50 protein-coding genes, 1 pseudogene and 1 CRISPR repeat array (2 of these 52 only partly in view) are annotated in these 57,671 nt (G+C 41.5%); of the genes and pseudogenes, 27 read left to right on the forward strand and 24 right to left on the reverse strand.

Features of this window, described 5'->3' with window-relative positions; all coding sequences use genetic code 11:
• The 3 genes and pseudogenes from era to BV375_RS10785 form a co-directional block, all read right to left on the reverse strand.
• On the reverse strand, positions 1-216 hold the beginning of the coding sequence (gene era, locus BV375_RS10775) for a GTPase Era (protein WP_086760216.1). 759 nt of this gene lie to the left of the window's left edge; the window shows 216 of its 975 coding nt (coding positions 1-216); it begins with the start codon at positions 214-216; the stop codon falls past the left edge of the window.
• Between the two features lie 340 nt (positions 217-556).
• Positions 557-1,687: pseudogene (locus BV375_RS10780) on the reverse strand (succinylglutamate desuccinylase/aspartoacylase family protein).
• Positions 1,688-1,860: 173 nt separating this feature from the next.
• A complete protein-coding gene (locus BV375_RS10785; protein WP_086760218.1) occupies positions 1,861-2,757 on the reverse strand; it encodes an alpha/beta hydrolase in 897 nt (298 codons plus the stop codon).
• 548 nt (positions 2,758-3,305) lie between these two features.
• Here BV375_RS10785 and BV375_RS10790 point away from each other — a divergent pair.
• Positions 3,306-3,899 (forward strand): hypothetical protein, encoded by a 594-nt coding sequence (locus tag BV375_RS10790; RefSeq protein WP_086760220.1) that lies wholly within the window; start codon positions 3,306-3,308, stop codon positions 3,897-3,899.
• 275 nt (positions 3,900-4,174) lie between these two features.
• The gene (locus BV375_RS10795; protein WP_086760222.1) at positions 4,175-4,942 is read left to right on the forward strand and encodes an armadillo-type fold-containing protein; all 768 of its coding nucleotides are present in this window, start codon (positions 4,175-4,177) and stop codon (positions 4,940-4,942) included.
• 4 nt (positions 4,943-4,946) lie between these two features.
• Here BV375_RS10795 and BV375_RS10800 read toward each other — a convergent pair whose 3' ends face one another.
• The 5 genes from BV375_RS10800 to BV375_RS10820 form a co-directional block, all read right to left on the reverse strand.
• Positions 4,947-6,203, reverse strand: a complete 1,257-nt coding sequence (locus BV375_RS10800; protein WP_086760224.1) for a lactate racemase domain-containing protein — start codon at positions 6,201-6,203, stop codon at positions 4,947-4,949.
• 2 nt (positions 6,204-6,205) lie between these two features.
• The gene (locus tag BV375_RS10805) at positions 6,206-7,060 is read right to left on the reverse strand and encodes an SDR family oxidoreductase (RefSeq protein ID WP_086760226.1); all 855 of its coding nucleotides are present in this window, start codon (positions 7,058-7,060) and stop codon (positions 6,206-6,208) included.
• A gap of 156 nt (positions 7,061-7,216) precedes the next feature.
• Complete coding sequence (gene uxaC, locus BV375_RS10810; RefSeq protein ID WP_086760228.1) at positions 7,217-8,638, reverse strand: glucuronate isomerase; 1,422 nt, start codon at positions 8,636-8,638, stop codon at positions 7,217-7,219.
• 32 nt (positions 8,639-8,670) lie between these two features.
• Positions 8,671-9,972, reverse strand: a complete 1,302-nt coding sequence (locus tag BV375_RS10815; protein ID WP_086760230.1) for an NAD(P)/FAD-dependent oxidoreductase — start codon at positions 9,970-9,972, stop codon at positions 8,671-8,673.
• A 128-nt stretch (positions 9,973-10,100) separates the two neighbouring features.
• Positions 10,101-11,138: a LacI family DNA-binding transcriptional regulator gene (locus BV375_RS10820; protein WP_086760232.1), complete on the reverse strand. Its 1,038-nt coding sequence runs from the start codon at positions 11,136-11,138 to the stop codon at positions 10,101-10,103.
• A 74-nt stretch (positions 11,139-11,212) separates the two neighbouring features.
• Here BV375_RS10820 and BV375_RS10825 point away from each other — a divergent pair, with 74 nt between their 5' ends.
• The 7 genes from BV375_RS10825 to psaK all read left to right on the forward strand — a co-directional run bounded on the left by BV375_RS10825 (position 11,213) and on the right by psaK (position 19,467).
• A complete protein-coding gene (locus tag BV375_RS10825; RefSeq protein ID WP_208099097.1) occupies positions 11,213-11,698 on the forward strand; it encodes a gluconokinase in 486 nt (161 codons plus the stop codon).
• Between the two features lie 125 nt (positions 11,699-11,823).
• Positions 11,824-12,168 carry a DUF1815 family protein gene (locus tag BV375_RS10830; protein WP_086760236.1) on the forward strand — a complete coding sequence of 115 codons (345 nt, stop codon included), beginning with the start codon at positions 11,824-11,826 and terminating at the stop codon, positions 12,166-12,168.
• 316 nt (positions 12,169-12,484) lie between these two features.
• On the forward strand, positions 12,485-13,567 hold the full coding sequence (locus BV375_RS10835) for a fatty acid desaturase family protein (protein WP_086760238.1): 1,083 nt from the start codon (positions 12,485-12,487) through the stop codon (positions 13,565-13,567).
• A gap of 288 nt (positions 13,568-13,855) precedes the next feature.
• Entirely contained in the window at positions 13,856-14,383 is a 528-nt protein-coding gene (locus tag BV375_RS10840; RefSeq protein WP_086760240.1) for a dihydrofolate reductase family protein, read from the forward strand.
• 107 nt (positions 14,384-14,490) lie between these two features.
• Positions 14,491-15,882, forward strand: coding sequence for a 1-acyl-sn-glycerol-3-phosphate acyltransferase (locus tag BV375_RS10845; RefSeq protein ID WP_143842058.1), 1,392 nt, complete (start codon positions 14,491-14,493; stop codon positions 15,880-15,882).
• A gap of 294 nt (positions 15,883-16,176) precedes the next feature.
• A CRISPR array of direct repeats spans positions 16,177-18,298; the repeat unit is 37 nt; unit sequence ATTGCAATTAAATCTAATCCCTATTAGGGATTGAAAC.
• Between the two features lie 103 nt (positions 18,299-18,401).
• The gene (locus tag BV375_RS10850; protein ID WP_086760334.1) at positions 18,402-18,977 is read left to right on the forward strand and encodes a TMEM175 family protein; all 576 of its coding nucleotides are present in this window, start codon (positions 18,402-18,404) and stop codon (positions 18,975-18,977) included.
• Positions 18,978-19,200: 223 nt separating this feature from the next.
• A complete protein-coding gene (gene psaK / locus BV375_RS10855; protein WP_086760244.1) occupies positions 19,201-19,467 on the forward strand; it encodes a photosystem I reaction center subunit PsaK in 267 nt (88 codons plus the stop codon).
• 171 nt (positions 19,468-19,638) lie between these two features.
• Here the strand turns inward: psaK and BV375_RS10860 are convergent, their stop codons facing one another.
• Complete coding sequence (locus BV375_RS10860; RefSeq protein ID WP_086760247.1) at positions 19,639-20,007, reverse strand: hypothetical protein; 369 nt, start codon at positions 20,005-20,007, stop codon at positions 19,639-19,641.
• Positions 20,008-20,297: 290 nt separating this feature from the next.
• Positions 20,298-20,429 (reverse strand): hypothetical protein, encoded by a 132-nt coding sequence (locus BV375_RS38695; protein ID WP_279432922.1) that lies wholly within the window; start codon positions 20,427-20,429, stop codon positions 20,298-20,300.
• An 82-nt stretch (positions 20,430-20,511) separates the two neighbouring features.
• Here BV375_RS38695 and BV375_RS10865 point away from each other — a divergent pair, with 82 nt between their 5' ends.
• From BV375_RS10865 to BV375_RS10875, 3 genes are all read left to right on the forward strand, one after another.
• The gene (locus tag BV375_RS10865; RefSeq protein ID WP_243713907.1) at positions 20,512-20,745 is read left to right on the forward strand and encodes a hypothetical protein; all 234 of its coding nucleotides are present in this window, start codon (positions 20,512-20,514) and stop codon (positions 20,743-20,745) included.
• Between the two features lie 537 nt (positions 20,746-21,282).
• Positions 21,283-22,308, forward strand: a complete 1,026-nt coding sequence (locus BV375_RS10870; protein ID WP_086760249.1) for a 2-hydroxyacid dehydrogenase — start codon at positions 21,283-21,285, stop codon at positions 22,306-22,308.
• 525 nt (positions 22,309-22,833) lie between these two features.
• Positions 22,834-26,382, forward strand: a complete 3,549-nt coding sequence (locus tag BV375_RS10875; protein WP_086760251.1) for a PAS domain S-box protein — start codon at positions 22,834-22,836, stop codon at positions 26,380-26,382.
• Here the strand turns inward: BV375_RS10875 and BV375_RS10880 are convergent.
• The 6 genes from BV375_RS10880 to BV375_RS10910 form a co-directional block, all read right to left on the reverse strand.
• Positions 26,321-26,941 carry a hypothetical protein gene (locus BV375_RS10880; RefSeq protein ID WP_086760252.1) on the reverse strand — a complete coding sequence of 207 codons (621 nt, stop codon included), beginning with the start codon at positions 26,939-26,941 and terminating at the stop codon, positions 26,321-26,323. The genes BV375_RS10875 and BV375_RS10880 overlap by 62 nt on opposite strands.
• A gap of 144 nt (positions 26,942-27,085) precedes the next feature.
• A complete protein-coding gene (locus BV375_RS10885) occupies positions 27,086-27,826 on the reverse strand; it encodes a M50 family metallopeptidase (RefSeq protein ID WP_086760254.1) in 741 nt (246 codons plus the stop codon).
• Between the two features lie 132 nt (positions 27,827-27,958).
• Entirely contained in the window at positions 27,959-28,840 is an 882-nt protein-coding gene (locus tag BV375_RS10890) for an FHA domain-containing protein (protein WP_086760336.1), read from the reverse strand.
• Positions 28,841-29,007: 167 nt separating this feature from the next.
• Positions 29,008-29,730, reverse strand: coding sequence for a 6-phosphogluconolactonase (pgl, locus tag BV375_RS10895; RefSeq protein WP_086692215.1), 723 nt, complete (start codon positions 29,728-29,730; stop codon positions 29,008-29,010).
• 292 nt (positions 29,731-30,022) lie between these two features.
• The gene (gene rph / locus BV375_RS10905; protein ID WP_086760258.1) at positions 30,023-30,766 is read right to left on the reverse strand and encodes a ribonuclease PH; all 744 of its coding nucleotides are present in this window, start codon (positions 30,764-30,766) and stop codon (positions 30,023-30,025) included.
• 134 nt (positions 30,767-30,900) lie between these two features.
• Complete coding sequence (locus tag BV375_RS10910) at positions 30,901-31,509, reverse strand: nucleoside monophosphate kinase (RefSeq protein ID WP_086760259.1); 609 nt, start codon at positions 31,507-31,509, stop codon at positions 30,901-30,903.
• Positions 31,510-31,853: 344 nt separating this feature from the next.
• On the opposite strand from BV375_RS10910, the gene BV375_RS10915 reads away from it, so the two are divergent.
• The 3 genes from BV375_RS10915 (at position 31,854) to dcd (BV375_RS10925) (ending at position 33,675) form a co-directional block, all read left to right on the forward strand.
• On the forward strand, positions 31,854-32,390 hold the full coding sequence (locus BV375_RS10915) for a P-loop NTPase family protein (RefSeq protein WP_086760260.1): 537 nt from the start codon (positions 31,854-31,856) through the stop codon (positions 32,388-32,390).
• Between the two features lie 84 nt (positions 32,391-32,474).
• Positions 32,475-33,047 (forward strand): dCTP deaminase, encoded by a 573-nt coding sequence (gene dcd / locus BV375_RS10920; RefSeq protein WP_243713908.1) that lies wholly within the window; start codon positions 32,475-32,477, stop codon positions 33,045-33,047.
• A gap of 58 nt (positions 33,048-33,105) precedes the next feature.
• On the forward strand, positions 33,106-33,675 hold the full coding sequence (gene dcd / locus BV375_RS10925) for a dCTP deaminase (RefSeq protein WP_243713910.1): 570 nt from the start codon (positions 33,106-33,108) through the stop codon (positions 33,673-33,675).
• 17 nt (positions 33,676-33,692) lie between these two features.
• Here dcd (BV375_RS10925) and dut read toward each other — a convergent pair whose 3' ends face one another.
• The 3 genes from dut to thyX form a co-directional block, all read right to left on the reverse strand.
• Complete coding sequence (gene dut, locus BV375_RS10930; RefSeq protein ID WP_086760266.1) at positions 33,693-34,133, reverse strand: dUTP diphosphatase; 441 nt, start codon at positions 34,131-34,133, stop codon at positions 33,693-33,695.
• 34 nt (positions 34,134-34,167) lie between these two features.
• Positions 34,168-34,968 (reverse strand): deoxycytidine triphosphate deaminase, encoded by an 801-nt coding sequence (locus tag BV375_RS10935; protein WP_086760268.1) that lies wholly within the window; start codon positions 34,966-34,968, stop codon positions 34,168-34,170.
• Positions 34,969-35,135: 167 nt separating this feature from the next.
• Positions 35,136-35,858 (reverse strand): FAD-dependent thymidylate synthase, encoded by a 723-nt coding sequence (gene thyX / locus BV375_RS10940; RefSeq protein WP_086760270.1) that lies wholly within the window; start codon positions 35,856-35,858, stop codon positions 35,136-35,138.
• Between the two features lie 185 nt (positions 35,859-36,043).
• On the opposite strand from thyX, the gene BV375_RS10945 reads away from it, so the two are divergent.
• Together BV375_RS10945 and BV375_RS10950 are read left to right on the forward strand one after the other, a co-directional pair.
• The gene (locus BV375_RS10945; RefSeq protein WP_086692185.1) at positions 36,044-36,259 is read left to right on the forward strand and encodes a chlorophyll a/b-binding protein; all 216 of its coding nucleotides are present in this window, start codon (positions 36,044-36,046) and stop codon (positions 36,257-36,259) included.
• Between the two features lie 146 nt (positions 36,260-36,405).
• Positions 36,406-36,987, forward strand: coding sequence for a thioredoxin family protein (locus BV375_RS10950; protein WP_086760272.1), 582 nt, complete (start codon positions 36,406-36,408; stop codon positions 36,985-36,987).
• A 185-nt stretch (positions 36,988-37,172) separates the two neighbouring features.
• Here the strand turns inward: BV375_RS10950 and BV375_RS10955 are convergent, their stop codons facing one another.
• Entirely contained in the window at positions 37,173-37,685 is a 513-nt protein-coding gene (locus BV375_RS10955; RefSeq protein ID WP_086692180.1) for a hypothetical protein, read from the reverse strand.
• Positions 37,686-38,203: 518 nt separating this feature from the next.
• Between BV375_RS10955 and aroA the strand changes: the two genes are divergently transcribed.
• The 5 genes from aroA to BV375_RS10985 all read left to right on the forward strand — a co-directional run bounded on the left by aroA (position 38,204) and on the right by BV375_RS10985 (position 45,128).
• The gene (gene aroA, locus BV375_RS10960) at positions 38,204-39,553 is read left to right on the forward strand and encodes a 3-phosphoshikimate 1-carboxyvinyltransferase (RefSeq protein WP_086760274.1); all 1,350 of its coding nucleotides are present in this window, start codon (positions 38,204-38,206) and stop codon (positions 39,551-39,553) included.
• Positions 39,554-39,967: 414 nt separating this feature from the next.
• Entirely contained in the window at positions 39,968-40,315 is a 348-nt protein-coding gene (locus BV375_RS10965) for a BON domain-containing protein (protein ID WP_086760276.1), read from the forward strand.
• Positions 40,316-40,475: 160 nt separating this feature from the next.
• Positions 40,476-40,853, forward strand: coding sequence for a hypothetical protein (locus tag BV375_RS10970; RefSeq protein WP_086692169.1), 378 nt, complete (start codon positions 40,476-40,478; stop codon positions 40,851-40,853).
• 490 nt (positions 40,854-41,343) lie between these two features.
• The gene (locus BV375_RS10975; protein ID WP_086760278.1) at positions 41,344-44,508 is read left to right on the forward strand and encodes a tetratricopeptide repeat protein; all 3,165 of its coding nucleotides are present in this window, start codon (positions 41,344-41,346) and stop codon (positions 44,506-44,508) included.
• 278 nt (positions 44,509-44,786) lie between these two features.
• Positions 44,787-45,128: a helix-turn-helix transcriptional regulator gene (locus BV375_RS10985; protein ID WP_086760282.1), complete on the forward strand. Its 342-nt coding sequence runs from the start codon at positions 44,787-44,789 to the stop codon at positions 45,126-45,128.
• Positions 45,129-45,254: 126 nt separating this feature from the next.
• Here BV375_RS10985 and BV375_RS10990 read toward each other — a convergent pair whose 3' ends face one another.
• The 3 genes from BV375_RS10990 to BV375_RS11000 form a co-directional block, all read right to left on the reverse strand.
• Entirely contained in the window at positions 45,255-45,941 is a 687-nt protein-coding gene (locus BV375_RS10990; RefSeq protein WP_086760338.1) for a polysaccharide deacetylase family protein, read from the reverse strand.
• Positions 45,942-46,585: 644 nt separating this feature from the next.
• Positions 46,586-46,822, reverse strand: a complete 237-nt coding sequence (locus tag BV375_RS10995; protein ID WP_086760284.1) for a hypothetical protein — start codon at positions 46,820-46,822, stop codon at positions 46,586-46,588.
• A 109-nt stretch (positions 46,823-46,931) separates the two neighbouring features.
• Entirely contained in the window at positions 46,932-48,698 is a 1,767-nt protein-coding gene (locus BV375_RS11000; RefSeq protein ID WP_086760286.1) for an FAD-dependent oxidoreductase, read from the reverse strand.
• A gap of 148 nt (positions 48,699-48,846) precedes the next feature.
• On the opposite strand from BV375_RS11000, the gene BV375_RS11005 reads away from it, so the two are divergent.
• The 5 genes from BV375_RS11005 to hetR all read left to right on the forward strand — a co-directional run bounded on the left by BV375_RS11005 (position 48,847) and on the right by hetR (position 57,254).
• Entirely contained in the window at positions 48,847-49,314 is a 468-nt protein-coding gene (locus BV375_RS11005) for a helix-turn-helix domain-containing protein (RefSeq protein WP_086760288.1), read from the forward strand.
• 239 nt (positions 49,315-49,553) lie between these two features.
• A complete protein-coding gene (locus tag BV375_RS11010) occupies positions 49,554-50,600 on the forward strand; it encodes a zinc-dependent dehydrogenase (RefSeq protein WP_086760290.1) in 1,047 nt (348 codons plus the stop codon).
• Between the two features lie 95 nt (positions 50,601-50,695).
• The gene (locus BV375_RS11015) at positions 50,696-51,988 is read left to right on the forward strand and encodes an inorganic phosphate transporter (protein WP_086760292.1); all 1,293 of its coding nucleotides are present in this window, start codon (positions 50,696-50,698) and stop codon (positions 51,986-51,988) included.
• A 624-nt stretch (positions 51,989-52,612) separates the two neighbouring features.
• Positions 52,613-54,790 carry an EamA family transporter gene (locus BV375_RS11020; protein WP_086760294.1) on the forward strand — a complete coding sequence of 726 codons (2,178 nt, stop codon included), beginning with the start codon at positions 52,613-52,615 and terminating at the stop codon, positions 54,788-54,790.
• Between the two features lie 1,564 nt (positions 54,791-56,354).
• Positions 56,355-57,254, forward strand: coding sequence for a heterocyst differentiation master regulator HetR (gene hetR / locus BV375_RS11025; RefSeq protein WP_086760296.1), 900 nt, complete (start codon positions 56,355-56,357; stop codon positions 57,252-57,254).
• Between the two features lie 281 nt (positions 57,255-57,535).
• Here the strand turns inward: hetR and BV375_RS11030 are convergent, their stop codons facing one another.
• Positions 57,536-57,671: the final stretch of a hypothetical protein gene (locus BV375_RS11030; protein ID WP_086760298.1), read on the reverse strand. 479 nt of this gene lie beyond the right edge of the window; the window shows 136 of its 615 coding nt (coding positions 480-615); its start codon lies off the right edge, out of view; its stop codon occupies positions 57,536-57,538.

A 57,671-nucleotide genomic window follows, 5' to 3' on the forward strand; every position in this document is an offset into this window, starting at 1 on the left:
TCTTAAACGGTTCCGTGTAGTTTGCGCTACAGGAGACGTAATTGCAACTTTTTGTCCTACTAATTGATTCATTAAAGTAGATTTACCGACATTAGGGCGACCGATAATGCCGATGAAACCCGACTTAAATTCAGGAGGAGCCTGGGGAATCGATACTTCTCCTGAAAAAGAGAAGATGTGATTATCAATACTAGTCACCTTTAGCTCCACCGTCATATTTTATAGTTGGGATAAGTTGTTTTTTTTCTTAGACAAGTAATAAACATAAGATCACCCTGGCATTTTTTAGGGATTGCCTCTGCTTAAGTTTAATCTACTACTAAATATATTGTGTTCCAATATCAAAAAAAGAGATGGGAGTATACAAACTCACGGAATTTTTCTATCTTATAGGGTATTGATCTAACGAGAATGGTGTGCTGTAATTGTATTTCATTGTGCTAAGTAGAAGGCAGTAGGTAAAAAGCTGTTTCTGTCTGCCGTCCATAAATCGGTATTTTATGTTTAATTATGTCCACCTACTTATCAATACTGATAATAGAGAAGTCAGCAGAAACTACTGAATAATTCCTAGTACAAATTCGCCTTGATTCACAGCTTGATTAGTCGAAATGTCATATACCAATCCATTATGTTCAGCACAGATATCAATCACCTGAGGTAATTGACTTTCTTTGTTGAAACTAAGAATTTGATAAAGTCTGTCTTTAACCTTGACTTTACTACCCAAATCGACTCGGGATTGAATCATGCCACCTGCGATCGCATAATATTTTATGACTTTACTTTTAGCTGAAAAAGTCATTGTACAATCTGTAGTTTGTGCTACAGGAAAGCCAGGGATTTGCAACACACTTTTTTGTGCTAAATAATTTTTTATACCTAAAATACCTTTGCTAACTGAATCAGGATTCATCTGCATTCCTGCACCAAGTTCGAGTGTCTAAGCTTCGACATCAAATCTAATGTTTCTACCAAGCTGTTGAAAACAAGCTTCTAATGCTAACCAAGGTTTGATAAATGCCTCATCAAAAGCGTCACCATCATATGGATTTAGTAAAATTCCATAATCAAGGAGGAAGTATTTTGCACTTTCTTCTCGATTTCGGAAGTAATAAAGATAGTTGATTGCTTGATAGATCGAACTGTGTAAGTCAATCAAATAGTCTGCATCTAAACTGAGAGATTGTAGTTGGTAGCTAAATTTCTCAGTATAAGGTAGACCAGCAGAGGAATTAATTTTTTCTAAAATTTTGGCAAATTTTTGTTTAATTGTAGTTAGATAATTTTGTCGGACGACCTCTCTATCAATATGAAGTTGAGATTTAGTAAAAGCTACTAAATCATCAGCTTCTTTCTCGTAGTCCCAAAAGATCCGATTCCAATCTTTAGCTTCGTAAACACAGTATCTACCAGCAGAAAAATGGTGAGCACGTTCATTTGCTCCCATCGGATTACAAACAGGAATCAACCAAATTTCTCCAACTAAATTTGTATCATTTAGTGATAGGAAAAACTCAATGAGTTGATGAATAACTGCATTACCAGCTATTTCCGCGCCGTGTAAGTTAGATTGAACGTAAACTTTTTTACCAAGATGAGCACCGATAAATTTGTAGACTTGTAGAGATAGGCGATCGCCTGAAGCCATTTGACGCAAGAAAATCGTTTCAATAACTGGCAACATAGAAGAATTCCATGATAATTATGGTTTACAGCAGTTTTCCTTGATTGAGACCACACTCTTGCGTGCTTCATCTGATGCTTTTAAGCTTGTAGTCTACTCAAGTGAAGACCGCTGTAAATACATAAAACCCACATTTTGCCGAGCATTCTAGCGATCGCGAACAATTGAATTGATTAATCCAGCAAAGGTAAAAACTGTCGAATTAAGCCAATTGTTACTGCTGGTAGTTCTAACTGTGGTGTTAATCCCACATCTTCTAAATGTTGAAAAACTCTGATCGCTTGGGGATTGAGATCGGCTAGGCGGCGACCAATTTCTGGCCCAGTAAATTGCGACTTTTGTCCCCAAATAATAGCGGTGGGAGTGGTCAATTGCTGAATATACAAAGATAAATCAAAGCACAAATCGCCGCGGACAAAAGACAGCGCGGTGTATTCAGCATTCGGCTGTTGTGCAGATTCCAAATAGGCATCGACAATTTCTTGGTAAACTCGGTTTGGTTGGGCAAATTGTCGTTGCTCTAAGAAGGTGCGAATACCGTTATCGGTAGCTACTCCCGTGCTGTACAACAAGCGATCCACAATCGGAACACTGGCTAACTGAGCAAAAAAGCTGCGAGAGTAGTCTTCACCAAAATCAGAAAGTCCAGCGGGAGTAGTGAGAATCAGAGATTTGAATAAATCCGGATGAGCGATCGCTACGCGAATTGTCATCGCTGCGGTTAGAGAAGAAGCAACAACTGTTACAGGCGCTATACAGGTTTGCTGCAAAAACTCCTGAATCGTTGTCAAATAATCGTCAATTTTATAATGACGTCCTAGATGCTCAGATCTACCCCAACCTAATAAGTCTGGTGCAATAATGCGATAGTCGCTGGCAAAGGCGGGATAAACTTTAGACCATTCATAAGCAGAAGAACCACCACCAAATCCGTGTAGAAACACCAAAGTTTTTCGTTCGCCTTGTGTGGTTACATCGTGCTGCCAAAGTGAACCAGTGTTCGTGTAGTATACTATTCTTCCCAGCGAGGTAATTACCGAGCGTTGCTCAAATCCTAGTGGTTGAAACATAGGTATTTTTTAGTCACTGTTGTGGTTGCTTGGCATAGGTAATCCTTAAGTCAATCCTAAGTATTTATACTAAATTGCGTTTAGAAATAGCATCTAGAAATCGACAGGAGAAATTGAAATTCATCTGTTCTTCTCTTCTCGCTCCCCTTGGCGCAGCTTGGTATAATCTGTAGGCTTTAAACTCTCCACTATTATCGGTGAATCTATCATTCTTAGACTTCTCACCAACGTCAGATTAAGTAGATGTAAAATTACTGGATTATCTGTGAAGATATTGTGATCTTTTTGCTACACATACTAGGTGGCGTTGCTTGTATTTCCCGCCCCATGAGGATTTAAGTAGGTAGCCTGGATAACTGGGTTATTAATTCTGGCATGGTTTTGTATGGTAATCTATCAGAAAGATTACGGATAATTTTGAGACTTAAAGTTATAGGCAGAACGCTGGGTAAAAACAGCGATTAATTCTCTAGCAGCCCACAGAAAAAATAATTTTTGATGGAATTATTAAATTGATTATTCTATAGGAAATTTTAAGGCGGAGTGTCATGGTCAAGGAGGCTATTCTTAAAACAGATAAAATACTAAGGTTTGAAGATGCTGGATTTGGGTTGGACGACTGTAATATCCACAACCAAGCTATAGCTTCAGAGTGGCAAGGTCAGGTGAACGATGTAAAAGATGCATCTGATACAACCCAAGAAAATACACCTTCTTGTATCTCTTTGAACTTTGATGATTTGAAATGTTTTGAAGCTGTAGAGCACCAGTATGAAAGCTGGGGTGTCATTTTTCATAATTCTCTAGCAATCCAACCATCAAATCCGGCTTTTCCTACTCACTCAGGATTGACAGTGTTGATGGGATCGCCTAAGAGTGGATTGTTAGAAGTTAGTTTTTTGAAACCAGTTAACTGGGTTAGTGCCTTAGTCACAAGTTCACAGCGGCTAGTACTTACAGCTTACGATCGCGATCGCAAACTAGTAGCCCAAACAGTACTACCAGGCTCAAATCTTGCCAATTCTGACTCCCCCATACCCCCCAATACTCTATTATCTATAGCCGCGAATGATATTCATTCGGTGACCTTCAGTGCTTTTGATGGTCAATTTACCCTTGATAACTTTCGTTTTTGTTTTTAGCTAAATTACTCTGCCTTAACCCAGCCTAAGTATTCTGAATAAGGTATTATTGATTCTCGATGACAGCTTGAGGTAATGGTAAAAGATGAAATATGAAATTTCAGTCTTTATCTGAGTCTTTGGCGACTTATATTGCTGGCAGATCTACGCCTACGTGCGTCACCAGCCGGAAACTTAGCTAATGGCTATGTCAGCAAAAAATGGGTGCTTCATCCTTTCCTTATATATAGTAAAACTTATAAACTAACAATCTTGTAATCTAGTAGGTAAACACCGTGACACAGGCTTTGTCTTCGTGGCAGCAATTAATTAACCAGCTTTCCAACTGGTCGCTTCCAGATCTTAAGACAGGAGCCTCAAAGCAGCGAAATTTCAAGCGTTTCTCTGGGCCAGGAGGCATTCTTGGTTTCCTGACAATTATCGTTGCTATGCTGTTGTGGAACTGGAAACTTCTGTTGGCACTGCTCATCGGCGTTGGGGTAATGTTATCAGTTTACTCAATGCAGAAGTGGGACTGGCAACAACGCTGGTCCAAAATGCAGAGATTTTTCAACGGTCCCAACCGTCGGTTAGTCTTGGCAGTTAGTACTGGTGGTATTGCCACTTTTACCACTTACATCGCAGCCGCAATCTGGTTTGACTCCAACAGTCCTTGGATTGCTACTGGTGTTATTGTCCAAGGTTTGGGAACGGTATTAACTTTAATTTTGTTGGTCTGCCAAATCGTCAATTTTTATGGAATTCGCGAAGAAGACCACCTCGAGCGCTTGTTGGGCAACTTAACCGAATCAGACCCCTTAAAGCGTTTGATTGCTGTGCGACAACTAACTAAATTGATCGGTCGCAAACGGGTTGATGCTTCGGTGCAGCAAAATGTTATCGAATGCTTGCAACTGTTACTCACTCAGGAAGAGGAAGCCGTAGTTCGGGAAGCAGCTTTTGAAAGTTTGCAAACCTTAGATAGCTCGCAAATACCACCGTCCACCACAGCAGGTATTTTTATACCTGTATCTACAAAACTCAAAAGTCGAATTCCTTCTTAAAAATTTACTTTAAACGGTATAGGATTTCACCTGCTTTTGGTACAAGCAAAATGCCTTCATCCTCCCGGTTAGCCCATTCTGCTGGTTTAATGGTAGCCGGATCACGATAGCTTAAGTTATGAGCAGCACAGCGTTTAGGAGAAATACCAGTCGCTAGAGTCACCCGAATCCGTGCTTGTTCCCCATTTATAGGCTCAAAAGTGCCCATACCTTTCAAGTGGGTACTATGGGCTAGCACTCCCGCAGGATAACCTTGAAATTTATCCCACTGTTTAAGAAAGTAATCTCGCACATGATAACCAACTTGGGCTAGTATTTCACCGTGTGTATAGCTAAACTCCGTAATGTGAGGCGCATAGATAATTACCTCACCACCATCGGCTACTACTGGCTCTAGCTTGTACATTCCTTTAGCCGCAGTCCAAATGTCATCATACATTTCGGGCATTACCGAAAGCACTTGTTGAAAAGGCCGATCTACATATTTAATATGCACTTTAGCTGATAATTTCGCAGCGTCTTCCCAAGCTGCTTCTGGTTTATCTATATAAAGTCCCGCTAACTGATTTGTTCCTGGTGCGACTACCATCGCTAGACACAACTTGGGAGTAGGAATTAGGCTAGCAGCGCGGTTAATTAAGCGGCGAACTGGCGTGATTCCTGGTGTACCAATAATTTCGTAACAGGTAATTAAAGCACCTAACCAGTGCGATAGATTAATTACTTCCTGACCGCTAATACCGGGGAAAAAATATTTATTTCCACCAGAGAAACCGACAACTTCGTGGGGAAAAACTGGGCCGCAAATAATTATTAAATCGTATTCATTTACCAGCTTATTAACACGCACATCAACTTCTTGATGCAGCATTCCCCCGCTAATTTCTGCTATCTCATCTGCGGAAATTACGCCACAAGAAATAAAGGTATCTGGTAGATGCCAAAGGTGGTTAAAAATTTGCACATTTTTAAATGTAGTCTCTCGCTCTTCTGGAGTTAATCCAACTAAGCGATTAATTTGTGATTCACTCATCGGATTATGTGTACCCAGAGCGATTAAAAAATCAAGTGCAGCTACCCTCTTACTCAACTCTTGATGGAGCAATCGAAACATTTGCGGAATGGGAGCAGTGCGGGTTCCATCGGGAATTAATACGAGGATGCGCTGTCCATTGAACTGAGGATCTGCTAAAGCTTGATGAACTAGTTCGGACACTTGTTCATCCGAAAGTGCTGCGTTATCTACGGCTAGTGAATACATTCTCAAACTCCACTGTAGATACTAAAGCCACCGTCTATAGGTACCACTACCCCGTTGATAAAACTAGAACCAGAACTGCACAACCAAATCAAAGTGCTGAGTAATTCCTCCGGTTCGCCAAAACGTCCAGCGGGGGTGTGGTCAATAATTTTTTGTCCGCGATCGCTTAAACTACCATCAGGATTTAACAGTAAATCTCGATTTTGCTCCCCAATAAAAAAACCTGGGGCGATCGCATTAACTCGCAGTCCGGCTCCATACTTTTGGGCGAGTTCTACAGCTAGCCAACGAGTAAAGTTATCGATCGCCGCTTTCGCAGCTGAGTAGCCAACCACTCGGCTGATGACACGGATAGCAGACATCGAAGAAATATTAACAATACAACCTTGGGGTTGATTTCTTTCAACCATTGCTTGACCAAAAACTTGGCTGGGTAGTAGAGTCCCGACCAGATTTAGATCAACCACTTGCGCAAAAGCTGCGTGTGGCATATCAAAAAAAGTCGCATCAGGAGTAATTGTGGCAGCCGGAATATTGCCACCAGCGGCGTTTATCAGGATATCTATCTGACCCCAATGGTTTAAAATAGTGTCTCTGGCTATTTCTAATTGAGAGCGATCGCTAACATCTGCCAGCACAGCCGTACTTTCTCCACCGTTGGCAGTAATATCAGATACTACCGCTTCTGCCCGTCTTTCATTGCGACCGAGAACAGCTACTCGCGCTCCAGCATAGGCTAGACCCCGTGCCATAGCCCCACCAAGCACACCAGAACCACCTGTAACTACTGCTACCTGGTCTTTGAGGCTAAAAAGTTTATGTAAAACTAGATCTGGTTTATTCAGTAAGTCTGTCATTGATAGTTCCTTTGGGACTGACGCAAAAACTCTCTCAAACTCTTTCTTCGCGTTCTTCGCATCTTTGCGGTTCGTTTTTCTTTATCTCGCGCATAGACGCGGAGCGGCTTCTCGAAGAGTAGGCGCAAAGGCGCAAAGAAGAACGCAAGAGTACAATTAATCTAATTTGTAAGCAATTTTGGCGAGGTCGTAAGCCAGTGCCTGAGCCATTTCGTAGCCTTCCTCTTCTTCTACTAACCCACGCACTACCAATCCAGCCAACCAGTTACAAGCTACACGTCGCCAAACAGTATGGCGGGCGGGAATAGAAACAAAAGCCCGTGTATCATCATTAAACCCAGCAGTATTGTAAAGACCGGCAGTTTCCATCACCCGATCGAAGTAGCGCTCCATACCATTCACGCTGTCGTGAAACCACCAAGGCGGCCCGAGTAATACAGCAGGATAATGACCAGCTAGCGGCGCTAATTCCCGGCTGTAAGTGCTTTCATCCATGCCAAACAGAATGAGGTGAAAATTCTTGTGATTACCGTAGGCTGATAACAACGGACGTAGATTTTGAGTCCACTCTAGTTGCAATGGGATATCAGCACCTTTATCAGACCCAAAGCGATCAAAGATTGCAGGGTTATGGTTGCGTGTAACACCACAATGCATTTGCATGACTAAGCCATCTTCCACACTCATCCGCGCCATTTCCACGAACATATGACCAGTGAATTGCTGTGCATCAAATGAATTGAGCTTGCCGATTAATGCTCTAGCAAAGATAGCCTCTGCTTCTTGGTCAGAAAGCTGTGTGGTATAAGGTGTAGCTGCACTGTGGTCGGTAGCAGTCGCACCCATCTTTTTAAAGTAAGCTCGACGTTCTTCTAAAACCTGGATAAAAGTAGTGTAATTGCTGATTTCTCTATCTACAGTGCTTTCCAACTTGGCAAGATTTTCGCGCCAACTTGGAGTGTCTAGGTTAACTACTGCATCTGGTCGAAAGGTAGGTCTAATTTGAGTCCAACCTTCTTGGTGTAAGGATTGATGGTGTTCAAGGTTATCACTAGCTGCATCGGTGGTACAAAGCACTTCAATGTGAAAGCGTTTAAATAGCGCACGCGGTGAGAACTCAGGTAAGGCTAACTGTTCTGCCAAGTAATCGTAGATATGTCCAGCATTGCGAGAAGTTAAAGGCTCATCCACTCCAAAGACGTTAGTTAGTTCGTCTTTCAACCACAACCCAGAGGGAGTGCCCCGAAATAAGTAAAAATGGTCGGCGAAAAGCTGCCAGATTTTGCGGTGGTCGGTTTCTACTGGCGAACCATCAGTAGTAGGGATACCGAGAGATTCCAGAGGTATACCCCGACTATAGAGCAGCCGGAAAATGTAGTGATCGGGGATAATCAATAATTCAGTCGGCGAACCAAAACGGGCTGCTGGATTAGCTAACAAAGCTGGGTCAACGTGACCGTGTGGGCAAACCAGAGGTAGAGAGGAAATGCTGTCAAAAAATTGACGGGCTAGTTGTCTTTGAAATGGTTCTGGAGCAAAACAGCGATCGCGAGATAAACTCCATGTTTTAGTTAACATCTTTTTGTCTGGTTAAAGTTAGTTAATGATGCTCACTCACTTGGCTGCAATTCTTGACCTGTAATCAATCTGGCTCCCCGTTTGCGAGTGACGTAGTTCGATGCCCACTGGAGCATCACGATTAATTTATTGTCAAACTCAATTAAGAAATAGATATGAATCAATAGCCAAAATAGCCATGCAACAAAACCTGTAAGTTTGATAAAACCTAAATCTACAACGGCGGAATTGTGGCCAATCATTGCTAAACTGCCGCGGTCGATGTAAGAAAATTGTGGCAAAGTTTTATTGTGTAGCCGCTGTTTAATTAATGCTGCTACATATTCTCCTTCCTGCTTTGCTACAGGTGCAACACCAGGTAGAGGCTTACCATTTTGATGTGAAAAATTTGCTAAGTCACCAATTACAAAAATATTCGGATAGCCTTTAATACTCAAGTCAGGTTCAACAATGACTCTCCCGACGCGATCGCATTCTACACCTGTGCGTTCTGCTAATACTTTCCCTATTGGCGAAGCTTGAACGCCTGCTGCCCATAATATAGTTTTTGAGGCAATCTCTTTCACCTCATCCTCTTGTTTGATGGTAACAAGATCGTTTTCAATATTTGTTACCAAAGTTTTTGTTTGCACCTCCACACCAAATCGTCGCAGAGATGCTGCTGCTGCTTGTGATAATTCTGGTACGTAAGGTGGCAGGATGCGATCCATACCTTCAAGAAGTAAGATTTTCGTTTCTGATGTGTCGATATTGCGGAAATCTTGTTTGAGGGTTTCGTAGGCTAAATCTGCAAGTGCGCCTGCTAACTCGACTCCGGTAGGGCCACCACCAACAATGATAAAAGTTAACCAAGCACGGCGTTTTTCTAGATCTGTTTCTTTTTCTGCTGCTTCAAATGCCATAAAAATTCGGCGGCGCATTTCGATAGCATCTTCTACAGTTTTTAAACCAGGGGCAAATTCTTCCCATTGGTCTTTACCAAAATAGGAATGCTTTACACCTGTGGCAATAATTAATGTGTCATAGGGTATTGCTTGATCGCCTACGATCGCTTTTTGTGCTTGGGGATCGATATCAGTAACTTCACCCAGCATAACTTTTGTATTTTTGCTTTTACTAAGTACTGCTCGCAAAGGTGAAGAAATATCAGCAGGTGATAGCGTACCTGTAGCAACCTGGTATAAGAGGGGTTGAAAGAGGTGAAAGTTACGTTTATCAATGAGAGTAACGTTAACATTAGCTTTGGAGAGAGAATGTGCAGTGTACAATCCGCCAAAGCCACCACCAACAATCACAACTTTATGAGATGAATTATTCTCAATTGAACCTATCATAAGACATATTTTTGGATGTTATAGGTGTGAAATTGATACGGAAAAGGCTGTTTTAAAATGTTGAATCACAAATTTTTAAGTATATAAAATTTGATTTATTATTAACAGTGGTTTTTACTTAATTAAAATCATTTACGGCGATTGTTTACTACCGCACTACTACCCCGCTTTAACAAATAAGGAGATAAAACGCAGTTTTTTACAGTTTTTTCCTGTAATAAATCGAGTAACATTTGCATTGCAGAACGACCAATTTCTAACATTGGCTGGCGAACTGTGGTGAGTGGAGGGGTGAGGTAACCTCCCAGAGCAACACCATCAAATCCCACTATGCTTAAGTCTTGCGGAACCGAAATTCCTAGTTCTTGACAGGCTAAAACAGCACCTACCGCTACCATATCGTTGTAACAAAAGATGCCTGTCACTCCAGTTGCAACTAGTTTAGGTAGCATCTGTTGACCTGTAAAAACATCGCTTGTTCTGACATTATATTCATCACTAATTGCTACCCAATAAGCCTTTTGGGGTAAACCTGCTTCACTCAAAGCTTTTTGATATCCTTCTAAACGCTGCTGATTTGACCTGCTGCGATCGCTTACACCCAGGTATCCTATAGAAGTGTGTCCCAAACTGACTAGATGTTCTACGGCTAATCTAGCGCCTAAACAGTCGTCTACTGACACTGAGTGAAATATTTCCGGTGGATCTTGAGTTTGGCTATGAATAAATACTGTTGGTACAGCAATTTGTCCTAGCTGTTTTGTATCCTGTTTACTAATGCGTGAATCAGCCACTAGAATACCGTCCACTCTCCGGCGATGAAAATTATCAATAGCTGCTATTTCCAGATCGACATCTCGGTGTGAAGTACTCAACAACACACTTAAACCTGATGTTCTGGCTATCTGTTCTATTCCCTCTACTACTTCCGAAAAAAAGGGATCTGCTATTGAAGTTACTACTACCCCAATAGTATTAGTACGTTGAGTTTGTAAACTTTGCGCAATACTATTAGGAACATAACCCATCTCCCGCGCCAGCTGCTTAATTTCCTCTCTTACCTTAGGGCTAATTAGAGTACTATCTCGTAAAGCGCGTGAAACCGTGGTGTGAGAAACTCCTGCTTTTCGAGCAATATCTTCTATTGAGATTTTTCGTTTACTCATTTGTTATCTTACTTTATTTATGCACACGTGTGCATTATAATATCAATTATTAGAAAAATTGAGCCACTTGTCAAATGATTATTCTCGTAATGGGTGTTTCTGGATCTGGCAAAACCACCGTAGGAAAATTGCTAGCAGATTCGTTAGGCTGGGGATTTAGCGACGCTGATGCTTTCCACTCGCCGGAGAATGTCGAAAAAATGCGGCAAGGTATTCCCTTGAGTGAGGCTGATAGGAAGCCTTGGTTACAAGATTTACAAACAGCTATTAAACATTGGCTACAAGAAAATAAAAATGTGGTGCTAGCGTGTTCAGCGTTAAAAGACAGTTATCGCCAATTTCTGGTAGTGGATAGCAATCGTGTTAAGCTAGTCTACCTTAAAGGATCTTACCAGTTGATTCAAAAACGGTTGCAAGAGCGTCAGAATCACTATATGAGCGATCAACTCCTTACCAGCCAGTTTGAGACTCTTGAAGAACCATTAGAAACCATATATATAGATATTGCAGAGCCTCCTCAGGCAATTGTCCAGAACATTAGAACAATTTTAGGGATTTAACGGAAACAAAAAATATTAATTGCAGCTCTACGAATACAGAATATTTTGGCAACTAAATTACATTAGACGTCAATCTCAAGATAATATACAAGCGATCGCCTAACTGCGATCAAAGGAGGGAACAAATGTTTCTCAGATTAGCGCAACAACATCGAGAATTCGTCAAAGACTTGGTAATGAACCTGCAAGTCTTGGCAATTGTACTCGATCGAAGGGGTTATCCAGCCTCTTGTTATACCTGCGGCGACCAAATGAACAGCGGTTCATTTATGGTTAGCTTGGGAGAAAATCACCTGATTCGGTTTTTAGTATCTGATTACGGTATTACATGGACAGAAATGAAGGATGACCACGAATTCATGAAGTTAGAAGGTGCAGAAGCGATAAATCAACTACAAGAGTTGGCTAATAGCATCAAGTATCTGAGTACTGATAATCAAATTGACAAAGTCAATAATATTTGTTGTTAGCTTCATGTAGATACATTGCTCTTCTATTTGATTTGTACAATTAGATGTGAAAAAACTTAATAGATAATTTTGCACAGATGTGTAAGGATTAAAAATAACAGTTTATGCACACGTGTGCATAAATAAAGTTAGAAAAATCATTTCACAAATCAATTTCATAAACTTGCTTTATTTCAGCTAGCAATACAACTTTAAAAGTAGCGATCGAAGGAATATTCGTTCGTAGGCAGGACTTTAGCTTTGAATTTTTAAGCACGTTTTGTGCTGGCTACAAATTGATAAAAGTCAAAACAAATAGATATATAAAAAGAATTTTATGGAACCCAAGTTTACACATAGAGATTACAGTTTAGTTGGTTCGGAATCGGTGAAAGCTGTTGAGAAAGGTCTGTCATGCGTGCAGTGGTATAGAAGCCCAGTTCCGCGCCAGCAACTCAAAGAATTGATGAAGCGTAGCGATATGCCAGCACTGCGAGATACTGTGTTGTGGTTCGCACTCATTATTACATCTGGTGCGATCGCCTATATTAGTTGGGGTACTTGGTTCGCAATCCCAGCATTTTTAGTTTATGGCTGGCTGTATGCAGGAGCAGCCGACTCGCGTTGGCATGAGTGCAGTCATGGTACAGCGTTCAAAACTAAATGGCTCAACGATTTGGTTTATCAAATTGCATCGTTTATGGTGCTGCGTGAGTCTACATTATGGCGCTGGAGTCACTCTCGACACCATACAGATACCCTGATCGTTGGTCGCGATCCCGAAATCGCCTCACCGCGTCCGCCAAGCTTCATTAATATAGGGCTGAATCTCCTCAATCTCAAGACTGGATTGAAGGAACTGCGTCAGATTGTGCGTCACTCATTTGGTTTGCTGTCGGCTGAAGAGAAGAGTTACGTTCCCGAACGCGAACACAACAACGTCATTCTAACTGCACGGATTGATCTGGCGATTTTCATGGGCGTCATAGCTTGGTCAATTGCGATCGCTAGTTGGATGCCACTAATGTTTATTGGTCTGCCTTCATTCTACGGTGCTTCGTTACACGTATTTTTTGGCATGACACAACACGCTGGATTAGCCGAAGACGTGCAGGATCACCGTCTGAATTCGCGCACCGTGTACATGAATCCTGTATTGCGCTTTTTGTATTGGAATATGAATTATCATGTCGAGCATCATATGTTCCCAATGGTGCCATACCATGCGCTTCCGTCACTGCATGAAGTTATCAAGCATGATGTTCCGCCTGCATATTCAAGCTGCTGGGAAGCTTATAAGGAAATTATTCCCGCCTTGATTCAGCAGCGCCAAGACCCGAATTACTTTGTGGTGCGAAAACTACCAGTAACAGAAACAACAAAGATAAAAGCGATCGCAACCCCACAATCCGCCGTTTAACCTTCTGTTAGGCTGCGCGATCGCAGAGGCATACTAGTTGAGGATAACTCAGCCTGGTGGAACTTGTGTTCTCAATGAAAGAACTTGTGTTCTGAACCAAAAAACTTGTGTTCTCAATGAAAGAACTTATGTTCTGAACCAAAGCACTTGTGTTCTCAACGAAGGAACTTATGTTCTGAACCAAAGCACTTGTGTTCTCAACGAAGGAACTTGTGTTCTGAACCAAAGCACTTGTGTTCTCAACGAAGGAACTTGTGTTCTCAACGAAAGAACGTTAATTGAATTATTATGCGTAAACTCAAGTATCATGTTGCCTGTACTGTAGATGGCTTTATCGCCCACAAAGACCACACAATCGAAGGATTTATCCCAGAGGGCGACCATGTAACCGACTATTTAGAATCGCTCCAGAATGATTATGATATCGTCTTGATGGGACGTAAAACATACGAGTTTGGATTTCAGTTTGGTGTAACTAATCCCTATCCTTTGATGAAACAGTATGTGCTGTCACGCACTATGGAAACCAGCCCCGATCCAAATGTAGAGCTAGTTTCAGAGAATATCATAGACTTTGTAAGAGAACTGAAAACAGGAACAGGTAAGGATATTTATCTCTGTGGGGGAGCATATTTAGCAACTACACTTTTAACAGAAAATTTGATTAATGAAATCATCCTCAAGGTCAATCCGGTAGTTTTTGGCTCAGGTATTCCATTGTTTTCTGAAGCCATTAAGCAGACTGATCTGGAACTCATCGACAGCAAAATTTACAAAACTGGCGTCATTTTACTTACTTATAGAGTGAAACATTGAAGCGTTGGACGTTGTTGTTCTTGAGAATTATCGCTAAAGCGCGATCGCCCACTTTTAAAAGTGTCAAAATCAAGTAGGCGATTTTGAAAAACAATCTGGAGAGCAACTTGCCTAAATCGATTCAATCCATTCAACCACCACTAAAATTTATTCCTCCACGCTTCAACGTAGCCATACTCCAGATTACCAAGTGGTTGCTGCCAGTATTGTTGCGTTTTCGGCTTCGACCTTGGTTACCAGCAGGTATTATCCAGATTGAAGCTAAAAATGCTGAGGTGTTAGCCCAGCTTTATGAAAAGTTTCAAGCTGGCAAAATTCGCTTTTTGCTGGCGTTTCGGCATCCTGAGGTAGACGATCCCCTCAGTATGTTCTATCTACTTTCCCGGATTGTGCCACGAGTTGCTCGTCAGGAAGGAATAAAGTTGCAATCTCCGGTTCACTCTCACTTTCTCTACGACAGGGGTATGACTTTGTGGGCTGGTGACTGGCTGGGTTGGTTTTTTTCTTTACTGGGAGGTGTAGCAATTCGGCGGGGTAAGCGATTAGATAGGCAAGCTATCCAAACAGCACGAGAGTTATTTGCCAATAGCAAAATCCCGATCGCAGTTGCACCTGAAGGCGGTACTAATGGTCATAGCGGCATTGTTAGCCCCTTAGAACCTGGTGTTTCTCAACTGGGGTTTTGGTGTGTAGAAGATTTAGCCAAAGCCAATCGTCCTGAAACTGTTTTTATTGTGCCGATCGCTATTCAGTATCGCTACGTTAACCCACCTTGGTCAAAACTGGAGCGATTGTTGAGTAAATTGGAAACTGAGAGTGGCTTGCCAGTATTGCCAGTTGAGAATGATATTAATGGACAGCCAGAAATTTACTATCAACGGCTCTGTCGGCTGGCTGAACATATCATTTCTGAAATGGAAGAGTTTTATCGGCGTTTCTATCATCAAAATCTCCCTGCTATCCCCAATCAAGAAATAACTTCCCGTCTGCACCGCCTACTGGATATGGCTTTACAAGTACCTGAGCAATATTTTAATATCCAGCCACAGGGAAATTTCATCGATCGCTGTCGCCGCTTGGAAGAGGCTGGCTGGAGTTACATTTACCGTGAAGATGTACCTAATATCGCTGCTTTATCACCACTTAAACGCGGATTGGCAGACTGGATTGCAGAAGAAGCCGATTTGCGAATGCGACATATGCGCTTAGTCGAAAGTTTTGTCGCTGTCACCGCTAGCTATATTCAGGAACAGCCGACTGCTGAACGATTTGCTGAAACAACGCTACTCATGTTCGATATGCTGTCTCGAATTAGCGATCGCAAAACACCCGCACGTCCCCGATTAGGTTGGCGAACAGCACGTATCACCGTGGGTGAACCAATTTCGGTTACAGAACGCTGGGTAAATTCTCAAAGTGATCGCCAAGCATCTCGCCAAGCTGCAAGCCAGTTAACACAAGATTTGAAAATTGCTTTAGAGCAGTTAATAGGTAGTTGATTTCACTATTAGTTATATTTTCCCAGTGTTTCCCCCTTGAATCTGGCGTCAACCAGTAGGTGTTTGAAAACAATAGTCAAATTTTCCGCCCCAAAAGCCTACTGCCTCTGCTTTTGAACCCTTTTTTACCTCTATTGAGGTTGACGCAAACTCCCTAACCCATGCTCTACAAGCCTTTGGAGCTTTTATCCAATGACACCCTTGACAACTCAATGCCCCAAAAGCTAATTTGATTGGAGGTTGACGAAACTGTACCTTGAAAACCAAATATATCAATGCTTCCAACTGCGAGCCATTGCAATTAAATCTAATCCCTATTAGGGATTGAAACTTACGTATACGGCAAGTACACCTGGAACAAAGAATTGCAATTAAATCTAATCCCTATTAGGGATTGAAACTAATGGCGAAGTTGTAAGGCATGGCGATTTTTAATTGCAATTAAATCTAATCCCTATTAGGGATTGAAACAACCAGATGGCATCACTAAAAGATATCTTCCCCATTGCAATTAAATCTAATCCCTATTAGGGATTGAAACAGGAGGTAATCCGCAAACCACGCACCCCCAACATTGCAATTAAATCTAATCCCTATTAGGGATTGAAACACGAATTTAATTGACCCCAAATACCCAAAGACAAATTGCAATTAAATCTAATCCCTATTAGGGATTGAAACTATTACAATCTTTACCATGCTCTTACAATAGCAATTGCAATTAAATCTAATCCCTATTAGGGATTGAAACCATGCTCAAGCCATTTACACTGGTGTAAAAACTATTGCAATTAAATCTAATCCCTATTAGGGATTGAAACTTTGTAAGATGCATATTAAAAGCATACGAAGGAATTGCAATTAAATCTAATCCCTATTAGGGATTGAAACAGTGTATTGAGAAACAATTGACTCATTCTGACTATTGCAATTAAATCTAATCCCTATTAGGGATTGAAACACGTTTTGGTTTCCGGCTTGCATTGGAATAAGTTATTGCAATTAAATCTAATCCCTATTAGGGATTGAAACTGTACCAAGCCAAGCGCAGTAGCACACTCTTCGGCAAATTGCAATTAAATCTAATCCCTATTAGGGATTGAAACTATATAATCCGCCAAGTGTGACTGTCACCGAAATTGCAATTAAATCTAATCCCTATTAGGGATTGAAACAATAACATTAGTAGTTCCGATGCTCATCAAAAAATTGCAATTAAATCTAATCCCTATTAGGGATTGAAACCACTAATAAGGGAACTAACTCCTATAACACACATCATTGCAATTAAATCTAATCCCTATTAGGGATTGAAACAGGGCGATCGCGTAGTTCGTATTCCAAGTTTTTGATTGCAATTAAATCTAATCCCTATTAGGGATTGAAACATTACAAGAAGCTGGAGTTAAATCTGTAATCGAAGATTGCAATTAAATCTAATCCCTATTAGGGATTGAAACCGAAAGAGTTGTGTGCTGAATTTGAACACAATTGGATTGCAATTAAATCTAATCCCTATTAGGGATTGAAACCGGGTTTGGATTTGGCAACTATGCAGATTTCCAATCCCGAAATTGCAATTAAATCTAATCCCTATTAGGGATTGAAACATACTCTTCTGAGCGAGACTGTAACGACAACCCATTGCAATTAAATCTAATCCCTATTAGGGATTGAAACGCTCACACAGGTGTCGGCAGGCCCCGGCACTGCCATTGCAATTAAATCTAATCCCTATTAGGGATTGAAACAAAAGGTATTAATTCATAGCTTTGGCTACACGGTGGGCGAATTGCAATTAAATCTAATCCCTATTAGGGATTGAAACGCGCCAGCGGCGATCGCAACAGACCCAGGCTGAATTGCAATTAAATCTAATCCCTATTAGGGATTGAAACAGAGAAATTTTGTCCTAGAGAAATTACTAAGCCTATCTAATTGCAATTAAATCTAATCCCTATTAGGGATTGAAACAAGATAGCCATATTGTAAACCTGGAAACCTTTGAAATTGCAATTAAATCTAATCCCTATTAGGGATTGAAACATTAGAAAAATTCGATCTATGTCAATAGTCCGAACTCACAGAAATTGCAATTAAATCTAATCCCTATTAGGGATTGAAACAGTTGACCAGCCTCAAGCGACATTGCCCGATCCTTGGATTGCAATTAAATCTAATCCCTATTAGGGATTGAAACCAAAACTCAGTCAAAACGCGGATTTCCCTGGCAAATTGCAATTAAATCTAATCCCTATTAGGGATTGAAACTGAATAAACAAATACTTGCTGCACGGGCTTCCATAAAATTGCAATTAAATCTAATCCCTATTAGGGATTGAAACTCCCACAACCTAACACTATGAATTGTATTAATGGATTGCAATTAAATCTAATCCCTATTAGGGATTGAAACTTATAGTGTCAAAAAACGAACAAGCTTCTCCACAGCGGTTACAAGACAGGGTAAAGTACAGACAACTGACTTTGAAGTAAGCACAAAAGGAGCGTGTATACAGATGGGGAAGGGTAGGTTAGAAGCATTTAGTGATGGCGTGCTAGCCATCATTATCACTATTATGGTGCTGGAACTGAAGGTGCCGCATGGTGCCGATTTAGCTGCTCTGCGTCCGCTAATTCCAGTATTTGTGAGCTATGTGCTGAGTTTTATTTACATTGGCATCTACTGGAACAACCATCATCACCTACTCCAAGCAGTCCGGCACGTTAATGGACGTATTCTTTGGGCCAATTTACATCTGCTGTTCTGGTTGTCGCTAATTCCCTTCGTCACTGGCTGGATGGGCGAGAACCATTTTACTGCTTGGCCGATAGCTCTTTATGGTACGGTACTGTTGTTCTGTGCGATCGCTTATTTCATCCTAACCCTGGCTTTGGTTGCTCATCACGGCAGAGATTCGGCTTTGGCGATCGCAGTCGGTCGAGACTTTAAGGGCAAGATATCAGTTGTATTGTATGCGGTGGCAATTCCACTTGCCTTTGTAAACTCGTGGGTTGCCTTTGGAGTATACATTTTGGTTGCGATCATGTGGCTGATCCCCGACCGTCGGATTGAGAAAACTTTAACTTCTTGAAAAGTGCGATCGCACAGTAGTTCGCTAGTAAGGCTTTATCAAATATCGCCCTATCAATAGCAGTACTACACAAAAACAAAGCAGCACGGCAATAGTGGTGGTTTGTATTAAGTATTTAGAATAACTGTAAAATATTGCTGCAAATCCAGCTTGTTTTCTTGAATTTTGTAGGGAAATATTCAGATCATATTTTAATAATCAACAAGTTTCAGGAGCGAATCAGTTGCTTACTTCGACCTTACTTGCCGCTACCACTGTTCCCACAACCCTGCAATGGAGTCCAACAGTTGGAGTGATTATGATTTTGGCTAATATTGCCGCTATTGCCTTTGGCAAATCCACTATCAAGTATCCTAATGTAGGCCCAGAACTACCCTCATCTAATTTATTTGGTGGTTTAGGTGTACCTGCATTATTAGCCACAACTGCCTTTGGTCATATCTTAGGTACTGGTATTATTTTAGGACTGCATAACCTGGGAAGAATCTAGATTTTTCTCTATTTAATGACTCTTTTGTCTCCAACTATAAGCCAGAGAGCAAGTTCTCTGGCTTTTTTATGTTCACTACCAAGTTGCACAACATTGTAACTACTACTTTGTTTAAGTAGTTATTTAGTATTGATAAATACTAATCTATTTTGAGCCTATCTCACCAAGTTATTAGACAGGCATTGGAGCCAAACCGTGTAACTGACGTACAGCGTTAATGCAGATTGGGCAATCACAACCAAACAATTTTATCGCTTCATCACTCTCTGCATCGGTGAATTCTAGTTCCGCAGGCTGATTTGATGATTGCACTTGCGCTACTGTCATCCCAGGTTTAGCTGGAGAAACAGGAGTGTTACTTACTTGTATACATACCTGTTTAGCAGTTGCTGAGTGGGGAGCACGTACACAAGATAGATGAGTACCTACTGGAGTGACTGTTTGACTGGCGTGAGCTGTTTTGGCCATCATGACCATAGACAGCATAGACATAAACACTGCTGGGGTAGAAAGCAAAGATAGGACAAATTTTTTGTTCATGTGTTTTCCAACTTTGGTAATGAAAGATGCGATTTATCTTTTCACATCAATTAGTTATTGATCAGTCCATCTTATACAAATTCTTATAAAATGGCTCAATAGCTATAAATACACTGGTGTAGGATAACAGCAGTATATAATTCAATGTCGGGACGAGCGAACAAAGCAACTTTTACTGCAAGGTAACTTGGCTGCTGATATTGCGATCGCTCAGATTGTGCAAGTTCCTAAGTAAATGCGTAGATGCATAGCAGCTTGTCGCAGACATCACAGCTTACCCAAATGGAGACTCAGATCCCCGACTTTTTCAAAAAGTCGGGGATCTTGTTGTTCATGAGGCGATCGCTTTTATCAACAACAGTGCGTAGGCTTAGCCCGTCGTAGACATCGCCTTTTACAATTGGAGTGAGATTTGTATTCACTTTTATGAACTTTCCTCCCTAACTCCAACAATAGATTGAAAAATGGGCAAGCAGTCAAGGGATATCGACTGAGGAATTTATTTTGCAAGCCATTACAGAAAAAATTGAGATTCTGAGTCAGCAAGCGACTGAAGAAGACACTAAACAAAACTCGGAAATGAATAATTTATTGCCTCATAAACAAGCAAACCTTTATCGCAAAGAGGGAATTTTAGTTGTAGAGGCAGAATTACCAGAAAACTTTGATATTAATACCTTTATAGATGAGTTCAGATCCCCGACTTTTTCAAAAAGTCGGGGATCTTGTTGTTCATGAGGCGATCGCTTTTATCAACAACAGTGCGTAGGCTTAGCCCGTCGTAGACATCGCCTTTTACAATTGGAGTGAGATTTGTATTCACTTTTATGAACTTTCCTCCCTAACTCCAACAATAGATTGAAAAATGCGCAAGCAGTCAAGGGATATCGACTGAGGAATTTATTTTGCTAATGCGACTTATCCATAATTTTCATGAAGATATTGCAATTGGATGATGTAATAAATTTCGTTAGCTGTAATCATGGATAAGTTCATAGTATTGTTGTTTGTCTGTAAGGCGGATAGCGTTAGTAAAGCAAGTCCGCCTGTTTACCTAGTAGGGCAAGGCGTAAATAAACCGACCAGTAGAAATGCTTGAAACCCTTGCCAAAAGGTAATTACAAATTAGAAATTCTAAAGTTTTGCTGTAATTCAAGAATTGCTTACATCTGGTTGAAGGTCTAGGACTGGCAATCATTACAGGTGCAATCGCGCTTCTTCAAGTCAAGCTATTATGTACTCGAAAACTATGCAGCATCAAACCTAAGGTTTTGCATGAAAGTAGCTGTCTTCAGTACAAAAGCCTACGATCGGCAGTTTTTAGAAGCTGCAAATTCGCCCCAGCAACATGACTTGGTGTATTTTGAACCTCGTCTAAATCGGGATACCGCTATCTTAGCCGCCGGGTTTCCAGCGGTTTGTGTATTTGTGCATGACCAGGTTGACGCCTCAACTTTAGAGATTCTCGCCTCAAACGGAACTCGCCTGGTAGTCCTCCGCTGTGCAGGGTTTAATAATGTAGATTTAAATCGGGCAGCGGAGTTAGGAATTACAGTTGTGCGTGTACCTGCTTACTCACCCTATGGGGTCGCAGAACACGCTGTCGGATTAATTTTGAGCCTGAATCGCAAAATTCATCGCGCCTATAACCGCGTTCGGGAGGGCAATTTTTCCCTAGATAGATTGCTGGGATTCAACCTCAACGGACGCACCGTCGGAATTATTGGTACTGGCAAAATCGGTCTAATTTTGGGACAGATCATGAAAGGGTTTGGCTGTCACCTATTAGCCTATGATGTCTATCAAAACCCAGAATTAGAGGCAATGGGTGGAAAATATGTAGAGTTGCCTGAGCTATTTGCAAACTCTGATATCATCTCCTTACATTGTCCCCTTACACCCGAAACTCATCACTTGATTGATAATCAAGCGATCGCCCAGATGAAACCAGGTGTGATGATCATTAACACTAGCCGAGGCGCGTTGATTGATACCCAAGCGGTAATTGAAGGCTTGAAATCTGGCAAAATTGGCTATCTTGGTGTCGATGTATACGAACAAGAATCAGAATTGTTTTTTGAGGATTTGTCAGGTGAAATCATCCAAGATGATGTTTTCCTTCACCTAACTACCTTTCCCAACGTGCTAATCACCGGGCATCAAGCCTTTTTTACAGAAGAAGCTCTGCGTAATATTGCGGATACAACAATGGCTAATATCGCTGACGTTGAACAGAGTCGTTCCTGTACCAATGAAATTCGCTCTCAACCGCAAGCCGAAAATAAGGTACTGGTTGGCTGATTTCCAACTCACCTCTACAGGCGATCGCTCCTCATAAAAATTCTGAGGAGTCGTGTAAAAATAAGTCGAACAATTTAATATTTGTAGTGCGAGCATCTTGCCCGCGCGAGCTTTTCGGCTCGCACTACTTATACCATTTTGAAAAAAGAACGCGACAGATGAGTAGGGGCACGGCACCAGTAAAATAATTTGATATACAAAAAGATTGTGGATGCCGTGCCCCTACAAAGAATTTATCTGTCGCTTGATGCCTTAACTCTAGTTTCTCGCCCTCACTCCAATAGTGGGGGCGTTTGCTAATAAGTAGATCAACAAAAATATTGATAGCCCTACGTTATACCATTTTGGATTTTAGATTTTGGATTATGAAACATCTAATGGATAAGCGTTTCAGATTTCCATGTGTCGCAATCATTTTTCAAATTGGTGTTATTTATCAATTTCTCTAACTTAAAAAAATGGGCGAACCCCCAGTTATAAATTTAGTGATAGGCTAAATTACTTTTATGTGAAAGTATTGCCTGCATGAAGGAGGCTCATCTGAACAGCGATCGCTCAGAACTATTCAATTTTCAGGAACAGTTTTCTCAAGTTCCTCAGCAATTTCAAGCGGGCGATCGCTCTGTAGAAGAACGCTTAAAAGTCATTGTGGAAAACATGGCTGAAGCGTTGATTGAGATGGACTTATCATGGCGTGTTACCTCTGTCAACAATAAAGTAGAGCAGCTTTTGGGAATAAACCGAGATCAGTTGCTCGGCAAGCTATTGTGGAATGTATTATTCGTAAATTCAACAACTCATTTCTCTCAATACTGCCATCAAGCAATTGCTGAAAAACTTCCCGTTGAGTTTGAGGAGTTTTATCCAGCGTTAAATCGATGGTTGACAGTGCGCCTGTTTCCCACTCCAACTGGCATATTGGCATATTTTCTAGATATTACAGGAAGAAAACAGTTAGAAACAACGCTGCGAAAAGAACAAGATTTTCTCAATGTTCTGCTGGATAACGTTCAAGCCGGAATCGTAGCTTGCGATGCTGATGGACAATTAAAATTATTTAACCAAGCAGCGCGATTGTTTCATGGATTGCCTGAGCAACCGCTTTTACCAGAAGAATGGGCAGAACACTACGATTTGTATTTGCCAGATGGCAAAACGCCCATGAACACCAACGACATTCCCTTGTTTCAAGCATTGCAAGGGCAGCAGGTTGATGATGTCGAGATGATGATTGTTCCTCAGGAAGGAGTACCGCGCATTTTATCTACAAATGGTCAAGCCATTGTGAATTTCAATGGTGAGAAACAGGGTGCTGTTGTCGTCATGCACGATATCACCCATCGCAAACAGATAGAAAATGCTCTGCGTGACAGTGAAGCGCGATTATCGAGTATTTTCCAGACTATTCCTGATGGAATTGTAATTATAAATTCTGCCGGACAAATTATCGCTGCCAATAAGGCGGCCGAGCAAATCTTCAGATTAACTCATAGTGGCATCACTGAACGGGTATACAACGATTCATCTTGGTCGATTACAACCGTTGATGGCAACCCATTTCCAGATGATGAACTGCCTTTTGTGCGGGTGATGCGAACGGGAAAACCGATTTATGGAGTTGAACACGCGATCGCCCACGCCGATGGCACAACCTCTATTCTTTCAATTAATGCCTCACCTTTATGCAATGCCGAAGGCGAAATTGTCAGCGTGATTACTGCATTCAGCGATATCACCGAACGCAAGCAAGCTGAGGAAAAACGAGTTGAACTTGTACGAGAGCAGGTAGCCCGTGCAGCAGCAGAGGCTGCACAACAACAGTCGGCTTTTCTAGCAGAAGTTAGTGCTGTCCTAGCAACTTCATTAGAGTACGAACAAACGCTTCAGAGCGTTGCCGATCTAGCCGTTCCCTACTTTGCAGACTGGTGTAGCGTAGATCTGCTCAATGACGATCGCACCATCAGCCGCGTTGCTGTTGCTCATTGCGATCCCCAAAAGGTGAAGTTAGGATGGGAAGTTACTCAACGCTATCCCAGGCATTTAGATGATGGCTATGGTGTTTCTCAGGTGATGCAAACTGGGCACAGTGAAATTGCTATGGAGATTACTGATGAGCAGTTAGCTGCGGCTGTTCGCGATCCGGAGTATTTACGCATTTTACGTGGACTGAGCTTAAAGTCCTGTATTATTGCCCCACTAAAAGCGCGGGAAAGAGTTTTTGGCAGCATTTCCTTCATATTTACCGAATCTAATCGTCGTTACAAAGTAACGGATTTGACACTAGCTGAGGATTTAGCCCGACGAGCTGCGATCGCTATTGATAATGCGCGTCTTTATCAGCAAGCCCAACAAGCAAGACAAGCAGCCGAACATGCCGCAAATCGTACAGCCCGCCTGCAAACTGTTACAGCCGCTCTTTCTGAACCCTTGACTCCTGTACAAGTGGTCGATGTGATCATGGAACAGAGTATGGCAGTATTAGAAGCTGCTTCTGGAATGGTGGTGCTAGTGAGCGAAGACAGAACAGAGCTAGAAATTGTCAAAGTTGTCGGTTATGAGAATTACTCATTAGAGTCTTGGCAACGCTTTTCGATTAATACTGCGGTTCCATTAGCAGAAGCGGTGAGAACTGGAGAGCCAGTGTGGATGGAAACCGTTGCCCAAAGAGTTACCCGCTATCCTCATTTAGCTGAAGCTTACAGCCGATATGATAACAGCGCCTGGATGTCCCTACCTTTAGTGATTGAAGGTAGATCGGTAGGTGGAATGTCGCTCACTTTCACTGAGTATAAGCACTTAACTGAAGACGATCGCGAATTTATTTTGGCAATCAGCCGTCAATGTGCCCAGGCAATTTCCCGCGCCCAGTTGTATGAAGCCGAACGCAAAGCTAGAGCCGAAGCGGAACAGGCGAACCGGGTGAAAGATGAGTTTCTGGCAGTACTTTCTCACGAATTGCGATCGCCCCTCAATCCGATTTTGGGTTGGACAAAGCTACTACGAACCCAGAAATTGCCACCCACACAAGTAAATCAAGCATTAGAAACCATTGAGCGCAACGCCAAACTGCAAGCGCAACTTGTTGAGGATTTGCTCGACATTTCGCGGATGTTGCGGGGCAAACTTAGTCTTAATACCGCTCCAGTTAACCTGATAGCGGTGATTGAAGAAGCGATAGAGACAGTACAGCTAGCTGCTGCTACCAAATCTATTCATATTCAAACCGTTTTCCAACCTGGTAAGAAAAAGGTATTGGGAGACGCCAATCGGCTGCAACAAGTTATCTGGAATTTGCTTTCCAATGCGATTAAATTTACACCAGAGGGCGGACGAGTAGAAGTTAAGTTAGAGCAAACTGATAACCGAGTGCAAATTCAAGTTATTGATAATGGCAAAGGTATCAAAGCAGATTTTTTACCTCATGTGTTTGAGTATTTTCGCCAAGCCGATAGCAGCACAACCCGCAGATTTGGTGGATTAGGACTAGGACTTGCGATCGTGCGTCAGATTGTTGAGTTACATGGTGGCACTGTTCAAGCCCAAAGTCTAGGCGAAGATTTGGGAGCGACGTTTACAGTTCTGTTACCAGCGATGAGCATTGAGCCGGAATCATCTACAGCCACTCAACCTTCAACCCAGCCTACGGACTTAACAGACATTCGAGTACTGGTTGTAGACGATGAAGCCGATATGGGTTCTTTAGCACAATTTATTCTCGCTCAGCATGGTGCAAAGGTTACTGTTGCTTCTTCCGCAGCAGAAGCATTAACAATTTTGACGCAGTTCATTCCCAATGTGCTGCTGTGTGATATTGGTATGCCAGAAATGGATGGCTATATGCTGATGCGCCAGGTACGAGGACTATCACCAGAACAAGGAGGGACGATTCCTGCCATAGCCTTCACGGCCTATGCTAGTGAGTATGATCGCCGTCAGGCTATTGCTGCGGGGTTTCAACTTCATCTCTCTAAGCCAGTGGAGCCAGAAGCACTGGTAGAAGCTATTTTTCAGGTCATACATCCTTCTCCCGAATCCAGAGAGCCAATCCTCCCCCACGACCACGAGCTGCAATAAAATCTTTTGTAACCAAAAAGAAGGCAAAGAAAGGTAGTTTAGCTATAGGCTGGTTGTGGAAATCTCCGTTTTGCACTTTACCAGAGCGAATCTGTCCGTTGTAAACAACACGACTAAACAGACTGATTTGCATTTGGGTAAAGTCAAACGCCAATAAATTCTTCTTGCCTAAATATTTTGCTGGTCCCGTAAGTTTCACTAACACCGAGCCGACTTGCACCTGATTTCCAATTTCAGCTTTACCCAAATCCTGTTCTGAACTTGCACTAAAGGAAATATGTGCTGCGGCAAATTTAGGCAGATACAAACCCTTGCCTAAGACAATTCCCCCGCGCTTTCTCACCTTGCGAGTACCAGTAGCAAAGCAAAGCCGCCATTTGCCAACAAGAGAATCAAAGTTATAAGTTAGCCGTTGCTGCTTGGCAGCTTTTTCTGCTGCTAGCAACGCATCCACCATCAAAGAAGCAGAAGGAAGTTTACCCCCCTCGCCTCGATAAGTAGCCGCAGCTTGAGATAATATCGCAAAATCAGGTGTAGCCGTAGTTACATCAGCCGTCATGAACACACTCTGGATTTAAATTGCCCTTTATCTTCCATTCTGCACTTATTTTGCAATCGGAAACTTTAGAGTGTATCTTATCAACATTTATCAGCATCAGCTGGGGGAAGCTGCCTTCCACGTGCCTATATCGGTAGTTAACTCTTAATGACGATAAGCGACTTGGAGACTTCGGGCTAAAATCACCAAAGATGCGATCGCCATCAACGCACCCCAAAACCAATAAGGTAAAAACAGATACCGCTGGATTTGTGCTGTATCGGAAAGTCCTAAAGGGCCTGCACTGTAGCTAAATAAATAATCCAGTTGGTGGTAAGTACTTATACAAGCTTGTACGCCGAGAAATTGAATACCAAACCCCTGCACCCAACGCGGTGCTTTCAAAGCAATACCTAAGATAATTAAACCCAATAAGGGAATTGCTACAAATCCAAATAAGGAACGTACCCAAACTAATGTAGAAAGCAGCAAAAAGCTGCCTAAGATTTTCAAACTCAGGGAAGCTGCCTTAAAACTGCGGGAAGCCAAAATCAAAGCTGCACCAGCTATCGGTGGTCCCATTGGGCCTGCGGCTGCAACTAACGCTGGGCCGATTGGCCCCAACGATGAAGCGATGCGATAAGTTGCGACACCGGAACCATTGCCAAAAATCTGTAATTTCTGAAACTCTCCCCCTAAGACTAGCGCCATCAAGCCGTGGCCCATTTCATGAAACCAAGTAGCTAGGATAGTAAAGGGGTATAAAATATAATCGCCTCCTGGGACTTGCCACAGCACTACAGTCGCGATCGCTGCGGCAATCAGCCAGGTTAGTCCCATGCGTTCTACTTCTGGCGGTGCTTCTTGGGGAAGCAAGTTTTCAAAATTTTTTCCTGGTTCCCTCATGAGTCAAGTCCCTTAACGTAATTACCTCAACGGCTTGAGTGTATTTTCTTCCATCCTAATCTACTTATTTAGTTTCAAGCAGGGATCAAAAACTCTCATAGTCAGGACTAAAGTCCTGACTACAAAATTTGTCTAAGCGAGTTGGAAGAGGAATGTTACCATGTCTCCCTTACCCAAACTGATGCGATCGCCTGGTCTGAGGCGGTGTCTGTTCCCCGGTAATAGTGGCAAATTGTTGATGTAGGTGCCATTGGAACTGCCGACATCTTCTATATAATGAGCATCTCCCTCAACGCGAATATCTGCATGAATCCGCGAAACAATTTCCGAATTAGGAAATCCAGAGACATCCACATCTGGGGGAATGCGGTCATTAGGCTTGCCGATATGAATTACAGACAACGTTTGGGGCAATTCTATATTGGTGTCGCTTTGGACGTGGAATAGGCTGGCTGTTACCTGCTGTAATTGAGTTCTGGCTGGACTGACAGCAGGTGGTGGTGTTGCGGCTACTGGTTGTGGTTCGGGTGCTGCGATTGGTTCTGGTTCGGGTGCTACTACTGGTTCCGGTTCCGGTTCTGGAAGTGGAGTAGCAGCACCTTGCCCAGAAACAACAGGTTGTGGTGCTGCACTGATTTCTACTACCTGTGGTGGTGCTACTGGGGTTGTTATTTCTGGAGGAACCGCCACTGCTGTTGGCGGTAAGGGTGAAACCGCCACCGGATTGGGAACTGCCAAGGGGTCTGGTTGTATCAGTTCTACAAGTGGGTCAGGAGTAACCAACGGTGGTACTTCTAAAGGAACGTCAGGTGCGACGGTTGCTGCTACCGCTGTTGGAGGCGCTGCGGCACTTGCGCGCAAGTTATAGCCACACTGACCACAGAAAGCGGCATCTGCCTGCACAGTTGCCCCACAGCTGGGACAGTTGTTAGTCGCTGGTAACGGCGTATAACATGCTTCACACTGGACAGCGCCGTCTGGGTTGGGGTGATTGCAATTAGGGCAGACGATCATGGATTTAAGCCTTTGTTCAAGCTCATCATAAAATGGGACTGGCAAGCAGAGAGAACTTTGAGCGGCGGCTACCGCCGTAAACGCACAGCGGCTTGCCGCAGGCATCAGAAGTTCGCCACAGATGCAACTCTAGCTTTCGATTTTAACAATTACTCCTGATAGGTAACTTAAGTCTGGAGTTCTGAACCCGCCGCGGCATCTAGCAACCACCAAAGTTCTCCTTGGGGTTGAATCAAGCGCGATGGGTAAGTGAATTCATCGGCTACGGGTGCAAATACTTGAGCTAAAGCTGGTCGTTTATTGGCACCTGCAACTAGAAACATGACGCTACGAGCCGAGTTGATGAATGGGTAGGTGAAGGTGATGCGGATGCTGCTATCTTTGTTACCCACTGTAATTAAGCGATCGCTTACTTTTAACGCTTCTGTGTGCGGAAACAAAGATGCAGTGTGTGCATCATCACCCATTCCTAGTAAAACTACATCTAAAGACGGGAATTCTCCAGATGCAGAATTAAAAAAGTTTTGCAGATGCCGTTCGTACTTAGCAGCTGCAACTGCGGGGTCAGCTTCCAAAGTCGGCATGGCATGAATGTTAGCGGCTGGAATATTAACGCGGTCTAGCCACGCACGACGCGCCATCAGTTCATTGCTATCAGGATGATCTGGTGGAACATAACGTTCATCTCCCCAGAATACATGGATTTTATCCCAAGGCAGTTTTTGATTGGCGATCGCTTCGTACAACGGCTTAGGTGTACTGCCGCCAGCTAAGGCAATGGTAAACTGCCCCCGCTCTTTAATAGCAGTATCTATCTTGGGCAGGATCAAGTCTAGCGCCCGTTTAACTAGAGCTGACTGATCCGGTAGAACTTCGACCGTTTTGCTCATGGCTTTATCATCACTGTGCCTGCTTCCAGCAATACAATACCGAACTTATTACAGTCCCCCTTTTTAACTTTTGAAACTCTTAACATCATTAGTATTTTGTTGATTAAAGCCACAGCAGGCACATTTTTTTAATCTCACCAAATATTCACAAAATTAATCAGTAAGATTACAAAATAACAATAAAAATTTACTAAGTATTTTCTCGTATAAGGGAAGGGGCATGGCGCATTGGGCATTTGTCATTAGTTATTTATTCTTTCCCCTTCCGCGTCCCCTTCCTTGCCCCCAATCCCTAATCGCCTACAAAAATCTCATCCCAGTCGGTAATCGCTTCTCTTTGGGCGGTTAACAATTCCTGAATTCCTTTTTCTGCAAAATCTAATAACTGATTCAACTGGCTACGGCTAAAGCTACCTTCTTCTCCTGTTCCCTGGACTTCAATCAGCTCCAGGCTTTGATTCATTACGACGTTGAAATCGACTGTTGCAGCTACATCTTCCATATAGTTCAGATCTAAAAATGGCTCTTCTTGCAATAAACCTACGGAGACTGCTGCTATTTGTCCGCACAGGGGCGATCGCTCTAGTTTTCCTTGGTGCAATAATCGGGAAATGGCATTAGCTAACGCCACAAAGGAGCCTGTAATTGCTGTTGTCCTTGTTCCGGCATCTGCCTGCAATACATCGGCATCTACAGTCAGGGTACGTTCTCCTAGTGCCTCAAAATCTAATGCTGCTCGTAAACTGCGTCCAATTAACCGTTGAATTTCTTGCGTCCGTCCTGATAATTTCATCAATTCCCTTTCGTGCCGTTGTTGTGTGGCACTGGGAAGCATACGATATTCAGCAGTTAACCAACCTTTGCCGCTTCCTGCTAGAAACTTGGGCACTCCTTCAGTAACGCTGACAGTACAAAGTACCTGAGTATCACCACATTTTGTCAGCACAGAACCAGGAGCAAAGCGGGTAAAGCCACTGTCAAAGCTGATAGGACGGAGTTGGTAGGGGTACCGACCGTCTGGACGCTGCCAAACCATTGGAGTTGCCTCAAAATTTTCAGATGAAATACTGCCTTAAGGTTACCTTAGCGCCACAGTCTCTCTAGAGGCCGGATTGTATAGTCAACGTAAAACTAACGTAATGAAACTCTGTAGTAAAATTGCAGATTTTCTTAAGAAACTAAAAGTAGATTGAGAATATGGTGGTGCACAACTTCTGGTGATTGGTCGCCATTAATAGTCAAAAGTCGGCGGCGACGGTCGTAATATTCGAGTATGGGAATAGTGCGATCGTAGAATAACTCTATCCGGCGCTGTACAATTTCGGGTTGCTCATCGGGAAGCGATCGCCCCAAACAGCGATTAACCATAATAGCTTCTGGTACTTGTAAATATATTGCCCAGTCTAACTTTTGTCCTAAATATTCCAATAAAAAATCTAATTCCTCTGCTTGAAAAGCAGTACGAGGATAGCCTTCCAACAACCAACCCGACTTTAAATCAAGCTGTGTCAGCTGCGTCCGAATCAACTCAATCATCATTTCATCAGGGACTAGCTCCCCTTTTTCTACGTATGGCTGTGCATGGCGGCCCAAATCACATAGGTGATTGTTAAGGTACATAGGTGGACTCTCTTCTTGAAAGAGGAGCTGCTTGTCGCCAGACATTGCTTCTCGTAAAATTTCACCTGTAGAAATCTTAGGAATATCAAAGTGTCTACAAAGGTTTTGTGCTTGAGTGCTTTTCCCCGATCCTGAACCACCCAGAATCACCAATCTCACAACAATTCACTCCTCATCCTGTCAAATTCACTACTTACTTACTCTGTTGTGCCCAAACAAATGGGAAATCTAACATCTACTGATTTTCAGCTCTTGCACCCAAGGTTTTGATGAATTTTCACTGCTAGTTATGTGTTTTTATTTTTACAAATACTTGCATTTACAAGCGATCGATGCCAATATCATTAACTCTTGACTTTCGGGCAAGCCTAGTGCTTGACTAAGAATGCAACATGCCAAATACAACACATTTGTGAAAATTAAATTGATTTTACAGGTAGATTTGCGATCGCCTGTCTCAGGAATATCACTTTGTTAATTTGTAATATTTAAAACTTCGTTTTATGGTAGCCCAGCTAGATACCCCAAGTGTAAATTCAAGCCTCAATTTACCATCCCCTGTTGAAGGGCTAGTACAAGTTTTCACTAGCTCACACCGTAACTTTTTTACGAATGTTATGGCTCAAGCACTGAGAATTGCTGGTCAAGGCACCCGAGTGTTAGTGGTACAGTTTCTCAAAGGTGGCATTCGTCAAGGACACGATCGCCCCATTCAAATGGGACAACATTTAGATTGGATTCGTTGCGATTTGCCTCGCTGTATCGATACACCACAGCTAGACGATACGGAAAATGAAGCTTTACAAAAACTGTGGCAACATACACAAAAGGTAGTCTTCGAGGGTAAGTATTCTCTCGTTGTCTTAGATGAGTTAAGTTTAGCAATCAACTTTGGTCTGATCCCCGAAACTGAAGTTTTAGCATTTTTAGCAAAACGCCCTCCCCATATCGATATCATCCTAACTGGGCCAGAAACACCCAAGTCTCTTTTGGATGTAGCAGATCAAATTACCGAGATCCGCCGCAGTCATAGCCCGTGAAGAATGTGTTAGTTCACGATATCCTAGTACTTCATTTGAATTAGTTGTGAACTTGTGATTAAAAACGATATCTGGATTACTCAAATGGCTCAAAAAGGTATGATATCTCCCTTTGAGCCAGGCTTAATCCGAAAAGTGCAACAAGACGCATCTTTAGATGTTAAACCTATAATTAGCTATGGTGTTTCTTCCTATGGCTACGATATCCGCCTTTCTGCTGCTGAGTTCCAAATTTTTCGCCACATTCCCGGAACTATAGTTGATCCCAAAAACTTTAATCCTCAAAATTTAGAATCAACGCCACTTCAGACAGATACTAGTGGCAGTTACTTTATCTTGCCTGCTCACAGTTATAGTTTGGGAGTTGCTTTAGAAAAGCTAGAAGTTCCAGATAATATCACTGTGATTTGCATTGGTAAATCAACTTATGCACGTTGTGGAATAATTGCAAATCTGACACCTGCTGAAGCTGCATGGCGAGGTCATTTGACCTTAGAATTTTCCAATTCTTCCAATGCTGACTGTCGCATCTACGCCAATGAAGGGGTAGTAAAATTGCTATTTTTAGAGGGCGAACCCTGTGCTATTAGTTATGAAGCTCATAAAGGCAAATATCAGGATCAAAGTCAGATTGTGACACTAGCTAGGGTATGCTAGTAGTTCGGTTTGAATTACTTGTGAACTTGTGATTAAGAACGATATTTGGATTACTGAAATGGCTCAAAAAGGTATGATTTTACCCTTTGAGCCAATATTAATCCGAAAAGTGCAAAAAGACCCAGACTTAGGGGTTTGTCCTGTAATTAGCTACGGTTTATCTTCCTATGGCTACGATATTCGCCTTTCCCCATCTGAGTTCCGCATTTTTCGCCACATTCCTGGAACTGTAATTGATCCCAAAAACTTTAATCCTCAGAATCTAGAATCAACGGCTCTACATACGGATGCCAATGGTAGTTACTTTATCTTACCTGCTCACTCTTATGGTTTGGGAGTTGCTCTAGAAAAACTCAAGGTTCCAAATAATATTACGGTGATTTGTATAGGTAAATCAACTTATGCACGTTGTGGCATAATTGCAAATTTAACCCCTGCTGAGGCTGCTTGGCGAGGTCATCTTACTTTAGAATTTTCTAATTCTTCTAGTGCCGACTGTCGCATATATGCTAATGAAGGAGTTGTGCAGTTGCTATTTTTAGAAGGCGAACCCTGTGCTATTAGTTACGAAGCGCGTCAAGGTAAATATCAGGATCAGGCAGAAATAGTGACGCTAGCGCGCGTATAGCTCAAAAATAAACGAGCTTATACATTTGCCGTAATTCCAGTTGAACCAAAACCACCAGTTCCTCTAGATGTCTGACTGAGGTTATCAACTTCTTCAACTTCAACATGGATTACTGGTGTAATAACCATTTGAGCAATTTTCATTCCTTTAGTCACTTTAAAAGGACTTTTGCTATGATTTATTAAAATTACACCTATTTCTCCTCGATAGCCTTCGTCTATCGTACCTGGCGTATTTAAAACTGTAATTTGATTTTTAAGAGCTAGACCACTTCTAGGACGAATTTGAGCTTCGGTGCTTTCGGGTAATTCTATTGAAAGACCAGTACGTATTAATCTACTATCGCCAGCAATAATTTCTACCTCTTCTATGGAAAATAAATCTAGACCAGAATCATTAGAGTGTTCGTATTTGGGAGTTATAGCTAATTCAGTTAATCTTTTTATTTTAAGCTTCATCTTGCTTTAGCCTAAATATTGTCAAGCAAATATTTTAGCTTCTACGGACATCATTTGTAAATTGGCTAATTAATCCAATGAATACTAAAAATATCACTTTATCAAGAACAGAAAATAGTGTATTAAACCAATTATTTTCTGATAGAACCATACGATTGGAGTCTAGATAAAAATACATATATAAACTTGGAACCAAAACTGTTAGTAATAATATATACGTTAATAAATAACTAAACTTATTTAACAAATCCTTCTTGAAGGTTTTGAAATCATCAGATTCTTTAAGTTTTTTCCTTAAGAGTTTTTGATCCTTTCTAAAAGGTGCATCAAGCCAGCGTCTTTCATCTTCACTTACTTGAACTTGATTGAGTATCTCTGGTCTACCTGGATCATTAGTATGTGGGATCGATGATTTAGTTTTAACATAATAAAACATGAGAGATACAAAAGTATCTACTTCTGGATTTAGTTCTATCGACTTGTTACTGTGATTATGAACAGCAATTAAAGAATTGCCTATATAATCAGGATCTAAAGTTGTACCAATATGTCCTAGTCCCTTGGAAACCCAACTAACTTTTGAATGATACGTTCCAGCTATTCTTTTTGAAACCCAAATAGCTTCGTTAGTTTGAATTAGAATTGTAGAATTTGAAGGAATAATAATTTTATTGACAGAGCTATCATAAGCGCTTTTTCCATCCTGAATTCTCCATGCGAGCTTACTGGCTGTTAAATTGTAACTGGCTCCTTTAAGGTTGCTTTCATTAAAAGGATATATTAAAGTAGCTTTTCCTAATTCTCGCTTGATATCTAAGTCACTTAATGTACTCATATCTACGCTAATTTTTATGTAATTTAACTAGCTTGACTTGCAGCTAATTGTAGCTTGTGTTATTTGGCCCACAACCGTAATTTCCTCAAATATTTATCTTTTGCAAAAAATTAAAAATTTCAAATTCAAAGCTTTTTTGGATTTGAAACTTTTAATATTTAAAGGGTTTAAGGTGCTAATCGCGCCTTGCCCAAACGAGATTTTTCATACCATTCTGCGATCGCTGGCACCCAATCTGCAAAATGGGGCCACATCATTTCACATAACTTTTGAATTTCGAGTTGAGCGTCTTTCTTGTTTCTCAAGTCACAAAAATGCAAGAAAGACCTTAAATTAAAACTAACTACAAAATGCTGGCGATAATCAAAAGGCATTTTACCTCTTACGTGTTCCTCAGACATTCCCGCCTCAAAGTCAGCTTTGTATCGCTTGGCTGCTTCAAAACACCACTCTAAATCTGATGCTCTTTGCTCTGGTGAATAATAGTACTTTTTGCCTTGTCTATCACTGTAATAACCAACAGGACGCAGGTAGAAAACATCTTCAATATCTTTCTTACCGTTTACTACATCAATAAATTGGTTACCTGTATACCTAAAAGATTGTACATCAAATGATACAGCTACCCTGTGTGTACGCGCCTGCTGCATGACACTGTGGGGAAAGTATCCACAGTTAAAGCAGATCTGGGGATGCTCTAAAGGCCCGTAATGTCCCCTTTCACCTGCTAAAAGTCGCTTCACAATAATTTCGCCGCTTTGTGACTCCGAGGGCCACGAGTCGCGCTCGTCAAACACGAACCCCTCAGTGTAGTCTTGGTGCATGGCGGCATAAATCACCTGCTGAGGATTGGGTGTTTTGCTAATAACCTCTACGCGGAATCGATGCATGAGCTAGTTAAGGCTTAATTGGTAGCTGGGAGTGCCTACTAATAAGTTGTGCAGCCTGTTCGTTAGACATCTCCATGAGAACGATTCACTATCATATCTCTGCCTTGGGCTAGACTAATTTAGTTTACAAAAATTAATAATCGCGTTACACTTCTTTACATAGTGATTCAAGTCGGTAAAATCTCATGCGTACAAATGCTGCCATCGTTGACGATCAGGGACTAATGAACAACTTTGCGATCGAGCCAAAAGTGTATGTAGATGAGCAAGGCGATCGCACTGGGTTTACAACTTATGCAGAACTCCTCAACGGTCGTTTAGCAATGATTGGTTTTGTGGCTCTCATCGCATTAGAAGTTTTCACAGGTCACGGGATCGTTGGTCTGTTGGCAAATCTGTAAAAGCTAATTTAAATTACTGATTTTAATTTTTTTTAACAAACGCAGAGACGGGATATATCCCGTCTCTAATTTTATGTAAAATCAATGGTATTTTGAAAATAACTGACAGTATCAGCCGTTTTTATGGACACAGTACCAGATAAATTATGGCTTTAACTGCTTCTACAATGTTGCCTCTCGGCACTAATGCTCCAGATTTTCATCTACCAGAAGTAGTATCTGGAGAAAAAATTTCCTTAGCTAATTTTGCCGATAAAAAAGCATTGTTAGTCATGTTTATTTGTCGGCATTGTCCGTTTGTCAAACACGTTCAAAAACAGTTGGCGCTGCTAGGAGATGAGTACTTCAATAGCGATTTGGGAATAGTTGCTATTAGTGCTAATGATGCAAAAAACTACCCAGATGATGCACCAGATTCTTTAAAGGCAATGGCAACAGAATTAGGGTTGAAATTTCCCTTGTGCTACGACGAAACTCAAGAAACTGCCAAGGCTTATACAGCAGCTTGTACCCCTGATTTTTTTGTATTTGATAGCGAACGCAAACTCGTTTATCGGGGACAATTGGATGATAGCCGCCCAAGTAATGGCAAACCTGTAACAGGCGCAGATTTACGTGCAGCTATTGAAGCGGTGTTGACAGATAAACCTGTACCAAATGAGCAAAAGCCAAGTATTGGTTGCAATATTAAGTGGAAAGCTGGAAACGCACCCAGCTATTTTGGTTGATCAAACTCTAGCTTGAAAATTGGGCATGGGGCGTTTATTTTCATGCCGTCGTTGTGAGCTTAAGCCCGTGGTGATCTGTCTTGAAAAGCTGATGTTGAGCTTAACAACTAAACAGTCAGATGCCAGAATAAAAATTCACCCTCGCTATAGTTTCTGAACTAGTGAGGGTGAATATAAATTTGCGATTAGTGTTTGATTTCCAAATTGAGGATGTAGCGTCCCAATTGGACTTTTTCTGCCCACAATTCGTACTCTATGCGCAGATGCTCTGGCAAAGTTTGCCCACTGAGAACCATAGCGGTCGTGAAATTACGCAGTCGGATAGGCTCATTAGGTTGCAATGACTCAGTTGGCAACCAGTAACGGCTTACACCATAAACACCCTGTTCCCAGAAGTGACGATAACTCACTTGAGCGTTACCTTGCATAGTCATGATTACCCGGTAAGGGGAAATCTCCAGCCATAAAATCCTCGGACTGCTGGGTGCATAAGCATTGCTCCTTTTTTGGGGAGGCGTGTCCTCTGGATTGAGGGAACTCACTATTTCGCAACTTATTAAAGGCGGTGCAGTCAACAGTAAATGAAAGCGGTCAGTATCTTTTTGATACAATGTCCCGGCAGTTTCCACAACCGACCAGACTGGCAGGTCAGTGGAAATAAGTGATAAGCACACGGGCTTGCGGTGATGGGTCAGCATGGGAGCGATAAGGGCTAAAAGCTATTGAACAAAAACAAATCAACACCAGGGTCTCTAGCAGGTCAGGGTCAGAAACTAAATCGTGAAACATGCTTAGATATTAACTGAATCTGCTTATTTGGTAAGCCAGATAAATAAAATTGAAAATACTTAGGGTACGAATTTAAAAAGCAAAAACTACGATTTTTATCCGGAAAGCTAATTTCAAAGTAAATTTAGTGAATATATTGTAAATAATCTTCAGATTACGAAATTAATATAGCTGGAGTATTTGGTGAAACACAAGCGGAACAATTTTCGTAGCTTTTAGAAGTGTAAGAAGCTAACAAATGAACATCAAATTTACTTAGATTGCTAAGAGAAAGCTGACTCCTTCAATAGGTAAAAGTATCAATTTTGGTAGATTTGATTAAGTTTTACAGAACAAAAGACGATAGGATACTAGGGAGGAAGTCAACAGCCGCGGCACACGCAATCGCTTATGTACTTCCGGTGTCTTCAAAAGCCAGTGTATCCTAATGTCGGCTGCTGTTATAACCGTAGAAACGCAAAAAGACCTTTCAGATAATTTAATTATCCAGCGACCTCCTTTTGGGCTATCCTTGCAAGGTCGTATCCGGGTTCCAGGTGATAAGTCTATCTCTCATCGTGCTCTGATGTTGGGTGCTATAGCCCAAGGTGAAACTGAGATTCAAGGGCTTCTCTTAGGAGAAGACCCCCGCAGCACTGCTAGTTGTTTTCAAGCAATGGGCGCGGAAATTTCTGAACTCAACACAGATTTAGTCCGAGTTAAAGGTATTGGGCTGGGGAATTTACAAGAGCCAGTGGATGTATTAAATGCTGGAAATTCTGGCACTACACTGCGTCTGATGTTGGGACTGTTGGCATCGCATCCAGGGCGCTTTTTTACAGTAACAGGCGATAGTTCCTTGCGATCGCGTCCCATGTCCCGTGTAGTTAAACCTTTGCTGCAAATGGGGGCACAAATTTGGGGACGCAAAGGTAATTCTTTAGCACCCCTAGCAATTCAAGGTCAAGCCCTCAAACCAATTCACTATTATTCCCCCATCGCCTCTGCGCAAGTGAAATCTTGCATTTTACTTGCTGGTCTAACAACTGAGGGACAAACCACCGTTACCGAACCCGCCCTTTCCCGTGACCACAGTGAAAGGATGTTACGGGCGTTTGGTGCAGAACTCAGTGTTGACCCAGAAAGTAACAGTGTGACAATTACCGGGCCATCTCAATTGTCTGGGCAAAAGGTAATAGTCCCAGGCGATATTAGTTCAGCAGCTTTTTGGTTAGTAGCTGGCGCAATTGTTCCTGGTTCAGAATTAGTAGTAGAAAATGTGGGCGTTAATCCCACCCGCACCGGGATATTAGAAGCTTTAGCATTGATGGGAGCTGATATCGAACTGGAAAATCAGCGAGAAGTTGCGGGTGAACCGGTAGCTGATATCAGGGTGCGTTCCAGTAGTTTAAAAAGCTGTACGCTCGCCGGTGATATCATACCGAGAATGATTGATGAAATTCCGATTTTGGCAGTAGCAGCAGTATTTGCTCAAGGAACGACAATTATTCGGGATGCAGCAGAGTTAAGAGTTAAAGAAAGCGATCGCATTACTGTTATGGCGCAGCAACTCAATAAAATGGGAGCAAAGGTCAGCGAATTACCCGATGGGATGGAAATTACAGGCGGTACTTCCTTAGTTGGTAGTGATGTAGATAGTTATACAGATCATCGCATTGCTATGAGTTTAGCGATCGCGGCGCTGGTCGCCACTGGAACCACTACGATTCACCGTGCAGAAGCAGCAGCGATTTCCTACCCTGGATTCTTTAATACTCTGACAGCGATTATTAACTAGTAGTCGGTTCAATGACTCATAACTTTGCCAAATTCATTCCCAAATGTTATGGGAATGAATTTTTATATAGACTGGCGATTAGAACTCCGAGATCTAAACCCTAATTTGTTTTTTATAATAAGTTTTATTTAGTTGTTTTTGCGTGAATATAGATATTTTCTATGGCATGAATCTAAAAAAATAAAAAATTATTTACAAAGCTCTTACTGTCACTATCAATAACTTTGCTGAAGTATTTAACAAATAGTAACAATCATTTACTTGATGTTGTATTGGTTAGGAGTTAATATTCTGCAATTATTACAACTTACATGAGAGTCATGCCTGTATGATATTGACTACAATCAATCTAAATCCAAAGCAAGTTAAACTACTTGTGTAAATTCGAGATTTTGCATTGGAGAAAATACAATTATGGGCTGGTTACAAAGACTTTTTGGCATGGAGAAACCAGAAGATGCTCAAGTTAACCCTGAGCCAAGTTTAGTTGCAGAGGACACTGGTGAAGAATCCATTGCTCCTGAAAGAATAGGACTGAATGGAGAATATGACCAAAGTGGTTTAGCAAAAAGAGTTGCCCTTGCTTTTGATGAAGATGGTAGTTTCGATGATATTGATAGCCTTTATGTTGCTCAGACAGGAGGTACAGTAGTTTTAAAAGGATCAGTACCTTCTCAAGATATTTTAGATCAAATGGTCGAGACTGCTAGGGGAGTTAGTGGTGCTACTGATGTTCAAACCGACCAAGTTACAGTTGGCTAGAACAATTTTTTAATTAATGGGTGATTAGCTTACACAGGCTAATCAATTGTCAATTGCAATGGCATTTTTCAAAGCCATTTTGTTAGACAGCACTTACACAATAGTGCTGTCTAGAGCTTTCATGAATATATCCTTAATTATTCTTTGTAGTAGACATTCAATGAACACTCAAATTAAATTACGTCAATTTGGTATTGGGCTGACATTATTAAGTATTTTAATGTTAGTTAGTTGTGGTAAAAAACCTGAAGAATCTGCTAGCAATAATGCTGGAAACTCAACTGCTGTTTCTCAAGTTAAGCCTACTGCTAAAAGTGGAACTAATGCTGCGATTCCAGCAGCAGCACAAAAGTTAGGGGTTAAGCCACAAGGTGAAACTACTTGTCCAAGCAATGCACCTATTAAAGGGAAAGTTACTCAAAAGCGAGGTAATATATACCACACTGCTAAGTTGCCTGATTATGCAAAAGTGAAACCAGATATCTGCTTTAAAGATACAGCAACAGCAGAAAAAGCTGGTTTTACAGCACCTAAGTAAGTAGGCTAGTACCGCTGCGCGGAAGTCAAAAGTCATAAGAATTGGATTCCAGGCTTTTGCGTTGTTTGAAATACTAATTTTCTTTCCGCTGTGATGTACGAGTTACTTACTTTCGATAATTAATAGTATCAATTTTCGGTTTTGGCTTCCAGAGACGTTGTATACAACGTCTCTATTATTTATGCACGTATTTTTGTCTTCGCCAAATCTTGAATCCTTTGGTTGATATAGTGTGAGATTTTGTCTCTTCAGGAAACAAAGCTTATTAGCACAAGAGATCAGTTTTTTTTTGAAGATAACAAGGTAGTAACTCACCACTAAAATACATCTGGGAAAACCCGTAGGCTAATTGTTAAATATAAACGTTAATATATAGGTTATCTTTAAGAGCTTTGGTAAAATATGACACTTACGATAGTGCGGCTATAGGGAGAAAGACTGTCTCTATAAGCTCTAATGATTTTACCCTTTAGATATAAAAAATTTACTTATGCAACTACGTCTAATTACTGCAACCCTCCTGCTGACATTAGCTTCCCCATTGCTATCCTTTCATACTTCAACACAAATTCTTGCCCAAGCGCCAACACCTACAGCAGAAGAAAAAATTACAGAGGCGATTACCCTGAATAATAACGGTGAAGGACTGGTATATAAAGATTTAGTCGGTTTAGGTGACTTGCAAGCAGGGTTAGAAATGTTTCAGCAGGCGTTGACGATTTTCAAAAAATACAATGCTAAAGCTGGAGAAGCTAACAGTCTTACCAATATTGGCTATGTTTATTTGCGTAAGGGAGAATATGCCAAGGCACTGGACTTTTTGCAACAGTCTTTAAGTATTCGTAAACAAACACGGGATCGCCAAAATGAATGGGTACCTCTTTCCTATATAGGAGAAGTTTATACAAATTTAGGTCAGTATCCAAAAGCACTAGAAGCTTATCAATCAACCTTAACTATTCTCAAAGATCTGCAAGCTGCTAACCCTAAAGATTCTAGTTATTCTACTAGTCAAAAAAGTCTGCTTACTGATACTGGGGCAGTATACTTTAGGATGGGTCAATATCAAAAAGCATTGGAACTTTATCAACAAAGTTTAGCAATCTCCAAAGCCAACAGCGATCGCATTGGTAGTGCTGAGACTCTGAATAACATTGGAGTTGTTTATATTAATTTGGGAAATTACACTCAGGCGCTAGATTCCTATCAACAAGCTTTAAACCCTATCCAAGACTTCTGCTATAAGGAAAAATCAACTTGCTTTTATGGTACAGAAGCAGCTATTTTAAATAATCTTGCAGGTGCTTACTTTAGCTTAGGGCAATATCAAAAATCTTTAGAACTTGCAGAAAAATCTTCAAATATTTACAAAAAATTCCGTACTGGTGAGTACAAGGGGACAAATAAACAGGATATAAAGTTACTTTACGATGCACTAGGACAAAATCCCCAAGCTTTGCAACAAGTTACCAGTCGTGCCAATGTTGGTGATGCTTTTGGTAAAGATTCTTTTCAGTTTCAAGGTGAAGCACTAAACCTTAATAACATCGCGCAAATTTACCTTAGTCAAGGTAAGTCTGAACAAGCGCTAAAGTTATATCAACAGGCTTTAGGTATTTACCAAGAAAATAAATATCAAGAAGGTATTGCTTTTACTCTTAATAATATTGGGCGTGTTTACGCTAATACAAGCAAGTATCAGCAAGCGATAGAGTCTAACCAGCAAGCTTTGGTTAATTATAAAGCAGTGGGCGATCGCACTGGTGAAGGTGTAACTCTAAGCAATCTCGGACAGATTTACCAAAAACAAAATCAGTCTGAAAAAGCTTTGGGATTGTATCAGCAAGCTTTAGCAATACATCGCGAAGTTAGCGACAAAGTTAGTGAAACCGCAACACTAAAATATTTAGGAGATGTGCTATCGCAACAAAATCAACCACAACTAGCGATCGCATTCTACAAACAATCAGTCAATCTCACAGAAACTATCCGCAAAAGTTTGCGAGTTGTCCCTACAGATATCCAACAATCCTACACCGAAACTGTTTCTGAAAGATATCGCAGATTAGCTGATTTATTACTCAAGCAAAACCGTTCAGCAGAAGCACAACAAGTTCTAGATTTATTGAAAATACAGGAAGTTCAAGACTTTATTGGTAATAGTCGTGGCAGTATTCAAAAAGTTGCCAATACTCCGACAAAAGTAGTTAATACTCAAAGAGGAATAGCTAATAGCGATTCTCAACCACAACAAAACTTACCTCTTAAACCACAAGAACAAGAAATTTCGCAAAAATATAGTGTCATTCAAGATAAAGTAATTGTTTTAGGCAAAGAACTCACAAGTCTGCGGAAAATCAATCCCAAGGAACGTACATCTACTCAAGAAAAACGGATTGCCGAACTGGTAAAACTTGAACAGGATATTACTGGTGAGTTTAACAAATTTATCAAAAGTCCCTCTGTTGTAGCGTTGGTTCAGCAATTATCTGCAACTTCAGGACAAGAAAATCTCAGTTTACGCCAACTAAATTCTCTGCGGGATAATTTACGACAGTTAAATCAAAAAGCAGTACTACTTTATCCCTTGGTTTTAGAAGATAGATTAGAGTTAGTTATCGTCACAGCAGACGCACCACCCATACATCGCACAGTACCAGTTACCAAGGAAGAGTTAAATAAGACAATTCTTGAGTATCGGCAAACAATCCAAGTGCCTCATAAAAATATTAAAGAGCCAGCACTTAAATTGTATAACTGGCTAATTAAACCCATAGAAAATGAGCTAAAACAAGCTGATGCCAAATCGATTATTTATGCTCCAGATGGACAATTAAGATATGTTCCTTTAGCAGGTTTATATGATGGTAAAGAGTGGCTAGTACAAAGATTTATCGTTAATAACATTACATCTGCTAGCCTCACCAAATTCAACAACAAACCAGAAAAAGATAATAAAGTTTTAGCGGCTGCTTTTACAAAAGGTGATTATACAATCAAACTTGCCAATCGCTCAGAAGTTTTTAGTGGCTTGCAGTTCGCTAAACAGGAAGTAGAAAACTTAGCCAAGACAATTCCAGGGACTAAGATACTGTTAGATAATGTTTTTAGCACTTCAGGTACAGTTCCCCAAATGAATGATTTCAAAATTGTTCATTTGGCAACTCATGGACTGCTAGTAAAAGGTAATCCCGAAGATTCCTTTATTCTATTTGGTGATGGCGAACGTGTAACTCTACGAGATATAGAAAATTGGTCTTTACCAAATGTAGATTTAGTAGTTTTGAGTGCTTGCCAAACAGGCTTGGGAGATACATTAGGTAATGGGCAAGAAATTCTTGGTTTAGGATACCAGATTCAACTAACAGGAGCTAAGGCATCTATAGCTTCATTATGGTCTGTATCTGATGGCGGAACACAGGCTTTAATGAATGTATTTTATAAAGTATTGCGATCGGGGAATCTAACAAAAGCTGAAGCCTTACAAAAAGCTCAAATTGCTTTAATTTCAGGTAATTATTTGGGCTACGCTAAAACTCCACAGATAGCAAGCAAGCAAAATAAAGGTAATAGTATGTTAAGTGCTGCTTCTGAAAATCAATTTAGTCATCCCTTTTATTGGGCACCCTTTATTTTGATTGGTAATGGTCTGTAATATCAGTTAACAGTAGGGTGGGCAATGCCCACCTTAACTAGAGAAGAAGATGTATTCTGAAACACAATTGCTAAATAAATTCACATTTCCAAGTGCAAACGTGTATACATATTTTACGCAAACTATCCTAGATAATTATGAACAAACGTATCAAAAAGCAGTTATCAACTACCTTGCTAAAGGAGCAGATCAAAATTTTTTCTGGTGTTTTTTAAACGCTGCTTTTTTTTGGTGCTAGGATCTACGACTATAAATATTCAAAGAAAAGTCCTATAGCTGTGAAACAAAAGCCAAAACCAAGGATCGCTTTGCTTCGAGAAAAGGCAGGGCTAACCCAGCTTGAGTTGTCACGTCTTGTTGGCGTGACTGAAAGCACTATCCAGAACTGGGAAAGTGGCAGAACTGGGACAGACCATATAGAAAGAATCATTAGGTTTTGTAAAGCTCTTAATTGCCAAGTGGAAGACCTAATTGAGTATATGAGTGAGTCACCAGAAGCTACTGGAGCACAACCAAGTTCATTAAGTGAAATACATCATCTTTTAGGAACTGAAGAATCTGCCACTGCTACTAGTACTGACGCGGAAGTAACTTCAACGCGACATGTTAAAAGCAGCTGAAATATATCTTCAGCTAACTTTGCTGTAGCAAGAAATTTCAAGCTGAGTTAGTTACGAGGTGCGGCAATTTGCTCTATCTCACTCTTTCACTTTGTAATGAAGATGAGAGGTTTCTGTAATTGCAAGTTAATTGAGCTGATTAATTTTGGCTTGCTGCCAGAGAGTATCAACGCTCACAAATTGATAGCCTTTTTGTAGCAATTGTGGAATTAAGATTTCTATTGTTGCCGCAACATCTTGACCGCCATAAGCACCATCATGTAAAACAATAATTGAACCGTTTTGTACCTGATTGAGAACGCGTTGCACTACGGTGGTGGCTCCTGGTCTAGACCAATCTACAGGCACGACACTCCACATCACTGGACGATAATTCCACTGAAGAAATAGTTTTAGAGTTTGGGGTGTAAATAATCCGTTGGGTGGTCGGACATCTCTTACTTGCTCAGGTAGGAGATTGCAAGCACTATAAATTGCAGCTTGGGTTTTTTCCAAACTTTCTCGAAGTTGTATCGGGGAAAGTAGAGGAAAAGAACGATGGTCGTAACCATGCAATCCAATCCAGTGTCCGCGATCGCATACCGACTTAGCTACATCTGGTGAACGATTTACACAAGCACCCAACCAAAAAAAACTAGCTTTAATTTGATAACGGTCTAAAACTGCCAATACTTCTGGTGTGTATTGGGGATGGGGACCATCATCAAAGGTGAGTGCGATCGCTTTTGAATTGCGATCGCCACTCCAAAGACAGTTAGGAAAACTTGGTTGGAGAAAACGATAGAGAATTGGCAAGAGGGGAGCAAGTTGCATTTTGATTATATTTGCTACTTTTACTCGCTTGTGATGGAAGCATTGCACAAGTTCAACAAAGCTTTTTTGCCAGATGCGGATCGACAGACAAAGGAAATTCTCCACTAAGTCTGGTTTTAATCCTGCTGATTGCAAAATACTCGTGTTGAAACAGCACTAGCTTCCTACCATGCATTCAGAAATAACATCTGAGATTACAGGTTGCAAAGTGCGGAGTACTCGCCACTTGGTCAAGGTGTGTATTAATTTAAAGCTAATTTCTCTATCAACTGAGTTACGGTTCCTGAATGTAGATGGGCTTGGTAAATAATTTGGACTTGATCTAAAGTTAGAAGCCCTTAATCTGAACCGATAACCTCAATGAGATACTTGAAATAAAAGGAACTAGAAGCAGTAAACGTAGCTTTTGAAGAAGCGGTGATGCGATCAATACAGGTACTCAGGTTTTTTCACATTCGGAACATCAGGGTGGGATTTGACTATGAATACACAACTTACGGATGGAATACTGAGCAAATGCTGATGTATTAAGTGTGTTGATTGCGATCGCTCTACTAAAAAGTTTGTGTAAAGGATGTTAAGCAAAACACTCCATAAGTCTGTAATTTAACTCCCCTGAAACATGAACAATGCTGCTAAAGTTGTTAAACAGCAGAACGAACATTTCCGTAATATTCCATTAACTCTCTGCGCCCACTACCGCGATGCGGCGTAGGTTTTTCAGGTTGATTGGGCTTTGGTTTAGGTCTGGCGGAGAGTAACTCTTCTGAAGCTGAGGAGGCCAGCAACAGATGAGATACGCGATTGACCATCGCTTGATAGTCAAAAATTAAGGTAGCCATTACCAGACTTGAGGCTAAAAGTGAAACTACAGCACGCATAGCAGATGTTTATTTTAGAACTCACTTATTCACTGCTACTTAGTTTTTATTACTGCATCCGGACAATTCCCTAAAAAGTATTGTTTTTTACAGAATAAAAATAAACACCTTAAACATCGATATGTTCTACTAGTAACCAATTACCAGCAGTATTCAAGCGACCCCAAACTGTGAGCAATTGCTGATGGTTACAAGCTTGTAGTTGTAAATCGATATGCGATCGCAAGGTCACAAGCTGGCAAGCCTTTTGTTTATGAACTCTTGGTGAAATTATAGTGAATCTGTAATCCTGCTGAGTCTGTCGATGAAAAGTGCCTTTAAAATAGATCTGGTTCCGTATTAATACTTGATTTTCTATATGGTGATAATACTGAGACGATGATAAAGTTGGGCAATTGCCGTTGTCAGGATAGGCTTCTGGATTATTTAAGTAATATGTTTGCCACTGTAACCACTGAGAATCACAAGGCATCAAATTAAACAATGGTACAAGTGCCGCAGGTGCGCGATCGTCTTTCAGTAAAGCTGTTTGCAGTGCTTTTATTGGTAAATCTCTCGGTTGACAATTCACCTCAACGCACATAGCCGCTGCCATTCCGGCGGCTTGTCCAATGCCCATCACTACAGGTTGCAATCTGGTTGCCCCATTGGCAATATGAGAAACAGAAATATTCTTTTCACAAACTAAAAAGCCGTCTGTTGTTGCGGGAATTAGACTACTGAAGGGAATTGTGAAGGGAGTGCCAGTCCAGCGTCCTCCCCAGCGAATAGATTTAGGTTGGAGTGGAAAGTTGAAACCAGGGTAATGGTGATCGTTGGCATAGTTAGCGATCGCAATTGCATCTATATTTAATGATGCAACCTGACCCCCTGCCACAGGCAAAATATCCTGTTCTCGGACAGTTGTAATTCCCACTAAGCGCCGACTTTCCCGGTAGTAGGGATGCAATGCAAAAGCTGTAGCGGAATGAGGAAAAACTTGCGTAGCCAAACCGTAGCGCCGACCACACTGCTTCTGAATAAAATGAGCGAAATTTTGGCTATGCCAGCGAGATTCTTGAATAAACTCATCTCTGCTTGCCTTTGACTCTAACAGCCGCCCTAATCCTTCGCCGTAGTCATTACCACAGATAGGCCAATTCATCATCAATAGACCCCCAGGTAAGCGCCCGTAATTCAAAAATTGCTCTGCGCCATAGCCATCCCAAGCACCTGCAAACAGAGATGGATCATAGTTAGGGGCAGGAGGAATTTCTGGAGCTACATCTGCGCCATAATCTTGCATTAGCACCACCCCAGTCGGCGCTTGTACGGGATATTTTTCTGTGAGATGATTGGCACTTTCTGGTGCACTAGGTTCTCCCCATTGCGATCGCCATTCCCAACCCCAACGATAAGGAATCTCAGCTAAAGCCAATAAATCGCCTAATTCTGTAGCATCGAGAGTAATCTTAGCTCTGACAATAAAATCACTAAACCGAACGCCAGTTACACAAGTTCCCTGTCGAGAAACTTCTAATGGAATTTCTCCATCAATCCAATGCAGATTTGGTAACTCCTTTACCCAATCCGCAAAAATCTGTGCTCCAATACGCGGATCGAAACTAAAAAAGCTTACCCAGCTATGATCCAAACCTCCTGGTTGACGGTGCTGCAATTCTCGTAAAAACTCACCCCATAAACCCGTGTGAAAAGCTTCTAATTCATTCCCATCAGGGACAGATACCCCAGCCGAGGTTAACATTCCCCCCAACCAAGAAAACTCACTCACCAGAATAGTTTTCGCCCCTCGCCGCGCCGCTTGAATCGCCGCCGCCGTACCACCAACTCCGCCACCCACAACTAAGACATCAGCTTGATATGTCTGATTCACCATCTATTAACTCTCACTAGAATTGCGACATATTTTTACCAGTTGGGTGGACATTAGACAAGAGAATTTTTTATTTCGGATATTTCGTTTATGTAGTATGTAATATATAAGGGTAGCGTCTTGTCCTCAGACATCGCCCACCAAAAATATTATGTTCCAGCGAAACCGACCCCTAGATTTAGTCATACCTTCAGAGCAGGAAACCAAGTCCATCAAAGAATTAGAACGCATATTAAAAGTTGCAGGTTCTCAACCAAAACTAGTAGGAGCCAATGGAGAACAAATCCCCATTCCGGAATCTGTGTATCAAGCCCTATGTAAAGTTGTCCATACAATGGCGTTAGGTCAGGCTGTAGCTGTATTCCCCGAAAAGCGGGAACTGACGACACAACAAGCCGCTAATTTTCTCAACGTGTCACGCCCCTATTTAATTAAGTTGTTAGAACAGGGAGAAATTCCTTATATTCAAGTGGGTTCCCATCGCAGAGTCAATTTCGACGATTTAAAGAAGTATAAACAGCAGAGAGATGCAAAGCGTAAGCAAGGACTCAAAGAATTAACTCAGTTTCTTGAAGAAGAAGGGTTGTATGCTCAAGAGACTGGTGAATTAAATCAGTAATTATGGCTTCTTTATCTGTAATTTTGGACTCCTGCTTCAAGTCCTGCATCAGCAATCTGAGGATCTCAACAACCCACCGTTAACTGTTGCAGAATTGGTTGATAACTTAGAGCAAAATAATAAGGTAGTAAAATTTGCTGCGAAAATTCGCCATCATTTAAAGACTCAATCTCAAACCTGATAGCTTAAAGTTGACGACTAATGTTACATCTAATAACGTTGAGAGGTGAAAAATCAACGTGAAAGCACAGGTATTTAGAGGCGTCAATCAACTTTCCTACGAAGAGATTCCAGTACCGGCTCTGGAACCGGATGAAGTGCTGGTACAGGTACGGGTAGTGGGGTTGTGTCAATCAGATATTAAAAAAATTCGTTATCCCCTTTACGAACCGCCACGCATTTTTGGACATGAAACGGCGGGAACGATCGCATCTGTGGGTTCTGAGGTCAAAGGTTGGCAAGTGGGACAAAGGGTGGCGGTAATGCATCACATACCCTGTATGCGTTGCGCCTACTGCCTCAATGAAAATTATTCTATGTGTGATGTCTATAAAAACATCTCCACCACAGCCGGATTTAACGCCAGTGGCGGCGGTTTTGCCGAATATGTCAAAGTACCGGGTCATATTGTGCAAAATGGCGGGTTAATTCCGATTCCTGATGAGATAAGTTTTGAAGAAGCAAGTTTTGTAGAACCGACTAACTGCTGCTTAAAGGCAGTAAAAAAAGCTCAAATTGCACCCGGACAAACTGTGTTGGTAACTGGTGCTGGGCCAATTGGCTTAATGTTCATCATGTTGGTGAAATATTTCGGAGCCAGAGCGATCGCTACCGATTTACTACCCTCTAGAATTGAAAAAGCTTTAAATGTGGGTGCAGAAGCCGCTTTTGACGCTCGTGACCCCGATTTACCAGCAAAAATCCATGCTATTACTGATGGGTTGGGTGTTGATGTTACCTTACTGGCTGTTCCTAGCGAGAAAGCTTTCTTTCAAGCTTTGGACTGTACTCGTAAAGGTGGCAAAATTCTCTTTTTCGCGGAGTTCCCCGACGAAGTATCAATTCCCATCAACCCGAATCTCCTTTACCGCCGAGAAATTGACTTGATGGGCAGTTATAGTTCATCCTACCGCCTACAAAATCTCTCAGCCGATATTGTATTTAATCGCCGCATTGATGTAGAGGCATTAATTAGCGATCGCTATCCCTTACAAGATTTATCAAAAGCTGTGGAGCAAGCGATCGCTCCGACAGCAGAAACCTACAAAATTTTAATTTATCCCTAAATAACTGGTCATTAGTCATTTGTCATTTGTCAACAGTCAGACATTTCTTCCCCCTGCTCCCCTGCTTTTTCTCCCTTGTCCCCCATTTCCCTAAAATGTCCATCACTCTCGCAATCGTCGCCCTACTAGCTTTCTACGTCGCCTTTAACCTCGGTGCTAACGATGTTGCTAACGCAATGGGAACTTCTGTTGGTTCCAAAGCTGTGACTTTGAAACAGGCGTTAATTATTGCTGGGGTGTTAGAGTTTGCTGGTGCGGTATTGTTTGGGCATGAGGTAACGGAAACTCTGGCGACGAAAGTTGCCAACCCCGCCTTATTTGCTGCTACACCGCAAATCTTAGTTATGGGGATGGTGACGGTGTTACTAGCCTCTGGAGTTTGGCTGCAAATTGCCACTTCACGGGGTTTGCCTGTATCCTCTTCTCATGCAGTTGTGGGTGCGATCGCCGGATTTAGTTGGGTAGCTTTGGGAGTCGGTGCAATTGATTGGTCATCCATTGGCTTGATTACTATTGGCTGGATTTTAACGCCCTTAATTAGTGGTGCGATCGCCGCTTTATTCTACAGTCAAATCAAGCGCTGGATTTTAGACCAACCCAATCAATTGGTGCAGTTAAACGAGTGGCTTCCCTGGTTGAGTGCGTTACTTCTGGGGATATTTGGAGTGATTGTCCTGCCATCGCTGACTCAACCTCTGACAAATTTTTTAATTGACCAAGTTGGGTTAAATATACCTACTTACGATATTCCCCTATTCACAGGTGCAGTAGCAGCAGTTGGGCTGACTTTCTATAACTGGCAACAATTAGATAACAGTAAAATTCAAAATCCAAGTTGTGCTGAAAGCGCACCAAACGTGCAACCCAAAATTCAAAATCCGACTGAGCGCTTATTTGGTCGCTTTCAACTGCTGAGTGCTTGCTTTGTAGCCTTTGCTCATGGTTCTAATGATGTGGGGAATGCGATCGCTCCTTTAGCTGCGATCGTATACATTAATCGAACTGGTAGCGTACCCATAGATGGCATTACTATCCCCATATGGATTTTAGTCCTTGGCGGTGTCGGTATTGTGGGTGGTTTAGCCATCTGGGGTAAAAAAGTGATTGCCACCATTGGCGAAAATATTATTTCCTTGCAACCTAGTAGTGGATTCTGTGCCGAACTCGCAACTGCCACAACTATCTTACTTGCCTCCCGTCTAGGTTTACCTGTATCCACCTCCCATGCTCTTGTTGGTGGTGTGGTTGGCATTGGACTGGTGCAAAATATTAAGTCAATTCAATTCCAAACTCTTAAGGGGATCGCGGCTGCATGGCTAATTACAGTCCCCATCAGTGCAATCCTTAGTGCTGCTATCTTTAGCATTGCCAAGATTTTTTTTCTGTAAAGATTACGCCTGAATCTTGATTAATTATTTATATTTTTCTAGCTTTTCCCTTGATCTGCATCCGCAACTTATATAGGCGAATTTAATCAGGCTAAAGCCAAAATGTTCTTTTGCACAATGGCTGCTAATTCACTAGAATATTTTCCAGAGGTTAGCAATATTCTTAAATTGCGCAAACCAATAATTTAATCCCGATTACAGATATAAACTGTCGCTTAAGTTACATTCAACAGTAATTAGTAAATAAGTCTAAGAATTGAGACAACCTGGTGGTAGCAAAGTATTCATTCACAAGTCTTTAACAATTACTATCTGTACAAAAAGAATACGTATGGATTTGGGGTAAGATTTTTTCTCCCGAAAAAATCCTGCTAAAAACATAGATGATTGAAATAAGACTGACAGAATGTTTACCTATGATTCTGAACGAAACCCAGTTTACTAAGTAATAAGCTAAATTAGATGCTTTGCCAACTCTGTGTTCAGCATGACAGAATTACGTTGATATGCGTAAGTCCTGTTAAAATTTTTGGTTTATCTGACGAACTCTAGGAAATTAGTATGAACGCCAAGCAGTTATACGGGAAGCAGCTTTATCGTCAAGGTGTTAGAGGTTAAAAGCTAATGGGGCGATTTGAGAAGCAACCAGACAACCCGCGAGTTAGAGGCGATTTATCCAGGGCAGCAGAAAATGCCCTCTGGGCGGTTGTTGAGGATTTAGAAAATCTTCAGCAGCACGTACTGAGGTCGTTGCAGGAAGAAGTAAAGCGGCTTCAGACGGAAAAAAATCGTTTAAGTGATGATATTCAAAAACTGCTTGATGAAAAAGAACAGTTACAACAGGCGCGCCAAATCACTGAGCAGCAGGTCTTAATCCGTCAGTTAGCAGAAGCTTTGGCAAAGCATATATCTTCGCAACTACAATCCTCGCTGACGACTTTAGCTAACCAAGCGATAGAGAGCAACGCCTACGAAAAAACAACATTAGGGTCAAAAGCGGAGAACAACGAGAATGTAGAGCAGCTGCTTGGCTCCTTAGATGATACTCTCACCATCACCTTTAACTCACTGCAACAAGAGCTGAAGAACTATCAAAGCAATCTTTCCCAACAGTTGTCGCGGATGCACAATCAACAACAGCAAGGGGAAGTGATCGTAGCGGAGTTAATTAATCGTTTGCAAGGTCTGGAAAAAACAATTGCAGAAACTCCACTAAAAGCTGCACAAGTATCACCACCTACTGTGTTGCAATTACCTGAACAGCCAGAAGTAAAATCGCCACGCACTGTTTTGCAACCACCGCAAGAGCAACAGAACATTTCTTGGGATTCCCCGCAGTCAGAACAGAGAAGCAGCCAAGCTAACGAACCACTTACATTTTCACAGAGTCAAGCTAACTTACAGTCAGAGGCTCCAAAAGCAACACTTCTGTCAGAAAGTGAAAATATCACCGAACCAAGTTTTGTCATTTCTCAAGATTTGGCGGAGAGTGAAACTACACCGGAGCCTACTTTACCTTCAACGGAAGTAACATATCCACCATTCAGGAGAAATGACCCTGAGCCAAGTTCTGTCATTTCCCCAGACTTGTCAGAGAGCGAAACTGGAATAGAGCCTATTCCATTACCAGAAGCCACACCCCCACCAGTCAGGAACAATCCTGATGAGCCAATTTCTATCCTTTCGGGAAGCGAAACTACACCGGAACCAGCTTTACCATCGCGCAAACACGGAGTAGCTCCGCCATCACTAAGTTTACCTAGCTCATCAAGCTTATCCTCTATTCAGATAGGTTTCTTGCTGATTGTGTTGTCAGCGGTGGTGTCATCGCTTTACAACGTAGCTATTAAGGTGATTTTCCATCAAGGTTCTGAGATTCTAGGAGTAGTTGAAGTAGAGCGTTTGCTTGTGCCAACTTTAGGCAATACGCTATTAATTTTGATGCTGCGATTGCTGGTGGTTGTACCACTGATGTTGCTTTTAGCTCCAATGATGCATCCACGAGTCTGGGAAGACTTACAAACACTATTTAGCTCAGTACGCGGCGGTTTTACTCCTAGTAATACCAAGACACGAAAGATTTTGCAGTTGTCGATCGCTAGCGGATGCTTTTTATTTTTATCGCAAGTGCTGATCTACATTGCTATTAGCCAAGTTACAACTGGGATGGCGATCGCACTTTTCTTTATCTATCCAGTCATTAGTGGACTATTGTCTTGGTTTTTATTCCGCGATCGCCCTAGCGTCTTCCGCACAGCAGCCATTGGTGGGGTTTTCTGCGGCGAGTTACTGATTTTGGGTGGTGCTAGTAGTATTTCTCTCGGTAATGTTCCCCTAGGTAGTAGCACAGCAATTTTGTCAGGAGTGGCTTTTGCTGTCTACGTTGTCCTCACACGGATATGTGCTAGCAAACTGCATCCGGTATCTTTTACTTTGATTAACTTCGCTACCATGTTGCTGTTGAGCTTTATCGGTTTGATGATACCTTTACCTGGCGAGTTAGGCTTAGTACTAGAACCTTCTAAGTTGTTGGAAATTATTTTAAGTGCTTTTATTTTGGGCGTACTGACTTTGTTAGGTTACGTATTCAATAATGTTGGGATTCGCAAACTAGGTGCACCACGTTCAGCAATTATTGGTGCAAGTGTCCCATTCTTAACTGTGATTTTTGCTGGGTTGCTGATTCAAGAAAACTTAGAGTTTGTGCAAATTTTGGGAGTGCTGTTAGTAACTTTTGGAGCAGCAGCTTTTAGCTTTGAAAAAGTGCGAAATCAGCTTAATTCTTCTAATTCAGCAAATTAGATTTTCAGTAGTAGCCAGCTTAAATTCTAAGAGTGAAAAGTCAAAAAAGAGATAGCAAATTCTTTATTTTAACTTTTCACTTCTTACTAATATATAAATCCGGTTTGATTTCTAAACAAATAACTTACTCTTCTACCTACCTCTACGAATAATACGTTTCACTTTAAGGTTAATACAAATAGACAGCAGGTGGAAAAAATTAAAGACAAATCATTTGTAATAGGCATTTCGTGAATTGGTATAAGTTCACAAATCAAATATAGAAATCAATTTTGATATTTGAAAAAATTCCGTACACTTAAAGCTTAATTGTAGGGTAGGCAATGCCCACCAGAACTCGGATATGGTGAGCATTGCCCAACACCACTTACTACCCTGTAGGAAGCCGCCGAAAGGGTTCTCCGACTTGAGGCGACTGGGTTTATCGCTCTTCCGTCACTTTGGGGAGAGAAAATAAATGTAGGTTGGGGAGCCACTCACGTGGGCGGGTTTCCCGACTTGAGTGAAGTGGCGTTTGAACGCAGTGAAACCCAACTAGATCAAGGTTTAAGGATGTTGGGTTTCGTTCCTCAACCCAACCTACGCCTAAATTTATAAAAGTCCGGCATAATCAGGGTTGTAGATTTTTATCTCGCGAGAGTGATTAAAGAGCGTTATTCTGAACTCTGGACTTTAGACTTTTTACAGCCTTAACGAAAGAATGTGCTATTTAAATGCGTCACAGCTTACAAAGGAGAATAGTTTTTAACGAATAGCAAAGTCACAAATATCAACAAAACTTAATTTTACTTTTTGTACAAAAAAATTAAATATCAAGCACAAATATCTTAAAAATACATTACTTTATCCCAATTCAGCACAAACAAATGTTATTATTTAATAATATACCAAAAACTTAACAAAATAGTTTTAATCGCACTGTTCAGCTTTATTTAGATATCTATAATTTGGCATCAATGAAAAATCAGTCGGCAGATAAAAGCAACCAAGTTGTTGGTGTAGCCATTGGGAGTCTAAATGTCTCACTTTTATCAATGGTTAAGTTTGAGTTCGCAGTCTAAAACTCAAATTTTTATCGCTGAGTGCTGAGATCGGTTTTTCTCTTTAACACATTACCAGGTAGATTTTAGTATTAGCTAATTATATTCACCCTATAGTTTTTTAATTTCACCAAGTCCTTTTAAATCTCTTTTGATAAACCCCAAGTATAAAATACATACAGATCTCTATCTAAAATATTGTCCGAGTACGGAGAAACTTTTTGACACAGCCTATAAGAGTCTAGCTTGATAAGCATCCCACCCTTTTAACCTATGCATAAGGATGTAAGTATAAATAGCCTAAGTAATATTACGGTTATAGAGTAGATGAATTACAGCAAAAACACTATTTTTGATACATGTGCTAGAAATTACGCGGAAATTCATAATTTTGACTACCAACAACCTCATAGTTGAAGCATAATAAATAATCTGAAGTGAAAATATCGCCTTCAGTCGGGTGTATACTACTTACTTTCCTACGGCTAATAAATTTGTAAACGTGCTATTTAACTGTCTGTTATATGAGTAACGACATAGATCTGATCAAACGTCTAGGCCCCAGTGCGATGGATCAGATCATGCTTTATCTGGCTTTTAGTGCCATGCGGACCAGTGGGCACAGGCATGGGGCATTTTTAGATGCAGCGGCTACGGCTGCCAAATGTGCAATTTACATGACCTATCTGGAGCAAGGGCAAAACTTGCGAATGACCGGGCATTTGCACCACTTGGAGCCGAAACGGGTCAAAATCATTGTGGAGGAAGTCAGACAGGCCCTGACTGAAGGTAAATTGCTGAAAATGCTGGGTTCTCAGGAGCCTCGCTATTTGATTCAATTGCCTTATGTTTGGATGGAAAAATATCCTTGGCGTCCCGGGAAATCGCGCATTCCCGGCACAAGTCTGACAACCGAGGAAAAAAGGCAAATTGAGCAGAAACTACCAAGTAATCTGCCTGATGCCCAGTTAATTACATCTTTTGAGTTTTTAGAGTTAATTGAATTTTTGCACAAGCGATCGCAGGAGGACATGCCAACCCAGCACCAGATGCCTTTGAGTGAAGCTTTAGCGGAGCACATCAAGCGCCGTCTACTCTACTCTGGCACGGTGACGCGCATTGATTCTCCGTGGGGTATGCCTTTCTACGCTCTTACCCGTCCTTTTTATGCGCCAGCAGACGATCAAGAGCGTACTTATATCATGGTGGAAGATACCGCTCGGTATTTTCGGCTGATGAGAAATTGGGCAGAAAAGCGGCCAAATACTATGCGAGCCTTGGAAGAGCTTGACATTCCTCCAGAACGCATAGAACAGGCTCTAGAAGAATTGGATGAAGTCATCCGCGCTTGGGCTGATAGATATCACCAAGAAGGTGGCATACCGATGATTTTACAAATGGTGTTTGGCAAGAAAGAAGACTAATAACTCAGGTCAAGAGTCAAGGATCAAGGGGAGCTATTGCGGTCTTGGGGTCTCACGCCAGTCCGCTCAACAGGGGGAACCCCCGTACGCGGCTGGCTCCCCAAGTAGAGCAAGTAGCGTTTAAGAGTCATAATTTGGAATTATGAATTGCTTATTTTCCTTGTTCCTACGAAGTTCTGAGCGGCGGAAGTTGGCGCTGCGACTTCTGTGCTGATCTTCTATGCTTGTTCCGCCTTTCTGCGGTGAAACAAAAATCCTGATGGCTATTTGCTGTACGAGCTTCAATTACTACCTGGTTGTGTGGGAATTGGAGCCGTTTCAAAAGTAGGGCGAAATTCTGTGGGTCCTTGAACTTGGGGTAGGACCGAAGGTGTAAATGTGCTAACTGTGTCACTGCCACTGATACAAGTATCTAGT

The organism is Nostoc sp. 106C, from assembly GCF_002154725.1.
Taxonomy (GTDB): Bacteria; Cyanobacteriota; Cyanobacteriia; order Cyanobacteriales; family Nostocaceae; genus Aulosira.

Excerpts from the sequence above, each read along its gene's own strand:
- BV375_RS10785 (WP_086760218.1), bottom strand. The coding sequence starts at position 2,757 with ATGTTTCAACCACTAGGATTTGAGCAACGCTCGGTAATTACCTCGCTG.
- BV375_RS10790 (WP_086760220.1), top strand. The coding sequence starts at position 3,306 with ATGGTCAAGGAGGCTATTCTTAAAACAGATAAAATACTAAGGTTTGAA.
- BV375_RS10800 (WP_086760224.1), bottom strand. The coding sequence starts at position 6,203 with ATGTATTCACTAGCCGTAGATAACGCAGCACTTTCGGATGAACAAGTG.
- BV375_RS10805 (WP_086760226.1), bottom strand. The coding sequence starts at position 7,060 with ATGACAGACTTACTGAATAAACCAGATCTAGTTTTACATAAACTTTTT.
- uxaC (WP_086760228.1), bottom strand. The coding sequence starts at position 8,638 with ATGTTAACTAAAACATGGAGTTTATCTCGCGATCGCTGTTTTGCTCCA.
- BV375_RS10815 (WP_086760230.1), bottom strand. The coding sequence starts at position 9,972 with ATGATAGGTTCAATTGAGAATAATTCATCTCATAAAGTTGTGATTGTT.
- BV375_RS10820 (WP_086760232.1), bottom strand. The coding sequence starts at position 11,138 with ATGAGTAAACGAAAAATCTCAATAGAAGATATTGCTCGAAAAGCAGGA.
- BV375_RS10825 (WP_208099097.1), top strand. The coding sequence starts at position 11,213 with ATGATTATTCTCGTAATGGGTGTTTCTGGATCTGGCAAAACCACCGTA.
- BV375_RS10830 (WP_086760236.1), top strand. The coding sequence starts at position 11,824 with ATGTTTCTCAGATTAGCGCAACAACATCGAGAATTCGTCAAAGACTTG.
- BV375_RS10835 (WP_086760238.1), top strand. The coding sequence starts at position 12,485 with ATGGAACCCAAGTTTACACATAGAGATTACAGTTTAGTTGGTTCGGAA.
- BV375_RS10840 (WP_086760240.1), top strand. The coding sequence starts at position 13,856 with ATGCGTAAACTCAAGTATCATGTTGCCTGTACTGTAGATGGCTTTATC.
- BV375_RS10850 (WP_086760334.1), top strand. The coding sequence starts at position 18,402 with ATGGGGAAGGGTAGGTTAGAAGCATTTAGTGATGGCGTGCTAGCCATC.
- BV375_RS10860 (WP_086760247.1), bottom strand. The coding sequence starts at position 20,007 with ATGAACAAAAAATTTGTCCTATCTTTGCTTTCTACCCCAGCAGTGTTT.
- BV375_RS10870 (WP_086760249.1), top strand. The coding sequence starts at position 21,283 with ATGAAAGTAGCTGTCTTCAGTACAAAAGCCTACGATCGGCAGTTTTTA.
- BV375_RS10875 (WP_086760251.1), top strand. The coding sequence starts at position 22,834 with ATGAAGGAGGCTCATCTGAACAGCGATCGCTCAGAACTATTCAATTTT.
- BV375_RS10880 (WP_086760252.1), bottom strand. The coding sequence starts at position 26,941 with ATGACGGCTGATGTAACTACGGCTACACCTGATTTTGCGATATTATCT.
- BV375_RS10885 (WP_086760254.1), bottom strand. The coding sequence starts at position 27,826 with ATGAGGGAACCAGGAAAAAATTTTGAAAACTTGCTTCCCCAAGAAGCA.
- BV375_RS10890 (WP_086760336.1), bottom strand. The coding sequence starts at position 28,840 with ATGATCGTCTGCCCTAATTGCAATCACCCCAACCCAGACGGCGCTGTC.
- pgl (WP_086692215.1), bottom strand. The coding sequence starts at position 29,730 with ATGAGCAAAACGGTCGAAGTTCTACCGGATCAGTCAGCTCTAGTTAAA.
- rph (WP_086760258.1), bottom strand. The coding sequence starts at position 30,766 with ATGGTTTGGCAGCGTCCAGACGGTCGGTACCCCTACCAACTCCGTCCT.
- BV375_RS10915 (WP_086760260.1), top strand. The coding sequence starts at position 31,854 with ATGGTAGCCCAGCTAGATACCCCAAGTGTAAATTCAAGCCTCAATTTA.
- dcd (WP_243713908.1), top strand. The coding sequence starts at position 32,475 with ATGGCTCAAAAAGGTATGATATCTCCCTTTGAGCCAGGCTTAATCCGA.
- dcd (WP_243713910.1), top strand. The coding sequence starts at position 33,106 with ATGGCTCAAAAAGGTATGATTTTACCCTTTGAGCCAATATTAATCCGA.
- dut (WP_086760266.1), bottom strand. The coding sequence starts at position 34,133 with ATGAAGCTTAAAATAAAAAGATTAACTGAATTAGCTATAACTCCCAAA.
- BV375_RS10935 (WP_086760268.1), bottom strand. The coding sequence starts at position 34,968 with ATGAGTACATTAAGTGACTTAGATATCAAGCGAGAATTAGGAAAAGCT.
- thyX (WP_086760270.1), bottom strand. The coding sequence starts at position 35,858 with ATGCATCGATTCCGCGTAGAGGTTATTAGCAAAACACCCAATCCTCAG.
- BV375_RS10945 (WP_086692185.1), top strand. The coding sequence starts at position 36,044 with ATGCGTACAAATGCTGCCATCGTTGACGATCAGGGACTAATGAACAAC.
- BV375_RS10950 (WP_086760272.1), top strand. The coding sequence starts at position 36,406 with ATGGCTTTAACTGCTTCTACAATGTTGCCTCTCGGCACTAATGCTCCA.
- BV375_RS10955 (WP_086692180.1), bottom strand. The coding sequence starts at position 37,685 with ATGCTGACCCATCACCGCAAGCCCGTGTGCTTATCACTTATTTCCACT.
- aroA (WP_086760274.1), top strand. The coding sequence starts at position 38,204 with ATGTCGGCTGCTGTTATAACCGTAGAAACGCAAAAAGACCTTTCAGAT.
- BV375_RS10965 (WP_086760276.1), top strand. The coding sequence starts at position 39,968 with ATGGGCTGGTTACAAAGACTTTTTGGCATGGAGAAACCAGAAGATGCT.
- BV375_RS10970 (WP_086692169.1), top strand. The coding sequence starts at position 40,476 with ATGAACACTCAAATTAAATTACGTCAATTTGGTATTGGGCTGACATTA.
- BV375_RS10975 (WP_086760278.1), top strand. The coding sequence starts at position 41,344 with ATGCAACTACGTCTAATTACTGCAACCCTCCTGCTGACATTAGCTTCC.
- BV375_RS10990 (WP_086760338.1), bottom strand. The coding sequence starts at position 45,941 with ATGCAACTTGCTCCCCTCTTGCCAATTCTCTATCGTTTTCTCCAACCA.
- BV375_RS10995 (WP_086760284.1), bottom strand. The coding sequence starts at position 46,822 with ATGCGTGCTGTAGTTTCACTTTTAGCCTCAAGTCTGGTAATGGCTACC.
- BV375_RS11000 (WP_086760286.1), bottom strand. The coding sequence starts at position 48,698 with ATGGTGAATCAGACATATCAAGCTGATGTCTTAGTTGTGGGTGGCGGA.
- BV375_RS11005 (WP_086760288.1), top strand. The coding sequence starts at position 48,847 with ATGTTCCAGCGAAACCGACCCCTAGATTTAGTCATACCTTCAGAGCAG.
- BV375_RS11015 (WP_086760292.1), top strand. The coding sequence starts at position 50,696 with ATGTCCATCACTCTCGCAATCGTCGCCCTACTAGCTTTCTACGTCGCC.
- BV375_RS11020 (WP_086760294.1), top strand. The coding sequence starts at position 52,613 with ATGGGGCGATTTGAGAAGCAACCAGACAACCCGCGAGTTAGAGGCGAT.
- hetR (WP_086760296.1), top strand. The coding sequence starts at position 56,355 with ATGAGTAACGACATAGATCTGATCAAACGTCTAGGCCCCAGTGCGATG.